Source organism: Pseudoflavonifractor sp. 60, from assembly GCF_009911645.1.
Classification (GTDB): Bacteria; Bacillota; Clostridia; order Oscillospirales; family Oscillospiraceae; genus Lawsonibacter.
On record NZ_QWKI01000113.1, the window covers coordinates 1 to 46,307 of the forward strand.

Annotated in this window: 42 protein-coding genes, 1 tRNA gene and 5 pseudogenes; 30 read left to right on the forward strand and 18 right to left on the reverse strand. The window is 50.9% G+C overall.

Annotated features, from left to right (window positions below; genetic code table 11):
- Positions 1–64: 64 nt before the first annotated feature.
- From D1646_RS12545 to D1646_RS23310, 5 genes are all read left to right on the forward strand, one after another.
- A complete protein-coding gene (locus D1646_RS12545; RefSeq protein WP_160636790.1) occupies positions 65–982 on the forward strand; it encodes a diguanylate cyclase in 918 nt (305 codons plus the stop codon).
- The gene (locus D1646_RS12550) at positions 972–1,682 is read left to right on the forward strand and encodes a PilZ domain-containing protein (RefSeq protein WP_243154157.1); all 711 of its coding nucleotides are present in this window, start codon (positions 972–974) and stop codon (positions 1,680–1,682) included. The genes D1646_RS12545 and D1646_RS12550 overlap by 11 nt, the downstream gene beginning before the upstream one ends.
- Positions 1,682–4,816 (forward strand): hypothetical protein, encoded by a 3,135-nt coding sequence (locus D1646_RS12555; protein WP_160636791.1) that lies wholly within the window; start codon positions 1,682–1,684, stop codon positions 4,814–4,816. The genes D1646_RS12550 and D1646_RS12555 overlap by 1 nt, the downstream gene beginning before the upstream one ends.
- Before the next feature lie 4 nt (positions 4,817–4,820).
- Positions 4,821–6,056, forward strand: coding sequence for a SpaA isopeptide-forming pilin-related protein (locus D1646_RS23730; protein ID WP_347565205.1), 1,236 nt, complete (start codon positions 4,821–4,823; stop codon positions 6,054–6,056).
- A 975-nt stretch (positions 6,057–7,031) separates the two neighbouring features.
- Positions 7,032–7,139: a hypothetical protein gene (locus tag D1646_RS23310; RefSeq protein ID WP_243154159.1), complete on the forward strand. Its 108-nt coding sequence runs from the start codon at positions 7,032–7,034 to the stop codon at positions 7,137–7,139.
- Positions 7,140–7,648: 509 nt separating this feature from the next.
- On the opposite strand, the pseudogene D1646_RS23315 reads toward D1646_RS23310, so the two are convergent.
- Positions 7,649–7,828 (reverse strand): annotated as a pseudogene (locus D1646_RS23315) (IS630 family transposase); the annotation flags it as partial.
- Between the two features lie 803 nt (positions 7,829–8,631).
- Between D1646_RS23315 and D1646_RS12570 the strand changes: the two are divergent.
- Positions 8,632–9,407 (forward strand): annotated as a pseudogene (locus D1646_RS12570) (IS5 family transposase).
- A 12-nt stretch (positions 9,408–9,419) separates the two neighbouring features.
- Here the strand turns inward: D1646_RS12570 and D1646_RS12575 are convergent.
- The 3 genes and pseudogenes from D1646_RS12575 to D1646_RS12580 all read right to left on the reverse strand — a co-directional run bounded on the left by D1646_RS12575 (position 9,420) and on the right by D1646_RS12580 (position 10,085).
- Complete coding sequence (locus tag D1646_RS12575; protein WP_243154160.1) at positions 9,420–9,722, reverse strand: recombinase family protein; 303 nt, start codon at positions 9,720–9,722, stop codon at positions 9,420–9,422.
- Positions 9,695–9,805: pseudogene (locus tag D1646_RS23975) on the reverse strand (hypothetical protein); the annotation flags it as partial. The gene D1646_RS12575 and the pseudogene D1646_RS23975, both read right to left, overlap by 28 nt.
- Before the next feature lie 190 nt (positions 9,806–9,995).
- Positions 9,996–10,085, reverse strand: a tRNA-Ser gene (locus tag D1646_RS12580).
- A gap of 95 nt (positions 10,086–10,180) precedes the next feature.
- On the opposite strand from D1646_RS12580, the gene D1646_RS12585 reads away from it, so the two are divergent.
- Together D1646_RS12585 and D1646_RS12590 are read left to right on the forward strand one after the other, a co-directional pair.
- A complete protein-coding gene (locus tag D1646_RS12585; protein ID WP_160636792.1) occupies positions 10,181–10,384 on the forward strand; it encodes a hypothetical protein in 204 nt (67 codons plus the stop codon).
- A gap of 113 nt (positions 10,385–10,497) precedes the next feature.
- Positions 10,498–11,445: a tyrosine-type recombinase/integrase gene (locus D1646_RS12590; protein ID WP_160636793.1), complete on the forward strand. Its 948-nt coding sequence runs from the start codon at positions 10,498–10,500 to the stop codon at positions 11,443–11,445.
- 147 nt (positions 11,446–11,592) lie between these two features.
- On the opposite strand, the gene D1646_RS12595 is transcribed toward D1646_RS12590, so the two are convergent.
- Positions 11,593–17,343: a phage tail tape measure protein gene (locus D1646_RS12595; RefSeq protein ID WP_160636794.1), complete on the reverse strand. Its 5,751-nt coding sequence runs from the start codon at positions 17,341–17,343 to the stop codon at positions 11,593–11,595.
- A gap of 116 nt (positions 17,344–17,459) precedes the next feature.
- Positions 17,460–18,722, reverse strand: coding sequence for a hypothetical protein (locus D1646_RS12600; protein ID WP_160636795.1), 1,263 nt, complete (start codon positions 18,720–18,722; stop codon positions 17,460–17,462).
- A gap of 75 nt (positions 18,723–18,797) precedes the next feature.
- Between D1646_RS12600 and D1646_RS12605 the strand changes: the two genes are divergently transcribed.
- From D1646_RS12605 to D1646_RS12620, 4 genes and pseudogenes are all read left to right on the forward strand, one after another.
- Positions 18,798–18,995 (forward strand): type II toxin-antitoxin system HicA family toxin, encoded by a 198-nt coding sequence (locus D1646_RS12605; RefSeq protein WP_160636796.1) that lies wholly within the window; start codon positions 18,798–18,800, stop codon positions 18,993–18,995.
- 14 nt (positions 18,996–19,009) lie between these two features.
- Positions 19,010–19,408: a type II toxin-antitoxin system HicB family antitoxin gene (locus D1646_RS12610; protein WP_160636797.1), complete on the forward strand. Its 399-nt coding sequence runs from the start codon at positions 19,010–19,012 to the stop codon at positions 19,406–19,408.
- 531 nt (positions 19,409–19,939) lie between these two features.
- Positions 19,940–20,203 (forward strand): type II toxin-antitoxin system RelB/DinJ family antitoxin, encoded by a 264-nt coding sequence (locus tag D1646_RS12615; RefSeq protein WP_160636798.1) that lies wholly within the window; start codon positions 19,940–19,942, stop codon positions 20,201–20,203.
- Positions 20,196–20,458, forward strand: a pseudogene (locus D1646_RS12620) (Txe/YoeB family addiction module toxin). The gene D1646_RS12615 and the pseudogene D1646_RS12620 overlap by 8 nt, the downstream one beginning before the upstream one ends.
- A 93-nt stretch (positions 20,459–20,551) precedes the next feature.
- Here the strand turns inward: D1646_RS12620 and D1646_RS12625 are convergent.
- From D1646_RS12625 to D1646_RS12655, 7 genes are read right to left on the reverse strand one after another with little or no spacing between them, the layout of a single operon-like run.
- Entirely contained in the window at positions 20,552–21,220 is a 669-nt protein-coding gene (locus D1646_RS12625; protein ID WP_160636799.1) for a hypothetical protein, read from the reverse strand.
- A 4-nt stretch (positions 21,221–21,224) separates the two neighbouring features.
- A complete protein-coding gene (locus D1646_RS12630) occupies positions 21,225–22,184 on the reverse strand; it encodes a hypothetical protein (protein ID WP_160636800.1) in 960 nt (319 codons plus the stop codon).
- A gap of 36 nt (positions 22,185–22,220) precedes the next feature.
- On the reverse strand, positions 22,221–24,599 hold the full coding sequence (locus D1646_RS12635) for a hypothetical protein (protein WP_160636801.1): 2,379 nt from the start codon (positions 24,597–24,599) through the stop codon (positions 22,221–22,223).
- A gap of 15 nt (positions 24,600–24,614) precedes the next feature.
- Positions 24,615–24,884, reverse strand: a complete 270-nt coding sequence (locus D1646_RS12640; RefSeq protein ID WP_160636802.1) for a hypothetical protein — start codon at positions 24,882–24,884, stop codon at positions 24,615–24,617.
- Positions 24,881–25,042 (reverse strand): hypothetical protein, encoded by a 162-nt coding sequence (locus D1646_RS12645; RefSeq protein ID WP_160636803.1) that lies wholly within the window; start codon positions 25,040–25,042, stop codon positions 24,881–24,883. The genes D1646_RS12640 and D1646_RS12645 overlap by 4 nt, the downstream gene beginning before the upstream one ends.
- Before the next feature lie 15 nt (positions 25,043–25,057).
- Positions 25,058–25,453 carry a hypothetical protein gene (locus D1646_RS12650; protein ID WP_160636804.1) on the reverse strand — a complete coding sequence of 132 codons (396 nt, stop codon included), beginning with the start codon at positions 25,451–25,453 and terminating at the stop codon, positions 25,058–25,060.
- Complete coding sequence (locus tag D1646_RS12655; protein ID WP_160636805.1) at positions 25,453–26,766, reverse strand: hypothetical protein; 1,314 nt, start codon at positions 26,764–26,766, stop codon at positions 25,453–25,455. Before D1646_RS12655 ends, D1646_RS12650 begins: the two co-directional genes overlap by 1 nt.
- 414 nt (positions 26,767–27,180) lie before the next feature.
- Here D1646_RS12655 and yhdJ point away from each other — a divergent pair, with 414 nt between their 5' ends.
- The 18 genes and pseudogenes from yhdJ to D1646_RS12745 all read left to right on the forward strand — a co-directional run bounded on the left by yhdJ (position 27,181) and on the right by D1646_RS12745 (position 42,663).
- A complete protein-coding gene (yhdJ, locus tag D1646_RS12660; protein WP_160636806.1) occupies positions 27,181–28,134 on the forward strand; it encodes an adenine-specific DNA-methyltransferase in 954 nt (317 codons plus the stop codon).
- Positions 28,135–28,136: 2 nt separating this feature from the next.
- Positions 28,137–28,748: a hypothetical protein gene (locus tag D1646_RS12665; RefSeq protein WP_160636807.1), complete on the forward strand. Its 612-nt coding sequence runs from the start codon at positions 28,137–28,139 to the stop codon at positions 28,746–28,748.
- A 160-nt stretch (positions 28,749–28,908) separates the two neighbouring features.
- Positions 28,909–29,130, forward strand: a pseudogene (locus D1646_RS23980) (phosphotransferase); the annotation flags it as partial.
- A 362-nt stretch (positions 29,131–29,492) separates the two neighbouring features.
- Positions 29,493–31,412 (forward strand): tetracycline resistance ribosomal protection protein Tet(32), encoded by a 1,920-nt coding sequence (gene tet(32) / locus D1646_RS12675; RefSeq protein WP_002602099.1) that lies wholly within the window; start codon positions 29,493–29,495, stop codon positions 31,410–31,412.
- An 81-nt stretch (positions 31,413–31,493) separates the two neighbouring features.
- The gene (locus D1646_RS12680; RefSeq protein WP_002602098.1) at positions 31,494–31,838 is read left to right on the forward strand and encodes a helix-turn-helix transcriptional regulator; all 345 of its coding nucleotides are present in this window, start codon (positions 31,494–31,496) and stop codon (positions 31,836–31,838) included.
- 323 nt (positions 31,839–32,161) lie between these two features.
- Entirely contained in the window at positions 32,162–32,929 is a 768-nt protein-coding gene (locus D1646_RS12685; protein ID WP_002602097.1) for a class I SAM-dependent methyltransferase, read from the forward strand.
- Positions 32,930–33,133: 204 nt separating this feature from the next.
- Entirely contained in the window at positions 33,134–33,580 is a 447-nt protein-coding gene (locus D1646_RS12690) for a sigma-70 family RNA polymerase sigma factor (RefSeq protein ID WP_002602096.1), read from the forward strand.
- Positions 33,570–33,773: a helix-turn-helix domain-containing protein gene (locus D1646_RS12695; RefSeq protein ID WP_002602095.1), complete on the forward strand. Its 204-nt coding sequence runs from the start codon at positions 33,570–33,572 to the stop codon at positions 33,771–33,773. The genes D1646_RS12690 and D1646_RS12695 overlap by 11 nt, the downstream gene beginning before the upstream one ends.
- A 533-nt stretch (positions 33,774–34,306) precedes the next feature.
- The gene (locus D1646_RS12700; protein ID WP_002602094.1) at positions 34,307–34,705 is read left to right on the forward strand and encodes a plasmid mobilization relaxosome protein MobC; all 399 of its coding nucleotides are present in this window, start codon (positions 34,307–34,309) and stop codon (positions 34,703–34,705) included.
- A complete protein-coding gene (locus tag D1646_RS12705) occupies positions 34,677–36,299 on the forward strand; it encodes a relaxase/mobilization nuclease domain-containing protein (protein ID WP_002602093.1) in 1,623 nt (540 codons plus the stop codon). The genes D1646_RS12700 and D1646_RS12705 overlap by 29 nt, the downstream gene beginning before the upstream one ends.
- 186 nt (positions 36,300–36,485) lie before the next feature.
- Complete coding sequence (locus D1646_RS12710) at positions 36,486–36,677, forward strand: hypothetical protein (RefSeq protein WP_006058351.1); 192 nt, start codon at positions 36,486–36,488, stop codon at positions 36,675–36,677.
- The gene (locus D1646_RS12715) at positions 36,667–37,425 is read left to right on the forward strand and encodes a phage replisome organizer N-terminal domain-containing protein (protein ID WP_002605636.1); all 759 of its coding nucleotides are present in this window, start codon (positions 36,667–36,669) and stop codon (positions 37,423–37,425) included. The genes D1646_RS12710 and D1646_RS12715 overlap by 11 nt, the downstream gene beginning before the upstream one ends.
- Entirely contained in the window at positions 37,422–38,279 is an 858-nt protein-coding gene (locus tag D1646_RS12720) for an ATP-binding protein (protein WP_002605635.1), read from the forward strand. Before D1646_RS12715 ends, D1646_RS12720 begins: the two co-directional genes overlap by 4 nt.
- On the forward strand, positions 38,276–38,458 hold the full coding sequence (locus D1646_RS12725) for a transposon-encoded TnpW family protein (RefSeq protein ID WP_002605634.1): 183 nt from the start codon (positions 38,276–38,278) through the stop codon (positions 38,456–38,458). Before D1646_RS12720 ends, D1646_RS12725 begins: the two co-directional genes overlap by 4 nt.
- Positions 38,459–38,558: 100 nt before the next feature.
- The gene (locus D1646_RS12730; protein WP_002605633.1) at positions 38,559–40,169 is read left to right on the forward strand and encodes a recombinase family protein; all 1,611 of its coding nucleotides are present in this window, start codon (positions 38,559–38,561) and stop codon (positions 40,167–40,169) included.
- Positions 40,170–40,311: 142 nt separating this feature from the next.
- Positions 40,312–40,833: a hypothetical protein gene (locus D1646_RS12735; protein WP_160636808.1), complete on the forward strand. Its 522-nt coding sequence runs from the start codon at positions 40,312–40,314 to the stop codon at positions 40,831–40,833.
- Positions 40,834–40,889: 56 nt separating this feature from the next.
- Positions 40,890–41,981: a DUF262 domain-containing protein gene (locus D1646_RS12740; protein WP_160636809.1), complete on the forward strand. Its 1,092-nt coding sequence runs from the start codon at positions 40,890–40,892 to the stop codon at positions 41,979–41,981.
- Positions 41,968–42,663: an MAE_28990/MAE_18760 family HEPN-like nuclease gene (locus D1646_RS12745; RefSeq protein ID WP_160636810.1), complete on the forward strand. Its 696-nt coding sequence runs from the start codon at positions 41,968–41,970 to the stop codon at positions 42,661–42,663. Before D1646_RS12740 ends, D1646_RS12745 begins: the two co-directional genes overlap by 14 nt.
- 72 nt (positions 42,664–42,735) lie before the next feature.
- Here the strand turns inward: D1646_RS12745 and D1646_RS12750 are convergent, their stop codons facing one another.
- From D1646_RS12750 to D1646_RS12770, 5 genes are all read right to left on the reverse strand, one after another.
- Positions 42,736–43,005: a hypothetical protein gene (locus D1646_RS12750; RefSeq protein ID WP_160636811.1), complete on the reverse strand. Its 270-nt coding sequence runs from the start codon at positions 43,003–43,005 to the stop codon at positions 42,736–42,738.
- A gap of 183 nt (positions 43,006–43,188) precedes the next feature.
- A complete protein-coding gene (locus D1646_RS12755) occupies positions 43,189–44,463 on the reverse strand; it encodes a hypothetical protein (RefSeq protein WP_160636812.1) in 1,275 nt (424 codons plus the stop codon).
- Positions 44,464–44,476: 13 nt separating this feature from the next.
- Positions 44,477–44,698 carry a hypothetical protein gene (locus D1646_RS12760; RefSeq protein ID WP_243154158.1) on the reverse strand — a complete coding sequence of 74 codons (222 nt, stop codon included), beginning with the start codon at positions 44,696–44,698 and terminating at the stop codon, positions 44,477–44,479.
- Positions 44,699–44,700: 2 nt separating this feature from the next.
- Positions 44,701–45,591 (reverse strand): hypothetical protein, encoded by an 891-nt coding sequence (locus D1646_RS12765; protein ID WP_160636813.1) that lies wholly within the window; start codon positions 45,589–45,591, stop codon positions 44,701–44,703.
- A 213-nt stretch (positions 45,592–45,804) separates the two neighbouring features.
- Positions 45,805–45,957, reverse strand: a complete 153-nt coding sequence (locus D1646_RS12770) for a hypothetical protein (RefSeq protein ID WP_160636814.1) — start codon at positions 45,955–45,957, stop codon at positions 45,805–45,807.
- Positions 45,958–46,307 lie beyond the last annotated feature (350 nt).

Here is a 46,307-nt window from a genome sequence, read left to right on the forward strand (position 1 = left end):
ACAACATAAGGGAAATTAGGTTGTTTTGAGGATAGTTTGAGCAAATACAGTAAGGAGTGGAGTTATGGAAAAAATACTGATTGTCGATGATAGTCTGCTGCAAGCGACTCAGCTGAAGGCAATCATAGAGGACGAATATGACGTTACCATTGCACAGACAGCAGAAGATGGTCTGCGCAAAGTGAGTAATGAAGATTTTTCCCTCGTTCTGCTGGATGTCGTGATGCCGGAAATGGATGGGTTTACACTGCTGAAAAAGTTGCAGGAGGAAATCATCACTCAAAGCGTCCCGGTCATTTTGATCACCAGCCTTTCGGATGTGGAAAATGAACAGCGCGGGCTTATTTTAGGGGCCGTGGATTATATTACAAAGCCATATATTCCCCTAATCGTCAAAGCGAGAGTGAACACCCACGTCAAGCTGTACCGATACCGCAGGCAGATTGAAGAACAGTCTATGACCGATCAGCTGACCGAGGTCGCAAACCGCCGCAGATATGACCGTTACAGCTTGACGAAATGGCACGAAGCGGCCCGACTGCACGTCCCCTTTTCCGTCTGTATGTTTGATATTGACCATTTCAAAGTGTATAACGACACATTTGGACACCCAGCCGGGGACAAAGTAATCGCCGCCGTGGCAAAAACAATTTCCTCCCATTTGAAACGCAGCACAGACTTCGTGGCCCGTTACGGAGGAGAAGAATTTGTGGCGATCTCTATGGGTGAATCCTCTGAAAAAATGTTTGAACATCTGCAAAAAATCCGGCAGGCTATAGAAGATTTACACATTCCGCACAATCCGAAGGTATCCCAATGGGTCACCGTCAGCATAGGAGGCGTTACCGTGATCCCCGAAACGGGAAGCGCCTATGACGTTCACCTGAAAATTGCTGATACAATGCTGTACGACGCCAAAAAAGGTGGACGCAACCAAGTCGTCTGGGCTGACGAACAGTTTAAGCAGAGATTTGAAAGATAAATTCGGGAGAGACAATATGAAACGATTCAATTTATTTGGAAGGAAAACGGACACGCCGCCTCAAAAGATTGAAGATGACGAGGACGAGCTGGAAATCTATTCGGGGATGCGGGTAGAGGTAACGGCTATGGATGGCCGTATGCTTTTTGTGGCAAAGCTGATGGGCCTGCACGGGAATCAGGCGGAATTGCATCAATATTCGGAAGCTGACATTTCTCAGGAGGAACCCTTTCCTGTTAGAATCCGCGGGTACAGCGACCGGGATCGAAAGGCAGTCTACATGGAGGGCGTGATCGCGCCTCTGCCGCAAAATAAATGTTCCGTCACAGAATTGACAGTATGCCGGATTGGAAACGACCGCGCCTTTTTCCGCCTTGACACAAATCTTGACGCCACCGCAACCATGTTCAGCGGTTTGTCGATAGGTGAAAGGCCGTGCAAGCTGCTGAATATCAGCATAGGCGGAGCCTGTATCAGCTCGGAGTGCAGATACTATGACGGCGATAAGTTTTTGCTGAAAGTCAGGCTGTTAGAGGACAGGCCGGAATCTGCTATGTTCAGCCAGGTCATGCGCGTCATTGAAAAGGGAAAAGATGGTTTTGTATACGGATGCCGGTTTCTGGAACTGACCGATGCCGATCAGGAGAAAATTACACAAAACATTTTCGCGGTGCAAAGGCAGAAAATGGGACGGTCTTAATGATTCGACAAAAAGGAGAATATGAAATGGGTATGTTTCATCGTCACAGCCGGGGCGGCAAACGACTCCAACGGAAACCCAAATCCAAACACAATTCAGGAGTACGGCTTGCCGCACTCCTTTTGTGCTTGTCTATGTTGACGGGCTTTCTCCCCGCCCTGACGCGGGCCGCGGACGGAGGGCCGCTGCTTTCCGGCATTGTAACATTTGGCAGCATAACCCTCCATTATGCCGGTGCCGATGGCCAGTCAGTAGGTGCAGCAGTTCCAGACAATGCTTTGCTAAAAAGAGATGATAAGCTGATCCTGCGCTATACATATGCAATTTCGGAAGGACAGTGTGAACAGATTACAGCAGGAACGAACTATTACCTGGAAGTATCTCCCCATTTGGTATTGCCTAATTTGAGTAGCGGGCCGGCTTTGACGATTGAAACCGATAAGGGTTCAGTAGAATTTGGCAAAATCTATGCCGATGGCAGCAGCGCATGGGTCACATTTGACGCAAAGGCGGACGGAAGCGGCACAATTTTATCGGATTATGGAGAACTCCAGGATGCTTATTTTTATTTGAACTGTGCCCGGGCGGGAGCGGTTCCTCCAGGAGAAAACCCCATAGACGGAAACAGCAACCTCTACGCGATGAAGTTTGAAAACAACACACAACTCAACTTCGGCTATGCGGAAAACGAGCCGGTAACGGCAAAGGCGCAGATCAACAAGGGCGGCAGCTTAAAGGACAAAACGATTACTTGGACAATCGACTATACCCCGTGGCAGAACCCCGCCCCAAATGACCCTGTGGCACTTGACACCCCCTTTGAACTGCGGGACACCATTAATACCTCCTTGCACAGCTACGTCAATAATAGCGTAACGATAGACAGTCAAAAGGTTACAGCCTATACTTCCCGTGAACAAATTCAAGGCAGCGAGAATGTGTATGTAGTTGTAGAAACGCCAGCGGACGGCGGCAATACAACCTTGACATTCGGCGGCACGAGATTCAACGCAGGTCAGGCTACACAAGGACAACCGGCAAAACCGTTGTCGATTACCTATCAGACCTCTATCAACGACGATCTTCTCCTGCCGGGCGGTACGGGTAGCAAGAGCGTAACGAATGCCGCAGATTTATTTGCCGGTGAAGGTGGCGTGTTCAACAGCTTGAACATCAGCAGCAGCAAGACCGTAGCTATTCCCCAACCCACATGGCTGACAAAGGAGGGGCACACCACCCGCAATCCCGGAAAGGGCTCTACTACTGATTGGACAGTTACATTCCAGCCGAATGGCTTTACGTTTACCAATGATAACAGCTTGACGCTTCACGATCAACTTCCTAATGGCAGTACATTGGTGGATGGCTCGGTGAAAGTGGATGGAGCAGCCGTAACAGCGACAGCCGGAACAAATAACGATTTTACCATTTCCCCAATTATAACGAATAGCCAGCCTGTTGCCATCACTTATCAGAGCCATGTGCCGGAGGATATGTACGACAACGGCACAAACCTGGGCAGCAATATCGCATGGTTTACATTTGCTTACAACGGTTCGCCCTATTCCACACCCAAGGCCACAACGCCCGTTGGCAGCGGGGATGGCAGCGGAACTCCCGGCACGGCCACGCTGGTCAAGACAACCAATGGTTATAACGCAAATGATCGGACGATTGAATGGATGGTGACAATAAATCCCCACAAGGCCAATCTCCGAAGAGGTACGTTTACAGATGATTTGAGCGCCATTGGCCCTCAGTGTCCCGTTGGACATACCAGCGGCCTGGAATTGGTGAACGGTACAAATGCTATTGCAGTCAAAATCAATGGGAACGCCCCAACAGACAATGAACAGGCACTTATAAATTTACAATACAGTCAGCAGGTACTTACGATCACTGTCGGAGAAATCGGCGCGAAAACTATCACCCTCACCTACACCACAAAAGTATGTGACCCCTGTATTTTTGCAAACAACACAGCAAAAACAGCGTTCAAAAACACCATTTCAACAAATGATATGATTCTCGGAAGTCAGACTACCACCGGGCGAAGCGCCAGTGCCGAGAGCACAGCAAATGTCAGCGCCACGGTCTTGACCAAGAAAGCGCCGGTCTATGACTATGCCAGCGGTACGATGAGATGGACGGTAGAGGTGGATGCGGCGGGGCTGTCTATGGCCGATGTGGTCTTAACAGATGATCTGCCCACCGGCTTGACCTATGTGGAGAACTCCCTCAGCACCGATCCGGAAATTTCAGGCGCATCAGCGAATGTGAATGGTCAAACGATGAGTATCAATTTGGGTACTGTCACAGGAAAGACGACCATCACGTTTGATACCAGAGTTGACCCGGAGATTTTAGGCTTCGGCGGTGATAAGCCAGTCGTGGTGGAGAACACCATCTGCATGAACGGAAAGGCGGACGGAGTTGAATTTGCGGAGGTTTCTCACCGCGTTCAACAGAACTTTTCCAATCACGGTCTTGTCAAAAGCAGTACGGCAGACAGCAAGCAGGAGCTGATCCAGTATGAGGTGTTGATTAACCCATACCACCTTGCCCTCCCGGAAAAGCCTTCTCTTGTGGATACGCTGGACAAACGGCTCCAGTTGGACACTGATACGCTGCGTTTCTACAAGGCAACCCTGACAGGAACAACAGCGAGTAAAGATCAAAAGCCCGGATATATAAAAGACGGAACCGGCCAGCCGCTGAAAGTTACCGGCTTTGACCCAGATACAAACAGCTTTACCGTGCAGCTTCCTATCAGCGCCGATAGCCGGGACGCCTATGTGCTGACCTATACGGCGGATATTATGGATTATCAGGCGGGCGGTTACAGCAACAACGTCCGTTTTGATGGCGGCGACCTTCTGCTGGGCGGCAACAAAAACAACAGCGCCTCCGTCGGTGGCGGCGGAGGCGGAGGGGGCGGCGGCGTAGCTGCCCGGAAAGCTGCCATTTCCATTGTCAAGGCCGACAGTGAAACGCAAGCCCCGCTTTCCGGCGTGTCCTTCCTGTTATACCAATGGGACAGCGACAGCAATACAAGGGGCCTGCCTTTTGCCCAGGGGAAAACCGACAGCCAAGGAAAGCTGTCGTTTAAGGTAAAAACCCGGCGCGGTTTATGAGTTGGTGGAAACCGAAAGTATTCCCGGATACGGCAGCGCCTTTGGATGGAGCGATCCCCTCCCTAACGGTGTAAGTAAAACGGACGGCGGCCTGCTGATTACAGCGGGCGCGGCAAAATCGGAGCTGAAACTGGAATTGACGAATGAGGCCCATACAACCGATATTGTATTCCGGCTGGTCAATGAATCCGGCATCCCGATGGCAGGCGAGAAAGTGAAGATTTTCACGTCTGACCCCACTGGTCAACCTAATCCGACCCCGGCAAATGAAGCAACTGTTTCCTCTGATGGAACAGTCAAATTCCCTGGGATGCGCCGTGGAGCAACCTACTATGTTCAGTGTCCTGGCGGCGGAATTATGACCGTGGAAGTTCCCTCCTGGGTTAATGACGATCCAAAGGTAAAATTGCCCGATGGCACATCAGTAACGCTTACAGCGGATTATCAGGCCACAGGTATCACAGAGCAAGAGCGGCAGTGGGCATTCACTGTCAATAAAGTAATCAGTGGAGGCACAACACCTCTGGCCGGGGCAACCATTGGGCTGTATGCGGACGCGGCTTGCCAGATATTGATTAAAACAGGTATTAGCGGACAGGATGGAACTGTCACTTTTTCGGGGCTGATCAAAGGTCAAAGCTATTGGCTGAAAGAAACGGCAGCGCCATCCAATTATAATTTGGATGCTGCGGTCTATGAGGCCAGTGAACAAAATCCTGCTGTGACAATCACAAATACCCCCAAAGTGCCGCCTGTAAATCCAGATCAACCCATTGACCCTGGCACTCCCGGCGAGCCGGGTACTCCCGGCGAACCGGGTACACCCAGCGAACCGGGTACCCCCAGCGAACCGGGCACCCCCAGCGAACCGGGTACTCCCGGCAAACCGGGCACCCCCAGCGAACCGGGTACTCCCGGTAAACCGGGCACCCCCAGCGAACCGGGTACTCCCAGCGAACCGGGCACTCCCAGCGAACCGGGCACTCCCAGCGAACCGGGCACTCCCGGTAAACCGGGCACCCCCGGCGAACCGGGCACCCCCAGCGAACCAAGCACACCCGGCGAATCTGTTACTCCAGAATCTCCCGGCAGTGAAGGCATCTCAACAGGCAACCCAAATATCCCGCAAACAGGCGATCATACACAGCTTTTGATTGTGGGCACACTACTTTCAGGAATTGCGCTGGTGACGATGACATTATACCGATTTTTTGGGCAAAAGAAGCGTGAAAAAGAGTAAAATATTTCAATGTTTCTATAGCCTAATCTTAGGCAGCTTATTTCTGGACTACTGCACCAACGAGGACAGCGTTCACCTGATTGTTTATGGACATCATGGAGCGGGCGGGAAAATATTCGGCCTGTTAAAACAATATGAATCGCAGGATTACTTTTTGGCTCACAAAACACTGACCGTAGCTACATCGGATGCTGTATATATCAGCCCATTTTTTAGTACGGCGGGTAGAGGCAGATGGTAATGCTGATCAGTTGGAGTTCGAGGATAACAACAGCCTGATAGACTATATCAAGCTGCGGCGGAATCACTCTATCAGATTGACATAGAGTTGGAGGATGCAGCAAGGGTATTGGCATTATCGACCTGTACTGGCTTGCACAATCAGCGTTTTATTGTGCAGGCAGTATTACCAATTAGGTAATCATCGAAAAGCGGGGTGGAGCTTTCGCCCCGCTTTTCGATACATTTCAATTCGAATTATGTCGAAGATGTGACTCAAATTGCGACATATTTCGGAAAGAAGGAAGACATTTGACATAACATACAGTGGTTGACCGTAGGACTGTCTGACAAGTTGATTGCGGCCCTACAAACCCTGATTATCCAGTATGATTTGAATTTCACCGCATCTGCAACCACGCGAGAGGCAAGCCACTTACTTGAACAACGGGTATTTCACCTATTGATTATCGGTATGGACTATCTTCGTAATACCCAACAAGCCGACATATATTCGATGCATCAGTTTTGTGCCTTTTATTGTCCTATCCAGAATCCCAAATCAAGATGTGAGCAATATGATCCAACTCGGCGCAGATATGTGCATTTCGGGGCTCCCCTTTTCAGTGATTGAATCATACCTACGCCCAAATTCGGCGATATACCGAATACAACCACTATAACGACCCGGCCCACGCGGAAACCGGACAGCCTGTTAATCTGCGCCACCAGGAATTTTTCTTACTGCTTTACTTTATGCGAAATCCTAACATCGTACTGACTGCCAGACAAATATGTGAAAATGCCTGGGGGATGGAGTACACCCAGCCTATAGACCGTGCCGTCCATGAACTGCGAAAATAAATCGAGTCGAATCCGCGCCAACCCCGCTATATTCAGACTGTTTACCGTATGGGCTACCGTTTTACGGCATATTCCGGCAAAACTTGCGAACGATAGGAGAATAATAGGAGATTTCCGGGAGAAGTTTTTGCTACCATCTTCCCATCTGCGATAGGAGGATGGCGCCAAGCAAAAACACTATGTCCAATTAAAAATATTATGCCAGCAAAGAAAGGCCGCGGCCCTTTTTTGTTCGTCAAAACTCCCGTATTCGTATGGGGAATCGTGGAATTTCATTATTTCTCAACATTGGGGACAGGCCAAAGAAAACATCGTTTTTTATAGCCTTTTAGCGAAAAAGCACTGCTTTCGCCTGAACCGAGCAGAGACCCCCTTAATATCCATTGTATTCCCAGCTTGTTTCTACTTCCTCGAAGTGTTCTACAATTTTCTGCTTTTCCATACTTTCTATTTTAACTCTTTTGATCCGCTTTTGCAAAATTGATTTCCGTAGCTTTGCTCAGTCACTTCTCAGGCGTATATGGTGGGATATAGAAAAAGACAATATTATCCGGCAAATTCAATCCGCCAGACTTGTGCCATGCGGCGCTGTCGCAGCAAAGCAAAATCACATCATCCGGATATTGCTCGGATAATTGTTTCAGAAAGATGTTCATACATGTTGTGTTGCAATAGGGCATGATAAGAAAGCATCTGTCTTTTCGGCAATTTCCGCTAAAAATATGAAAAACACCACATTTCCATGTGGTGTTTTTCGCCTGCATCTTTTTTGGCGACACGGGTTGGCAGTGCCGAACACTTTCGATACTCCGATTTATAAAAATATTTTTGGATTAAAACAAATAAAAATGATATTTATACCCAAGAGATATTAAGATTCGAGCAATTCATCTACAATTCTTTGTAAAAGTGAGCATTTACACTCTTTAATTATGTAAATCGTTGGTTATATCTATTGATAACGTACAGCCAATGCGCATTTGTAACGGACAATAACGATCGATTGTCCAAGTTTTTCCTTGTCGTGATTCCCCATATACTACTATAATATTATTGCTTGCTAACTCATTCAAAAATCTCTCATGTATTCCACGTTCTACAAAGGTTGGACAATTGTGTGGAAGTTGTTCTGTGCATCCAAAAACATCCTGTACACTATATACTGGATGAAAGAAAAATTTGTTATATATTTTTTGGATAATCCCATTGAACGACATATTATACACCTTGTTCAATCAGTATTTGTCTATATTTAGCTTCATGGAACTTTAAGCAATCGATGATTTAAATTATTATATCATAATTCGACAATAAATGCAAGTCATAGAAGCTCTTGGGGAATGTCCAGACACAAAGTCAAAAGAAAAAGGTATTACTTCGTTTTTACGGGGTATCACTCTGTCTTTCTTTTCTCTCTAGCTAGATAGTGTCTACACAAGGGGAAGGGATTGTGATAGAATAGCAACAACTTATGAGGACAGGGGAGAGAAAGATGGATGCTACCTATCACAGACATGACATAAACGATAAAGTGTGGGCGTTGCTTGAACCCCATTTACTAGAACAACGAGTTCAGTAGGGAGGAATCGCCCAGGATAACCGTCGTTTTATCAATGTGGTGTTTTGAGTATTGCAAAAACCGGAGCACCCTGGCGTAACTTGTCTCCCGATTACGGGAAGTGGGGCAGCGTTCATCAGAGGTTCATCCGTTGGCGCAGAAAAGATGTTTGGGAAAACTTCTGGAAATTCTGATTGATGATCTAGATTATGAATGGCTGATGATCGACGCCAGCCATATTAAAGTACATCCCCAAGCAGCAGAAGCTAAGGGCGGCAATCAGGCTATGTCCAGAACAAAAGGGGGCTCAACACCAAAATACATCTGGCTGTGGATGCGAATGGTATGCCTGTCCGAATCCTTGTTACAGAAGGAAGCCGAGCGGATTGTAAAGAAGCTGTCCACCTGATAGAAGGTATTTCCGCACAAACCCTACTGGCAGACCGGGGTTATGACACAAACGATATTCTGTCCCATGCGGTTTCAGCGGAGATGGAACCCGTGATTCCACCGAAGAAGAACGGGAAAGAACAACGTGACTATAATAAATATCTCAATAACTCTATAAACTACGTCACCTGGTAGAAAACTGCTTTCTATCTCTGAAACGCTGGAGAGGTATTGCCACTCGCTACGCCAAGACCTCGGATGCTTTTATAGCTGCAGTGTACGTTCGCTGTATCGCTATTTTGGTTGCTATTCATGCTTAACTCATGTAGACGCTATCTAGAACGGCTGAATTTTTCCTGTTGTACCGCCATGAACATCTCATCAGAAATAATAGCCTCATGGATGTCGGCGTAAAGATACTGATTTATGAGGCCATTGTTTTTTATTTGAGCTACACCAGCGCTGACCGTTTTCTGGAGCAGTACCCATCCTGTGTATTTTTCATTGGACAGCAGTTTGTTGAGTGCCTCCCGGTTCCATTTGGACTTGCCAGTGGGGGAGCGGATGTTTTTGCTTCCAAGGCAGATGCGATTTTTCCCAAACTGTCGCCATGGAGGTAACGTTCGAAAATCCAGCGGACAACAGTGGCTTCATCGGGATTGATTGTTACTTGGCCGTTCAGCCCAATGTCATAGCCATAGCACCTGCGTTGGGCCATTTTAGAGGTACCCCCTTGGAAACCCTTTCGCAGGCCATCTTTGAATTACTTGACTCTTACGTAACGAATCCATCATGATTTACCTCAAAAAACAAAAATGCCACAGTAAAATCACTGCGGTGCCAGGGAATTACAAATGTATATAAAAAGAAAGTTGACAAATTTCTTGTCGAAACTTGTCAACTTATCTTGGCGCAGTAGGAGGGATTCGAACCCTCGAGCCCTTATCAGGCTACACGATTTCCAGTCGTGCTCGTTATGACCACTTCGATACTACTGCATCTGTCATGCTGTTGTTTTGGACTGCCTGTACAACATCATGTATTATACCAGCTTTTTCCCAATAGTCAAGTCTTTTTTTTGAAAAAATTCATTTTGAAAATGAAAAACATCAAGTTCAAGCTGTGCAAGTTGATTCTGGAGCGCTTCAAGGCCTACACGGAGGAACGGCTTCTCGGCCGCCGCATGGAAAAGGTCAAGATCATCCGCCAAAGGGATATCGCCGATGTGTGCGCTCTGTTTGGGGTGAACTATTGGAAGATGTTCCGCGCCATCCACCAGGACTATGTGATTTCTTGAGGCGGCGCCGGTCTGGCAGTACAACGACAAGACGGCGGCGCGTCTCCCGGCGATGATCCCCCGCCCAGTAGGGGCGGCCTCCAGGCCGCAATGGAAAAGTAAAGGAGAAGATTATGCCCACGATTGAGCAATTCACCGCCGCGCTTCCGGCGTATAAGAGCTACTGTTTGACGCTGTCCCCGGCGACCCAGGCGCTGAAGGACTGCACACTGGGGCTGTTTGTGGAGTACATGTCTAAGGAACACCCCGGGCAGGAGATCACCAAGAAGATGATCCTGGGCTTCCGCCGCTCCCTGTACGGGATGGCCCCCAACAGTATCGCCCAGTATATGCGGCAGGTTTCCACGGCCTTCACTTTTATGGCGGAGATGGATTTGTGGGAGGGGGCGAATCCGGTAAGCCGCCACTTGATTGGCAGAGAGAAGTACAAGCCCTATGACAGTCTCCTGACGGACGCGGATATTCAGCGGATTCTTCGGGATGAGCGCCCAGAGCTTATGACCGGGCGTGTGTACCTGCGGGCACGGGCCATGTCTTTGTTGCTTCTGACCTCAGGGCTGCGCTTGTCGGAGCTGATGGCGCTGACTCCGGAGGACCTGGACTGGGAGCAGGGGAGAGCCACAGTCCGCCACGGCAAGGGGGACAAGTGGCGGGTGGTCCCGTTCCACGAAATCGCCCAAGAGGCGGTACGGACGTACATGGAGCGCCTGCGAAAAGGCTGCCCGGAGGGAATGCCCCTGTTTGTGGGGACGCTGAAGAAGGGGGGCTTCAAAAAGCTGACCAAGCGGACCGTGGAGTACAACATCGGCGATTTCATTGAGGGGATGACGGGCCGGACAGATATCTCCCCCCACGACCTGCGCCACGCTATGGCGTCCTGGCTGGTGTCGTCCGGCATGAATATGCGGGAAGTGCAGACGCTGCTGGGCCACACCAGTATCCAGACCACTGAGCGCTATGCCTCCCTGGTAGCGCCGGATACCCTGCCAGTCCGCAACGCCAACCAGGTGATGAATATTGCCTTTGGCCGGCCGGAGCCGGTGGAGCAGGCGCCGGTCTGAAACGAGTGAAAAACGCACGGAGCGATGAAGCGCCGTGCGTTTTATTATGCGGGGTGTCCAAGTTGGACACCGGCTTCCCCTGCCCGTTTCGTTCTCGCTGCATTCTGGGATAGAGCCCCTGGTTTAGCCGCCGGGAATGCCGGTGCGTCAGGTGCCCATGTGCAGACCAACGAGCTGAAGAGTTTCAGACAGCGGTCTGTGTACCATGCTGCTGCCGATGGTGACGCCGTTCATGGTGATAGAATGGTCGTCGACAGAGCTGGTGGTGGCGGTCCCACCAGTCGTATTGTAGGATGTCTCATAGCTCCGGGTGGTAGAGTAAATACCATTCTGCGCGGCGTAGGTGTCCCACCCATCGTTCTCCAGATCTTCCAGAGACATGGACCGGACGCCGGAACGGTAGCCGCTATTCCAGTCGTCGTCATAGACCCCCGGCTTGACTGTCGCGCCATGGGGGCCGTAGTCAAAGATATCCCACTGACCGTTTTCGTAGTGGGCCCCGATAAGCGCCCCCAGCCGCTGGTTTTCCTCATAGAGCCTGGCCTGTTCAGCGGGGGAGGCATTGGCATAGGCTTGACCATTGGCCAGCATCTGGTCAATAATTTCCCGTCGGGTCATCCCGGAGCCACCGTTGCCCCAGCTGTCGTCCGGGTCGTACCCGCTGCCGGCGGTTACATCGTCCAGCACATACCCCAGCTCTCGGAGCAGCTCAGTCACCCGGTCCACCTGCGTGGCCATGGCGGGGGTGCCATACCGGGCGATATCGTTGAGAATGTCGCTCAGGTCCCGGGCGGGCGCTTCAATACTCTTCCGGATATCGTCCCACCGGTCCATCCAGTCGTCATATTCCTGCTGAGCCTGTTTCTTGCGCGCCTCAGCGGCCTTTTTCTCTGCCTCCAGGGCGTCCAGCTGCTGGTTATACTGTTCTTTAAGGGCTTCGTAGTGGTCCTCCCAGGCCTCTTTTTCCCGTTCGTTCTGGTCAATCAGGTTCTGGAGGTGGTCCTGCCTGGCCTTGCTCTCCTTCTCAAAGGCGGAAATCTGCTTATTGATGGCGTCGATCTCCTTGTTGATAAGGTCTTTCTGCTTATCCAAGAGCTTTTTTTGTTCCTCCAGGGCCTTGATCTGCTCCTCCAGCCGCTTGAGAATGAGGTTATGGGCCTGCTCCTCCTTGTAGTCCTGGAGGTCCTTTTCGGCCTCCTCCTTGGCTTTTTCCGCCTCAGCGAGGGCCTTTTCCGCCTTTGCCACGGCCTCCTCATCGGCTCTCCAGGCCCACACGCCATCCTTGAGTGTGTAGATTGTCCGCTCATTTCGGGCGGTCTGGAGGGCCAGGAGCGCGTCCTGGACCTTCTTCTGCGCCTCCTCCACAGCCAGCTCTTTCTTCTGAAGCTCCAGTGCCTCCTGCTCCAGCTTCTTCTGTTCGTCCCAAGCGTCCTTGATCTGGCCGTATTCCTCGTTAAGGTCGTCCAGCTGGTCCTGGATTTCGTCTATTTGGTCATCCAGACCGGGGATGTAGGTTTTAATCGTGCCATCGGGATTGACGGTGTAATAGCCGTTGATCTGGTTGGAGAGGGTTTCCCGGCGCTCCTCCAGGGGGGCCGTCAGAGCTTCCAGCCGCTTTTTCTCCGCCTCCAGCTGGGCGTTCAGTTCCTTGAGAACTGCGTTGATGGGCTTTAAAATGCCCTCAAGCTCCTTGTCATACTGCTCCAGAATATCGTTGATACGGTCCATCTGGTCCTCGATGCCGTCGATTTCATCCTGAACAGCATCAATGCCGTCCTTCGCCTTGTCGAAAATATCGTCAAAGGCGTCTTCCAGCTCTTTCCAGAGATTGTCCTGAATGTCCCGAATGGCGTCCTTGTCGCTCCAGACCTGCTCCTGAATGTCTCGAATACTGGCGTCGTTGGAGCCGTTGACATTGTTGGCCTGAAGGATGTTCATGGCGGCCTGCGCCTGGGCAATGCGCTGGGCGTAGATCTCAATGCGCTGGGCCACTGTGCCGGTGGTGCGGCCCAGCTCTTCGATTTTATGCGCGCTTTCGTTGATATAATCGTCAAAGTGGTCCTTGAGGTTGTCGAAGACACGGGCCATTTTCTCCTGGTAGTCCCACCAGGCGTCCCCCAGCTCCCGCATAAAGTCCTCATTCTCCCGCACGCCCTGGGCGCGATAGCGGTCGGCCAGTTCATGGACCTCCTGCTGCATCTGCCGGTATTGCTCTACCATCGCTTTGTCATCTGCGGCAATCTGCTCCAGGGTTCGGTCCTTTTTGCCCAGCAGTTCAAAGTCCTTTTCCAGGCGGTCATGCCGGGCCAGGAGTTTGTCGTTGAGGTCCTTGTAAATACTCTCAATGTCATCTGCCAGGCCCCGATATAGAATTTTGAGTTGGTTTACCTCGTCGGAAGCGGCATCTTTTCCCTGGCGGATAAAATCCTTCTGCGCGGCAAGAATCTTCTCCTGCATCCCCTGGAGATTTTTAACCCGCTGGCCGGCGGTGTCGCTGTCGGAGCGCTCCAGTACCTGGTTGGTGCGTTTGGTGATCTCCTCCAGCTTCTTCAGCGCCTCAATCTGGGTCTCATACCAGTCCTTGGCCGACCCGCCGCTCTTTGAGCTGGAAGATTTGGAGGACTTGTTGAGGCTGACCTGGAAGGAGTCCAGAACATCCTGCATGGCCTGTTCTGCCTGTTTTGCCCGGACCTCATTCACCGCGTCAGTGACCGCGCCCTGGACGGCCCCCATGAACTTAGAGGATGACAGGGCGGACACCGCACCGCCAAAAATTCCGGACAGGGCGGAATACATTCCTGAAATGGCCCCCGCAGTCTGCTGGGCCTTTGTTAACATGGCATCCTGCGCGTTGGAAAAAGCGGCTTGAATCTTTTTGAATATATTTATCTGCTGATTCTTTCCGTTTTCTGCCGCCTGGACCTGCTGGTTCTGTGCATTTTCCGCAATGGCGGTTTTCAGCTCGGCGAAAGTCTTGTACCACCTTGCGTCAACCCCGTACTGGTCCGCCAACTTTTTTACCGTGCCGGCGTTACCGTCCAGCCAGGAGGAATAGAAATCCTCATTGCCCATCTCCTTCTCCAGCAGCGCCTTCTTGTAGGTGTTCACCTCAGCCTCATATGCGTTTTGGAGCGCTTGGCTGATCTCCTCCTGGGTTGCGAGGCCGGCCATTGCTTTCAGGACCACTTCGTCCAGGGCGTCGTCATACTTTCCCAGCAAGGAAATGAGGGTATTTGCAGACAGAGCACCGTTCTGCTTCAGCTCACTCTGGGCGTCCGACAGTGTTTGAGCACCGGCGGCACAATCGTTCAGGACTTGAGCCAAATCCTCCATGGCCTTCTGTGAGTCCTGGGCAGCGCCGCCTACGCCGTCTATTCCAGCTTCCGCTTCCTGGGCGGCCGCTGCGCTCTCGGTGAAGTACTGGGCCAGGATATCCAGAGCCCCCGCATTCCCCTCCAGCAGCGTTTTCAGTACAGGAAACTTGTCGATCAGCGTCTGCACCTCCTGCGTGGTGACGCTGCCGTCCGCCTGGATTTGTTTCAAAGCCTCGGCAAAGCGGCTCTGCTCCGCCTCGTCCATCTCTCCAACCAGTTCATTGAGCTGGTCGGTCAGGGCCTTGGCCGGATACATGGCCTCCCGGAGGGTCTCCAGCAATCCCATCCATTTGTCCTTGTCCGGGCCCTCTGGCAGGTTGTCCACGAGGTCATACAACTCCTTGTAGAACCCGGCCGATACATCCTTTGCGGCTTGAAATTCTTCCTCAATGGCCTTAATGGACCGGGCTTCTTCGTCGCTCCAGCTCCCGTCCCCGTGTGCGGAGAGGAATTGGTTTTTCTTCTCTGTCAGATTATCCAGCAGTCCCTCCAGATATTGAGCCTGTTTCTCGAATCCGGACAGCCGCCCCAAGTCGTATTCGATACTCTCCTGGCTGAGGGCTGGAGAGCTGGTCGCACTGTCTCTCCAGGGCTGATAGTTGTAGTTTGCCCCGGTGTATCCCTTGTTAAGAGACTTGTTGGTCTCCTCCTGCGCCGCCCGTTTTTTGGCCTCAGCCAGATCTTTCTGGAGGACGATCTGCCACTCCAGTTCCTCATTTTCTTTTTTCAGCCGGTCCAGCTCCTCCCGTTCCACCACAGTCAGGCTGTCTCCTCTGCTGTTCAGTTCTTCGATCCTGTCCTGGATTGTTTTCAGCTGGCTTTCCAAGCCCTCCAGAGCAGCTTGTTCCTTCTCGTACGCCGACACTGCGTCCGCCGTAGCCTGAGCCTGTTCCTCGATAGAGACAGTGAGCAGATCGAGGATTGTTATCACTGCCGTCAGTCCGACTGCAATAAATCCGATAGGCCCCAGGGCGGCATACAGAGCACCAGCCAGCCCCTTGATACCCACAGCAGCCCCCGCAGCGACGGACCCCGCGGCGCTCATCCTCCCGATCAGCCCTGTCAACCCCGAAAAGGCCCCCGTGATAGCCTGGCCCATAGAGGTAGCAGAAAATGTTTTTCCGGCTGCGTTGAGCAAGATTATCGCTGCGGTAAGGGCGGTGACCTGCGCTACGGCGCTGTCCAAGTCAGTGTTGGCAATTTCCAGCAGACCGTTGCCCACATCCAACAGGCCCATAGAGATGTCGCTGGCCTGGAAACCCTCGACGAACTGCGCCCACTGGGCGGTGAGACGGTTGCTCTTAGCCTCCCAGCCATTGAGGTAAATATCCAGTTCCCGGTCGGCGCTGCCCACGCTGTCCCGGTAGGTCTCCAGCATATCGTTATACATTTCGTAGTTGGAGATCAGCGCCATCAGCTGGTTAGAACGCACCTTGCCGCCCAGGGAGGCGACCACCTCCTGAAGCTGCGCCTCCGTAATAAGTCCCTGACGGTACTTTTCCGACATCTCCGCAATGACTTCCATGGGATTCCGGAGCGCCACCACACCGTCCTTGTATTCTCGTGTGGCGACATTTAACTTGTCCAGAGCGGCGGCGGTGCGTTGGATTTCGTCCTCTGTCCACCGCTCTCCGGTCTCGGCGTCAATCTCAATCTCGGTGCTGCCCTGGATGTTCAGAATAAGCGCACGCAGGGCACGGGCGGCGCTGTTTCCGCTCTCCTGAGTCACTGCGGTGATAGTGCCAATGGCGGCCACCGTCTCTTCCACCTTCATTCCGGCTTGGGCAGCCAGAGAAGAAACAATGCCCATGCCCCCCGCCATCTTCTCCACAGAAGTGGCGAACTGGTTGCCGATTTCGTTGGCTCCGTCCAGTACTCGGGTGAGCGAGTCGATATTGCCCTTGTACTTGTAGGCGGCATCCACGGCCAGCAGGAATTTATTGGCGGTTTCCTCGTTTACATTGCCTACCACCTGAGTTTTTGCGGACAGCTCGCCCAGGTCCTCGGAGAGAGCATTATAGCCCGCCTGCGCCCATTTGGTGACAGAGGCCAGGTAGTCAGAGGGGGTGGAGCCCAATGCCCCGGAGACCTCAAAGGCACTGTTTTTCATGCGCTCCATATCGGCGTTGGTGGCTTTGGTGACCTTCTGGACGGCCACCAGTTCCGCATTCATCTTTTTCAGCTCAGCCAGTGCGTCCCGGAGGTTTCCAGTAAAAGCACGGATGGTCATGCCTGCCAAACGGTCCCAAAGCAGGTTATACCGCAATTGGGTACGGGTCATATCCTCGGTGGTATCCCGCATATTCCTCTGCTGATTGGCGGCATCCCGCAGAGCATTTGAGGCGTTCTGAGCGGCGCCGCTCACTTGATTCATCCCTTGAGACAAGCCGTTCACATTGATATTTACGGTGCTTTGCTGCCGCAAGGCCGCCAGCACCCTGTCCAAGCGTTCCAATCGGGATATTTGGGCCTCTGTCGCCCTGGTGATCCCCACTTTCAGTCTTACAATTTCTTCTGCTGCCATTTGTGTCTCTCCTTTCAAAAATAAAAACAAGGGGCTGAGCGCAAGGGTTTCCCCATGCGTTCAGCCCCGATTGGCTCTTACCGTCCGGCCAATTCCGGCGGCGATATTTTATTTTGTTAAACTCCGGGCACTCCTGCCGCGGTTGCCAGCGGAAAGTCATTGACCGAAGTACAGTTGAGCTGCATTGCTCCAGTCTGCCCCAGGGGGCGGGAGAAACCGGTCAGCAGATGGCGCTCCACAGGCTCTCCCGGCTTGTCTGTCCGCCGGATGGTCACCAAGTTGTTCTCAACCAGGTGGAACAGCTGAGAGGTCTGTACCGTGACGGACTTCTGGAGGACCGTGTTCCGCTTCAGGTGGAACTCCGCCAACTCCTGACACTGAGCGTCGGCGTAATAGGCGGTATCGGTCATGCGCCGGGTGCGGTATCCCAGGATGTTGACGTTGGTGTCGCTCCGGGGGTCCAGGTTGACGGCCCGACCCTTGGGGATGGGTCTGTTCTCGTCCAGAGCGGTCCCGCGAACAATGATATCATTATATACTTCGGTGTTTTTGGCGGTGTAGGTTGCCCCCAGGAAGGTGATCCGCTCTGGGGAAAACTCATATTGTACCGGCTTGTCCCTGTCCAGGATGTCCTCATAGGCCGCGTCAATCCGGAAGTGCCCGGTCTGGTCGTACCCCATCCAGCCCACCAGCATTTTGTTTACTTCCAAAAACACCTCCGCATAGGTGCCGTTCTCGCTGTCGCAGCGGTAGGTGTAGGGGGCGGTAAGCCAGGAGGCAGGGGTTCCATCCGGGAGGTTTACGGTGCGGTTGTTGTAGTAGGTTGTGAAGACCGGGGGGAGGTGGTCCACCGGCTGTCCGTTGCCCCGGTCCTTCTGAAGCAGGGTGGCAACCGCGGTGAACAGGTTTTCTCCCTGATTGATTTGATAGACGCCCTCCAGATTTCCGAACAAAGTCCCATCCAGGTACGCCCACTTGTCCACCAGATTGTACCGGGCAGACTTCCGCCCGGGTTCAAGGGTTTCCTCCGGGTCCCTGACATAGAACACGCCCTGAGGGAGGTAGTAGTCGGTGCCGTCCGGCAGGATCAGCCCCTCCATCAGGCGTATCTGCTGCCCGAACCAGACCTTGTTGACATTAAAGTCATAAGCTCCATCCAGGTTGGAGAGGGTGACCGTGGCCTGCCTGCGCTGGCCGTTCTGGAGGTTGACAGTCAGTTCCCCCTCCTGGAGGAAGGCCCCCGCCCGGCGGTTTTTGGGGTTGTTGTCGATGGAAAAAGCCAGAGAGCCGTCCGGCTGAAGAAAGTCCAGCCGCGCCAGCTTGAGAAATGGACCCTCCAGAGCGGTTAAGTAGGCCGCCCAGCGTTCCCGGTCGGTCAAGGGCATCGCCTCCTTTTGATTGACACGTGTTGGAGCACGTGCTATAATTTTTTGTAGGGTAAAAGGGGTGGTGAGGTGAAAAGCTATTCTTCCAGAGAGGTGATCCAAATGCTGAAAGCGGACGGGTGGTTTGAAGTCTCCTGCGTAGGGGACCACCATCAGTTCAAGCACGATACCAAGCCGGGGAAAGTCACGGTCGTACACCCGGAAAAGGATATGACAAAGAATATACTAAAAAGCATTTCTAAACAATCCGGGATTATTTTCCCTTGAATGGAGGTTTTACAGTGAAAGACCGTTATTTTTTTCCTGCCATTTTCAACTATGCCGAGGATGGGATATCTGTATCATTCCCCGATCTGCCCGGTTGTCTGACCTGCGCCCACGATACCAATACAGCCTTCTTGAGAGCGCAGGAAGCTCTTGGCCTTTATCTTTTCGATTCTGAGGACTGCGGCGAAACCATCCCGGAGCCGTCGGATATTCATGCGTTAAGTCTGGGAGAGGGAGATATCCCCGTTATGGTGGAGGTTTATATGCCTGTCATCCGGGGGAAAGCTCAAAAGACCACGATGAAAAAAACTCTGACGATTCCCAGCTGGCTCAACGCTCAGGCGGAGCAGGCTGGAATCAACTTCTCCCAGGTCCTTCAAGAGGGCTTGAAGCAAAAACTCGGGGTCCAATAATTCCCTCTGCCGTTCATAAGGGCGTCGATGTAGAGCTCCAGGCGGGCAAGGCCGGCGGGAATATCTGACAAAAACCGCCTCCGTTTCATCGTTGACAAAACGGGGGCGGGGGGGTATAATAAGTACAGAAGGGCGCTGTTACTTTGACGGTCAGCCCTAATGCAACAAACGGATTAAACCGTTAGCCGCTCGGGTAGGGACCGGGCGGCTAACACGCTTTTGGGGCGGTGAGAAGCAAAATCATAATGACAATGCCCAAACACACCACGACACGAAAGATAAACTTCCGAACATCGTTTCCCATCAGCAACCACCTCCCCCCTTTTAAGTCTCGCAACGGGGTATTAACGGTGGGCCAACCGCCTGTATGTAACAGCGCACTTCGTCCCGTCTGGCTGACGGGCACGCTTATCATACTCTCTGCGCCGTGTTTTGTCAAATCCTGCCGCCTGTGAGGGCGGTCGTGTTTTTATTGACAGTGTTCCTACACTGTGTTACAATATCCATACATTTTAGAAGGGAGCTGACCTTATGGCCCAAACCACCCTCAGCGTCCGCATGGATGAGGATGTAAAATCCCGCTTTGACGCTTTCTGCGCGGAAGTGGGGATGAACGCCTCCGTTGCCGTCAATATCTTCGTAAAAAAGACCCTCCTGGAGCAGCGCATCCCCTTTGAGATTTCCGCCGACCCATTCTGGAACGAGGCCAACCAAGCCGTCCTGCGCCGGTCCGTTGCCCAGTTGGACATCGGGAAGGGTACAGTCCATGAGCTGATGGAGAAACAGGATGATTAAGTGCTGGTCTGATTCCGCCTGGGAGGAGTATACAGCCTGGCAGGCGAAGGACCCTAAAATGGTGAAGCGCATCAACAAGCTCATTCGTGACGCCGAGCGGGACCCCTTTCAAGGCATCGGGAAGCCGGAACCGCTGAAGGAGGATTTGGGGGCTGGTGGAGCAGGCGCATCGACGGGACCAACCGCCTTGTCTACCGGGTCCGAAATGGGGTTTTGGAAATTGCCCAGTGCGGGACACACTACGGAAATACCTGATTTGCCGCCTGACTGGGCGGCATTTTTTATGCACCAGGACCTTTGGCGCTGCTGTAAGCCGCTTTGTCGCTACATGGCTTGGGGTCACTCCTTTCAGACCGCGGGGCCAGCGGTTAGCATTCCACTCCATGCGTTTTGGTGGAATTGCCCCTCTACAAGGTCATATAGCCCAATGGTATTAGCCGGATCTATGCAGGGGATAAAGTCACGTATAAGCGAATCCTGATTGTATACTTTAGCGGAGTAGAGCTTGGCTTTAATACTTTTATTAGATGCTTCGTGGGAAAATAAGTACAATCTTCCCCCTGAGTAACCAACTCTACTAACACTTGTCACAAACTCGCCATTGATACGAAGGTCACGTGCTAAACTGTCCCAATTTATAAGCGCCCTAACATTGGATATATCTGCACTTATGGATTTTGTTAGCGAAGATGTTTGCACGCCTATAGTATCTGAAGATGTTCTATACAATCGAATATTTCGGTTTGATACAAGTAAATTCCCGAATATATATTCATCTCCACTTGTATAATTTTCTGCCATTATATCTACGATAATTTTGTCATCATAAAGACTTGGGGAATATCCGGTATCAATACCGCAATAGTTATCCGATTGTATGTACTCGACCTCCCGATACCCTAAAGGAAGCCTTCCAGAAACATTTTCCAATATTGCTGTTAGATTTCGGTCGCCTGTAACCTCGAAGGTATACTCTGGCGCATTGTAGACGTTTTTCCCATTTTCCTGCCAATTCATAAATCTATGGCCATCCAATGAAATGGTATTCACAGTTACTATCATCCCGTCCGATGCAACCCCCGCCGCCGGTTACTGTGCCGCCCTCCGGCGGGTCAGCAGTCAGGGCGATGGTGCGCACATAGGCAGGCAGGCCAGATTCATACGTTCCCGCCACGCCAAACAGCGATACCCCTTTTTTGATGTTTTCCGGAAGAAGGTTTGCGTCCCCCTGGACGGTCTGTGCTCCGGTCAAGTATTTCCCAGCCGGGATGATTTGATTGGCGGCCCCAGGGATTAAAGTCTGCGCTCCTTGCGTATCAAGCTGCATTGTGGCTGTTTTTGTGCTGCCAGGTACGTACCCCTCATCCTGGGCAACGGTGGCGGTAATCTCTCCAGCGTTATCCACTGCTATTGCGGGAGCTCCCAGCTCAGCGGTTTGCACCGAGCGGCTCACCGCCTGGGGGTAGTACCCGGCTGGCACCGCCACCTGAGGGCCGCTGGCGGTCACGTCGCTGTCTCCCCGGGTTGCAATCGTCCCGGTCACCTTCCCGGCAGCCACATAGGCGGTTTTGGGGGCGAGAATATCCCCCGCCGTGGCGGTAGCGTCGGAGGTGCTGGTCCCCAGCTCCAGGGTCCCCGTCACCACGTTCCCGCTTTGGTCAATCAGTTGCTTGTCCTTCAGCAGGTCCCCGGGCTCCCCTGGATTAGTCAGCGCGGGGAGCGCCGCCCCGGTCCCCGTCACCTTCCCCGTGCCGTCGTGGTAGCCCCGGGGGATGGTGTAGCTCTCCCCGCCTGCCACGCTCACCTGCTGGGGCGGATTGTTGGGCATCGTCCCCGTCACCGGGGCGTTCTGGTCGTTATAAAACTGCTTCCCCGCCAGGACGTCTCCCGCCGTACCGCTGTTGGCCAGCGTGTCCAGTTTGGGGTCGCATGTTACCTGATATGTGCCGGGCCCCGGGACCTCAAAACTCACCGTTCCCATAGTTTCCTCCTTTTTTTTGTCAAAGACGGCAGATGGTCAAGGAATCACCTTCGTCTGATTGAATCCGTTCCCCGTCACGGTCACGCTGCTGCCGGCTGGCCCGCTGGCGGTCAGGGTGATGGCTCCTTCAAACACTAGTCCTACATAGTAGGTCAAGTCTCCGCTCACCACAGCCGTCTTTTGGGCGGAATCCGGCCCCAGGACGGCGCTCACGGCGTAGTTTCCGCTGGTGGAGGGATAATACACCACCGGCCCCGCCCACGTCTCAGAGAGGACTACAGCGCCGTTTGCGGCAATGGTCACCAGGGAGCCAGCGGGGGCCGTCACCACAATGGCCGCCCGTTCTGCCTTCTCTTCCGGCTCCATCCCGCCATTCCAGTCTCCGGGGCCGCTGATGATAGACACCCCCTCCGCATCTCCCGTCTCGACCCAGGGAAAGGTTCCGAAGTAGGGCTGAGGCGCCTGATTGTCCCCGGTCTGGAAGGACACCGCGGCCCCGGTCTCGATTCTCCACAGATTCCCTTTCCGGTCCCGCAGAAATTTGGGGTCCAAGCTCACCGACAGGGCCCTCAGCCGGTCCGCCATATCCACGGTGTCCCGGTACTGGTTGCTCTTATAGTCCACCTCCCCGATGTAGCCCGTCAGCGTGGAGCTTTGATAGTTACAGGAGCTGGGCTGGCGGTTGGGATAGGGGGTAAAATTCTGTAAAAGCTGGGGGACATTGTTGTTGGTAATGCTGTCGGTACTCACCGAATTTCGGAACACGTGGGCCTCCTTCACATGGTAGGCCCCATCCTCCAGCTGTGTGCGCAGAATGGTCCAGTTCCAGAACATGGGTGTTATGGGATTGGAGATCAGCGGGGCAGAGACATAGGTGTTCCCTCCGATGACAAACAGGTAGTAGGTGTAGGTCTCCTGGTTGCGAAATCCCTCGTCCAGCAGTTCAAAGGTGCCAATGGGGAGATTGGCGACCAGGTGTAACCGGCTTTCCCCCTCCCGGCGGCGGTACAGTGCGATACCGGTAATGGTGTCGCCCACGGGGGCTATGTTTCCGCCGTTCAAGCCCCGATAGAATCCCGCCAAAAAGCGAGTGTCCAGCGTCCAGTCCAGCTCAAAGGCCAGATTGGTCAGCAGGTCATTCAGCAGCGTACCGGACGCCTCCCCGGCCAACACCGTCAGCCACTGGCATCTCTGCTCTCCGTACAGGGTAATTCCCGAAATGGCCGGCTGTACCCAGGTTAGAGGGTAGGTGATCTTCCGCCAGGAGTAGGTCCCGCCATTGGGGTACAGGCTTGGAGAGGGGAACAGAGTAGTCTGGGGAAACAGTCCCCCCTGCCGGGTGATGTGATAAAAGTGGACCTCCCTGGGGGTTATCACAAGCCGCATGGGGCTATTGGGCACGATCCCCGGCATACTGTCCGACCACAGGACAGTCCCGTTCAGCTCCAGCCGCACCAAAGCGGGCGTCACATGGAAGGTCAGCCCCGGCGCAATCTCAAATACCGGCGACGTTCCGGAGGCGGGCAGATATCCGCTCCAGGCCAGCGTCCAAGGTGTGTCAATGTCCAGCGCGCCCCCGTTGCGCTCTGTCCAGCTGACAGAGGACCCGGCGGGGAGATTCAGGATCCCGTTTTGGATGGTATAGGGTCCGGAGGCCGTACCGGGGATGTAGGACACCAGCGGCCACCGCAGGGCAATTCCCTCAATGGGATGGCGGCAGGCATCCACATAGCCCAGCATATCCGACACCTGGTATTGAACGGTAAAATCGGTCCACCCCGTATCCGCTCTCACGCCATTCTCGGTCTGGATGAGGCATCTAACCCGGTAACTGGCGCCGGTAAACAGGCCGTCGTAGCTGACCTTGATCTCCCCGGAGCCATAGATGTTCCCCGAGTCCTCCAGAGGGGTGTCCTCGTGGCCCGCCTCGCACAGCATCCAGCGGAACCAGTCCAGCCCGTCCCCCTGCACCTGGGTATAGAGAGCCGTAAACTCCGCCTTGCGCCCTGTGACAGGATTTGCAAAGGACTGGATGGACAGGGAGGGGGCGGCACGGGTTATAAACCAGGAGGGGGACAGCTGCTGCACGCTCCCGCCATTCCAGAACTGGGTGATCTGCATCTTGTAGCCGTTGGCGTACCCGTTGACCAGCCCGGCATTGGGGATGGTCACAGAGAAGTATTGGATTTCTCCCGTTGCACTGACGCCCCAGAATGGAGATATGTTTACTTTTCCGCTGTTGTATACCCGGCTGGCCGCACCGGTATTCTGGAAAATCTCGATTTGGTAGGCCGTCAGGGCGGAGTTTCCATTGACCTGCCAGGAGACGGTGAGCGGCTGGGCGGCGTCCACCGTTCCACCGCCCTGTCCGGCGAAGGAAGAGGGAAATATGTTGGTCGGCTGATAGAGTGCCATAGCGCCCCTCCTTTTTTATCCTATCACCACGGCGTTGCTCAGCCCATACACCCACTCCACCGTTACCGTGTCGCCTGCCTTAGCCCCCGCCATGGAGGCCAGATAGGGCAGGTTCATTACCGCAGGGTCAAAGGGCTCCTGCACTCCCATCGTGGTCCCGTTGGGGGCGGAGACCACGGTCATGGTACGGCGGCGGACGCAGCTGCGTGTGGCGTCCTCGGCAATTTTTCGGACCCAGGGCTCCAGGGCTTTTTGGATGGCCCGCACCTCGTCCTGTCCGCTCACAGCTCCACCACCTCGACCAGCTCCAACCCATTCGGGCAGGGATTGCGCAGCAGGGCGGCCGCTTCACTCTCCGCCTCCACCACGAAAATTGTCTTGCCGCCGGAGGGGGCGCGGCAGGTGATTTGGTAAGTCTTCTGAATTACGTTGGTTTTCAGCATAATTGCTCCTCTTTTTTAGGTGATTGTAATGGTTGCGCTGCCATTACTTGTTAAATTCATAACTCTCCCGATAAAAGAAATGTATTTTCCTTGGTCAAAGTAGCCCATGCGCAATCCAGTAATTATATTTTCGTTAGTCGATACCGCGTCAGCCAATACAAACGGTGAAGAGCTCCCCACATCAACAACCGATACGCAGACAAAGTATACACCAGGCAGCACATTATACAGAGTTTGAGCGGTTTTCTTTGAAATATATATTACAGCAGGGGAGATTTTCCCGTTTTTATTCTCTGAATAATCGAACGATACCTCGTAATTCGAATCATTACGAACCGTAATTGTGCTTGCGTAAACCGGAAATTTGATATCTCCCTGCGGCGCTTGGATAATGACCGGATTATTCAGCATTATTCCACCTCCTGAATATTGACGTACACCGATAGGGTGGCCGTGGGCGCGGCCTCCGCTGTAAAGGTCAAATTGTTTGCCGCCTGGGCGGTGAGCTTGATTCCGGCGTTGTAGTATGCGGTCTGGCTGGCGGCGGTGGGGACAGGGGTTATCAGCTGAGCCGCCTCGTTGGCGGAGACGCCCTGCACAGTGACCATCTGCCGGTTGGAGGACCAGCCGGAGGCGGACAGGGTGACCAATTGGGAGCTAATACCACCGCTGCCCTGCCCGGTACTATTGAATTGAACAATATTCCGGGTCCCGTTGTCTTCGACCTTCGGAGGGGCCGCACCATACCACTCAACAAGAAGGTTCCCTGAGATGAAATTGTTGCCCGTCCCGGGGCCCAATATTATGGCGGTGGTTCCCGCGCTGGGCGGGAAAAAGATGTTGCCGCTCACCAGACAGCTGGAGCTGAAGTTATACACCGTATCGGAGGTGTTCAGCAGTTGGAGTTCACGCAGCCAGGTGTTATTGGCAACAATGCTGCCGTTGCCAATGTCGCTGAGGAGAATCGTCCCCGCTGAAGACCATAAGTTATCGGAGATATGGACACAAGGGGCGACCCTGGTCCCGGAGGGCCGCTTTGATTGGATTGTATCCGCCATAAAATTGTTGCGGGTGATTTCTACCGTTCCGGAGCAGGAAATCAACACCGCTGTCACACCGCTCTCAAATGAGCAGGCGTCGATTTGATAGAATCCCCCAAAGGTTTCGCAGCATAGCGCGGTATCTGCGCATTGAGAGAACTTGCACCCCTGAATCCGGCACCCGCCTGCAAGGACAATTTCAATCCTGGACTGCCCCGCCGCCAGAGGATACCCACTCCCGTCATAGGCAAGATTGAGCAGGGCGCAATTGGACAAGAGGGATATCAGAACTCCGTTGGCTCCGTTTCCCCCGGAAGTGGCCCGCTTGAGGACGGTGGCCCGCCCGTTTCCGCGCAGGCTGACATTTGTCTGGACGGTAATGGGGCCGCCCAGATGATAGGTCCCGTCCAAGAGCACAACCTCTCCCCCGCCTGTCAGGGCAGTGAGCGCGGCTTGGATTTCGGTATTGTCATCGACTCCGTCGCACAAGTAGTCGCAGTCGGCGGCGGTCCACCCGGCGGTGGAAGTGCCGACAACAAACCGGCAGACGCGTTTTCCCCCGCCGCCTTGGGCGTCCAGGTTCTCCAGGGTCGTGCTGATGTCGTTCAAATTCTCCGCGCTGATGGGGGGCTGCTGATTATTAACCCACCCGGGATTTTTATATTTTCCATTTATGATCGGCATTGTGGACCTCCTCTCAAAATCCTTGACGCCCAGCAATACCCCAGCCTGTGCAGGCAGATGGACGACGATGGGCAGGGCGGGATGGCATTCGAGATCGAGAAAGGGTGGCTGAGTTTCCGGCTAACTGCCCCATATAGCGAGGAACGGCGCAGCAAGGCCAGCGCCTGGGCAAAGGAGCGAGGGATACAAGTCACTCGCTGATTATTATGATTGGTTGCAGCAGGGCATAGTCTTGCTGCAACCTTGCTTATAACCAACCTGCACCGAAATGACTGACCTAAAATGTTTCTGTGATTTAGCACAAAAAGGATTGAAGAAAGAGGAAGATGCTGTTATAATACAAAATGGATAGTTAATGATATCCCAACTATGCGAGTGGAGTTTGTGGAACATCAGTGCGAGGAAAGGATTAATATGTGCCAGCAAACTTTATTTGATTATATTGAAACAAACGCATCTGTCTTGCAAGAACCGCTCCATTTAGCGGAATATGATTTTAATGACATCTTTATCACAACCGATGACCTAATTCAAGAGCATAGCAAATATTCTCTTGCAGTTTTGGGCGACGCCATCAGTGTATTGAGAAAAATCAAAAGCGGTGTTGTTGATTTGATTTTTGCAGATGCTCCATATAATATCGGTAAGGACTTTGGAAACAATCAAGATAAATGGAACTCTGTTGAAGATTATATTGCTTGGTGCAAAATTTGGCTCGATGAATGTATGCGTATACTAAAAGATAATGGCACTTTGTATTTTATGACGGCGACGCAGCACATGCCATATCTTGATATTTATATGAGCCAAAAGTATCATGTCCTATGTAGAATAGTATGGACATATGACAGTTCTGGTGTTCAATCAAAGAAAATGTTTGGATCACTTTATGAGCCTATTTTGATGGTAACAAAATCCTCAAATTCACGGTACACTTTCAATGGACAAGATGTTTTGGTGGAAGCAAAGACTGGTGCGCAACGAAAGCTTATCAATTACAGAAAAGATCCACCTCAACCCTACAATACGCAGAAAGTTCCGGGTAATGTATGGACGTTTCCTCGTGTCCGTTTCAAAATGGACGAGTATGAGAACCACCCAACACAGAAACCGGAGTCTTTGTTAGAGAGAATTATTAAGGCATCTTCAAATGAAGGTGATCTTATACTAGACCCATTTGCAGGAAGTTTCACCACATCAGCTGTAGCCGTCAGCTTGAATCGTAGGGCTATTGGGATTGATATCAATGAAGAATATTTTAGGATTGGTTTGAGGAGAACTGGAATTGCTAGCACATACCAGGGTGAGAGTATAGAGAAGGTAAAGAGGCGAAAGACAACTGCCAAATCAAAATATGTGAGGGGCTAAAAATGGAAAGCTTTGTTCGAGAAATTATAGAAAAGCACTTTCCGGGCCAATCTCAGCAGATATACGAAGAAAGCTTGCTAATTCAATATTTGGATAAGAAATCCGGAGCAATCCATGGAACAGCAAAAACAAGGCGGAGTTTGGCGAATTACTATGCCATCTACTCAATTCTGAATTTTTATGTAGATGAGTTCTTTGGCAAACCGGATAAATACAAAAAGTTTGAAGGGTACGAATATACAAAGCTGTTTGTTTTCTATCGCGGATTGTATGGAGGAAGCAAACTCCAGAACCACGCCTTAAATAGTAGGGTAAACGGAGAGTTCCGAAACAAAGTTCATACAGATAAGGACCTTATAATTATAAATGATGGAAAATACGCATTACACATTGATTTCTTATATGTGTTAGGCCAAGATATTAGTCGGGTCGCAAAAGAAATTATAGAGAAGTATGTTGATCTCCTGATAGAAAAAGACCATGCGTTACTTACTGCCCTTGCAGCAATGCTCATGTACGGTAAGGAAGCAAGCAACCGAAAACAAGAGATAGACCGCCAGCACTACACTATTCCGAACCAAAGACCAAAAGATAAGCATTGTGGGAAAATCTAAACTTTTGGATTTTCCTACAATGCCGACTACGGCGGAATCCTTCCCACTCCTTATATCTTTATTTCCGTATACATTGAATTTGTATTTAGTAAATGCTATAATGTCCCTATTCAAATTATAAATGTGTTGAATTAGTTACATGTACATATTTTTTGTGCCGCATAAATACCCTGTTGAGGTTGTCGTTCTTTGTCCAGATGTGGAAACAATAAAAGGAAGGGAACGATACAGGGAGAAAACAGGCTATTCCGGCTTTACGGTTGAAACCTTATACGATACATTTATGCAGACAACACCACGGATCGGCTTTTGGCTGGACAATTCCAACCAAACACCACAGCAGACAGCAGAAACCATTCTGAACGCCAGAAAGTCGGTATGATTGTTACATATAAGGGGAAGAAAAATTTCTTTTAGGTACTTTCTTTCCTAAAACTAATGTGATATAATAGCATCATTCCAAAAAAGGAGTAAAAAATATGCGGCAAGGTATTCTTAAATAAAACTATAATCAAATAGTGGGAACAAAGGATTATGATAGTCCCTTTTGTGGGGGCTTGGTTTTTTGTACCCAATTTAAGAATACTTTTGCCTTATCAATTTTGACATATCCGAAAAACAGCAATCACAAACAGGTGTATGCTGTATATGTGTATGTCCGCAAATTATAATCCCCAGTGGTAAAAGTATTTTACTGCTGGGGATTTTTATGCCCTTTTGGGGCTGTAAAAGGAGGACAATCACATGAAAATAATCAATATTGGAATTCTCGCCCATGTAGACGCAGGAAAAACAACATTGACGGAAAGCCTGCTGTACACCAGTGGAGCGATTGCGGAACAAGGAAACGTGGATAAAGGAACTACAAGAACAGACACTATGATTTTGGAACGGCAGCGCGGAATTACCATTCAGACAGCGGTTACTTCTTTTTGCTGGAATGATTATAAAATCAATATCGTGGACACTCCCGGTCATATGGATTTTTTAACCGAAGCATACCGCTCTTTATCTGTCCTTGACGGAGCTGTTTTAGTCATTTCGGCAAAAGACGGCGTACAGGCACAAACCCGTATATTATTCCATGCGCTTCAGAAAATGGACATTCCGACAATTATCTTTATAAATAAGATAGACCAAAATGGGATCGACCTGCGGCGTGTTTACCAAAGCATTAAAGATAAACTTACCAGTGATATGATTGTCATGCAGGAGGTTTCCCTGTCGCCAAAGATAACCATGACCGATATTTCTGATTTGGACAAATGGGATATGATTATTTCCGGAAGCGATGAACTATTAGAACGATATGTTGCAGAGGATTCTTTGGATATACAGGAATTACAATATGAAAAGTGCAAAAGAACCAGATGCTGCTCTTTGTTTCCTGTTTATCATGGGAGTGCAAAAGACAATTTAGGAACAGAAAAACTGATTGAAGCGATTACAGAAACTTTCATTACAGAAACAGACGATATTCAGTCTGAATTATGTGGATATGTTTTTAAGGTTGAGTATACAGAGCGGAAAAAACGGCTTTCTTATTTACGCCTGTATCATGGGACGCTCCATTTACGGGATACCCTGCTGCTGTCAAAAAAGGAAAAAATAAAGATTACAGAAATGTGTATTCCGTCAAATGGTGAAATCGTCCCGGTTGACCATGCCTGTCCGGGAGAAATTGTTATTTTAGCTGATGATACTTTGAAACTGAACGACATTCTGGGAAATGAAAAACTCCTGCCTCACAAAACACGGATTGATAATCCCATGCCATTACTTCGGACAACGGTAGAGCCGCAAAAGCCGGAGCAAAGGGAAGCCCTGTTAAATGCCCTCACAGAGATTGCTGATACAGACCCTCTTTTGCATTTTGACATTGATACTGTTACACATGAGATTATATTATCTTTTTTGGGAAAAGTACAGTTAGAAGTTATTTGTTCGCTATTAGAAGAAAAATATCATGTGGGCGTGGCTATGAAAGAGCCTTCGGTTATTTATCTGGAAAGACCGCAAAAAAAAGCGAGCTACACGATTCATATTGAAGTGCCGCCGAATCCGTTTTGGGCATCTATTGGTTTGACTGTAACACCGCTTCCTGTTGGAAGCGGAACACAATATAAAAGCGAGGTATCTCTCGGCTATTTAAACCAAAGTTTTCAAAATGCCGTCATGGAGGGTGTGCGTTATGGAATGGAGCAGGGCTTATATGGCTGGGGAGTGACAGACTGCCAAATTTGTTTTGATTATGGAGTTTATTACAGCCCGGTCAGCACCCCCGCTGATTTTCGTTTTCTTGCGCCTGTCGTGTTGGAGCAGGCATTGAAAAAAGCAGGAACACAACTGTTGGAACCATACCTTTCCTTTACCCTTTTTGCACCGCAGGAATATCTTTCACGGGCTTATAATGACGCACCAAAGTATTGCGCAATCATTGAATCAACCAGACTTGAAAAAGATGAAGTTATTTTTAAGGGGGAAATCCCTGCCCGTTGTATTGGTGAATATAGAAATGATTTGAATTTTTATACAAATGGAAGAAGTGTCTGCATTACAGAATTAAAAGGGTATCAGGAAACTTCCGGCGAGCCTGTGTTTCAGCCACGCCGCCCGAACAGCCGTTTAGACAAGATCCGGCATATGTTTCAGAAGATAATGTAACATCTTGCGCAATGCAAACGTTCATTGCTGGCTATTGCGAAATATCATTGATAAAATCAGCATCAGAGAGGAGGAACCATTTTGAACCAGAAACAGACGGATATTACAACAGGAAAGCAAATACGTCATCTGCGAACACAATCGGGAATGACACAGGAAGAACTGGCTGGGAAATTGAATGTTACCCGGCAGGCGCTATCGAATTGGGAGAGAGATGTTAATGAACCCGATTTAAATACGTTGAAAAAAATTTGTTTTCTTTTTGGAGTCCACATGGACGATTTTGCGAAGGAGGTAATAACAAAAATGGAAACATGTGAAAAAAAGAGAAACGACAATTTAATAAGTATGATATGGCAATTGGACTTTTTTATGGTGTCGGGATATTTCTTGGCATTGGTATTTTCTTTGTTGGCGGTTTTATGACAATGTCGGGTGCAGGGTGGGGAGCATCACTATTTGGCGGTGGCTGTTTTTCTCTTGTATTTGGCTTGATATGCCATGCAGTTATTACATTGAGAAGAAATGACAAATGATGACATATCCTGCTTTCTAGTCTTTTCGGTCATATCGCGTAAAAAAGCCGCTGCTTTTGGCTTTCCAATAGCGGCGGCAAAGGGAAATATCCTTTGAATACCTTACAGAAGAAAAGTTTTGCAGCATTATAAAAATAAAAGCCTATACCATTTTGGAAAGAAAAGATACATAATAGTCAAGACGGCAACAATCAGAAGTTATGGAGGGTAACAATGGAATATAGTAAGGAAGATTTAATGGAAGCAAAAAGGCAAATTTTGGGAGTGGGAGAGAACATGGGAACAGAGGAAAGCAAAAAGATCTGGGAGAAAAACGCACAATTTTGGGATGATGCAATGGGTGACGAATCCAATGAATTTCACAGAGAGGTAGTACGTCCCAAAGTAACGGAACTTCTCTCTCCTGATCCTTCGGATTACATTTTGGATATTGCGTGCGGCAATGGAAATTATTCTTCGTATCTTGCACAGAGAGGCGCTTCGGTCGTCGCTTTTGATTACAGCAAAAAAATGATAGAATTGGCTAAAAGACGGCGATCACAATATGCAAAACAAATTGAGTTTTGCGTAGCGGATGCGACCAATAGAGAAAGCTTATTAGGATTAAAAAGAAATCGAGCCTTTACGAAAGCAGTTTCTAATATGGCAATTATGGATATTACGGATATTGAACCGCTTTTTATGGCTGTTTATGAACTATTGGAGGAAAACGGGATTTTTGTCTTTGCAACGCAGCACCCTTGTTTTATCACATTGACTGAAAAATATATGACACCGCACAGTTACTATGATATAGCGATCGAAGGGCAGCCGGAGGAGCAGATTTATTATCATCGTTCCATACAAGATATTTTTAACCTTTGTTTCAGAGCTGGATTTGTCATTGATGGATTTTATGAAGAATGTTTCAAAAACAATAAAGAAATTCCTATGGTAATGATAGTAAGGCTTAAAAAGGTAAAACGTGATAGCTTAAAATAAATTCAAGTTTGCCGGATAAATAGCAAACCCGGCCGAGCCAGTCAACGGTCAAGATGAACGGGCTTCGCCCGCCGTTGACAGCCCCGCCCGGTTTTGCAGTTAGGCAGTCAAGGAGCGACAGCCTAAAGTGCTGCCGCCCCTTACTATCATAAAAAGCAACTACTAACCAGCCACAGCCCTTTTGGGAGGAAAGGGGGATTTTCCATGACCTGTACAGAAGAATATCGGGAACATATCGAGTACACTTTCCATGCCTTTTGCAAAGTCGTTATCCGAAATGCAACGATCAACGCAGCGAGGACACGGAGCAGGAAGCACAAAAGAGAAATATCCCTTGAATACCTCACAGACGAAAAGCACTACCCTTTAGGCACGACAGATGAATATTTCCAAGCCCCGGAGCCGGACGAGGAATACATACTTACCCTTTGCGGCGATACGGTCATTTTCAGCAGCGGTTTACTTGCGGAAGCCCTGTCACGGCTGGACGAACGGGAGCGGGAAATGATTTACCTGTCCTTTTTCAAGCGTATTCCACAGCACGAAATTGGCAGACAGTACGGGCGCAGCCGCAGCACAGCGGGCTACCATATCCGAAAAGCCCTACGGCAGCTCCAAGCGGAAATGGAGGGAATGGCATATGAGAAATAATAGGCTTCTCCCCTATGAAACAATCGTCCAAGCCGCCAGCGGGGAGCCGGAAGCGGTGGGAACTGTATTGCAGTATTACCGCCGCCGCATACAATGTGCCGCCCGTGTGAATGGACGGGTAGACCAAGATACAGAGGACTACATCACCCAGACGCTTCTCACAGCTATTTTCAAGTTCCGCTTTGGGAGATAGCCCTACCGCCTACAACTGAATAACCGCCGCTTCGCCGGCAACCAGAAAGCAGTAAATCTATTCAACAGATTTGCTGCTTTTTTTCGTTCCTGTTTGGCATTTTTGAAAATCCCCAGTATGAAAAAACAAAAGGGAAAATAGCCGCCGCAGTTGGCAAAATCCCTTACTTATCCGTAGAGGGTATCAAAGAAAAAAATACTGCCATTGTCCGCCTATTCCGGCTTGCGTGGTGTTGTAGGGAATAGAGGGGAAATTCTAAAAATCTCCGTCCATTTTGCTTTGCGTGGTGTTGTAGGTAGTGAAAGGAAAATTTTCAAGATAAGCCGGAATAGCGGGTAGCAAAGCCCTTTTGAAACGTTTTGTTAGCGGAAAGGACGGGAGCCGGGGAACGCCGGAGTTTTTCAGAGCAAGATTCTACCGAGGTGCCAAAATTCGCTCTCCGCTTATTTTTGCCCCTGCGGGAATCTTGTTGGGGAGTGCCTTCCCCAAACCCTGCTATGCGCCCTGTCGGGCGAGAAAGGAGGTCACAGACCATGCGAAAGAAATACAATACGCCCCACCGCCGTCATGTGGTAAAGACCCGCATGACCGATGAAGAATACGCCGACTTCACCGGGCGGCTGGCGGCTTATGAAATCAGCCAGTCCGAGTTTATCCGGCAAGCCATACGGAAAGCGACCATACGCCCCATTGTCACCGTTTCCCCGGTCAATGACGGGCTGCTTGCCGCCCTCTCCAAGCTCACGGCAGAGTACGGGAAAATCGGCGGCAACTTAAACCAGATTGCCCGGAGCCTGAACGAATACGGAAGCCCCTACCGGGGGCTGGAAAAGGAAGTGCGGGGAGCCGCCGCCGACCTTGCCGCCTTGAAGTTTGAAGTCTTGCAGAAAGTAGGTGAAGCCGTTGGCGATACTCAAACATATCAGCTCTAAAAATGCCAACTACGGGGACGCTGAAAAATACCTCACATTCGAGCATGACGAGTTTACCATGAAGCCCACCCTTGACGCAGACGGGCGGCTCATACCGAGGGTAGACTACCGCATATCCTCTCTGAATTGTGGCGGGGAGGATTTTGCCGTTGCCTGTATGCGCTCCAATCTCCGCTACGGCAAGAACCAGAAACGGGAGGACGTAAAGAGCCACCACTACATCATCAGCTTTGACCCACGGGACGGCCCGGACAACGGCTTGACCGTTGATCGGGCGCAGGAGCTGGGCGAGAAGTTCTGCGCCGAGCATTTCCCCGGACACCAGGCCCTTGTCTGCACCCACCCGGACGGACACAGCCACACCGAAAATATCCATGTGCATATCGTCATTAACAGTCTGCGGATTGCGGAGGTTCCCATGCTGCCCCACATGGACAGGCCAGCGGACAGGAAAGCAGGCTGCAAGCACCGCTGTACGGACGCAGCTATGAACTATCTGAAAGCCGAAGTCATGGAGATGTGCCACAGCGAGGGGCTTTACCAGATAGACCTTTTGAACGGCAGCAAAGAACGCATTACCGAGCGTGAGTATTGGGCGCAGAAGAAAGGACAGGCTGCCCTTGACAGAGCCAACGCCCCTATTGCTGCGGACGGTATCGCGCCCCGGCAGACCAAGTTTGAAACGGATAAGGCGAAGCTGCGCCGGACTATCCGGGAAGCCCTTGCCGCTGCTTCCGGCTTTGATGAGTTTGCCGCCCTGCTTCTCCGGCATGGTGTGACCGTCAAGGAGAGCCGGGGGCGGCTAAGTTACCTCACGCCGGACAGGACGAAGCCAATTACCGCCCGGAAGCTGGGGGACGATTTTGACCGGGCTGCTGTCCTCTCCGTTTTGGAGCAGAACGCCGCCAGAGCCGCCGAAAAACCCGCAGCCATAGCGGAATACCCCGGCAGTATCAAAGACCGCTTACGGACGAAAAAAGAAGCGAAAAACGCCCCGAACAATGACGCTGTACAGCGCATGGTAGACATAGCCGCCAAGCGAGCCGAGGGGAAAGGACGGGGCTATGAGAAGTGGGCGACCATGCACAACCTCAAACAGATGTCGGCTACCCTCATGCTCTACCAGCAGTATGGCTTTTCTTCCCCGGACGAGCTGGACGCTGCCATTTCCGCAGCCAACACCGCCACGCAGGAGAGCCTTGCCGGACTGAAAGGGCTGGAAGCCGCTATCCGGGAGAAAAAGGAATTGCAGCGCAACCTTTTGGGCTATATCGGCACGAAGCCCGCCCGTGACGGTCTGAAAGCGCAGAAATCGGAGAAAGCCCGGAGAGCCTACCGGGAACAGCACGAAAGCGATTTTATCATAGCGGACACAGCCGCCCGTTATTTCCGGGAGCATGGAATAACCAAGCTGCCAGCCAGCAAAGCCCTGCAAAGGGAGATTGAGCAGCTTACCGTCCAGAAGAACGCCGGATATAACGACTACCGGGAGAAACGCCAGCGGGCGCAGGAGCTTCAGACAGTCAGACGCAATATCGACCAGATTTTAAGGGGCGCACCGAGCCAGCAGAAAAAGCGTGAACAGGAGCGTTAAAGACCGCCCCGAAATGATACCGAAACCCTACAAAAATACAGGTATGATATGAACCCTTACCGCAATACTCCCCGACTTCCAAACGGGGCTTACAGGGCAGAAAAAGCCCGAAAATGATACCGAGAACATACAGAAAATGCCCCCTATCCCGCTACACCGATAGGAACGGCAGAAAGGAGCTTACCATTGCCGAGAATGAGCAAGAAGCGGCGGCTGGAATGGTCTTTCTTCCTCAACCACCGCAACCGTATCACTTACAACGACCTATGCCGGGGCTGCACCCGTGACTGCAAACAGAGCTTCCGGGCGGTTATCATACTATGCCCTCGCTATTATTCCAAACGCTGGAAAAAGGAGGACGCAGCCTATGGCAGATAACCGCAAATATTACTACCTCAAGCTGAAAGAGAGCTATTTTGACGATGATGCAATCGTTCTGCTGGAAAGTATGCAGGACGGCGTTATCTATTCCAACATTCTCTTGAAGCTGTACTTGAAATCGCTGAAAAACGGCGGGAAATTGCAGCTTGACGAGAATATCCCCTACACCGCCCAGATGATTGCGACCATTACCCGCCAGCAGGTAGGTACCGTAGAGAGAGCTTTGAAAATCTTTATGAAGCTGGGGCTTGTGGAGCCTTTGCCAAGCGGCGCACTCTACATGAGCAACATTGAGCTTTTAATCGGCCAGTCCTCTACCGAGGGGGAGCGCAAGCGCAGGGCGCGGCTGGCTTTGCAGGAACAAAAAGCCCTGCCGCAGACAGGGGCGGACAAATGTCCACCATATCGAGCGGACATTTGTCCACCAGAGATAGAGATAGAGAAAGAGATAGATATAGAAATAGAAAAAGAGAGAGAGTTAGAAACGGGACACCCCGCCCCCGCCGCCTATGGCAGATACCACAATGTCATTCTTTCCGATACGGAGCTTGACGGGCTGAAAACAGAGCTTCCCGGCAAGTGGGAGTATTACATTGACCGCCTATCCTGCCATATCGCTTCCAGCGGGAGGAAATACAAGAGCCATGCAGCCACGATTTTCAAGTGGGCGCAGGAGGACGCAGCCAAGAAAGCCCCGAAAAAGGGCATACCCGATTATACCTGTAAGGAGGGCGAGAGCTTATGACGAATGGATTTGATGAAATGATTTTGAATATGACCGACACCACGCCGGAGCCGGAGGACTACACCGGCGAGGACGGGCTTTTATACTGCGGGAAGTGCCACAAGCCCAAAGAGGGCTATTTCCCCAAAGAAACCGCCGCATGGCTGGGGCGTGACCGCCACCCGGCAGAATGTGACTGCCAGCGGGCAGAGCGTGAGGAACGGGAAGCCGCAGAGAAACAGCGCAGTCACCTTGAAACTGTCGAGCGGTTGAAGCGGCGGGGCTTTACAGACCCGGCTATGCAGGGCTGGACGTTTGAGAACGACAACGGCAAGTGCCCGCAAATGGAACACGCCCATTTCTATGTGGAGAACTGGGAAACCATGAAAGAGCGCAACATTGGCTATCTGCTATGGGGCGGCGTTGGCACAGGCAAGAGCTATTTTGCGGGCTGTATCGCAAATGCCCTTATGGAGCGTGAAATCCCCGTGTGCATGACAAACTTTGCATTGATATTGGGTGACCTTGCCGCCAGCTTTGAGGGCAGGAATGAATATATCTCCCGACTTTGCAGCTTCCCGCTGCTTATCCTTGACGATTTTGGAATGGAACGGGGAACGGAATACGGCTTAGAGCAGGTCTACAACGTGATTGACAGCCGTTACCGCAGCGGCAGGCCGCTGATCGTCACGACTAATCTCACGCTGGAGGACTTGCAGCACCCGGAGGACACCGCCCACGCCCGCATTTATGACCGTCTGATTGAAATGTGTTCTCCTGTCCGCTTTACCGGGAGCAACTTCCGAAAAGCCACGGCGCAGGAGAAAATGGGACAACTGAAAAAGCTGATGAACAGAAAGGAGAGCCGCCTATGACCAACACCCCAAAGAATGACCGCAGCACCCGCCGCCCGGATTGCGTGACGGAAATCCGCATAGGTAATTCTGTCCTTGTCGTTTCCGGCTATTTCAAGCAGGACACCACCGCCACCGCCGCCGATAAAATGCTGAAAGTGCTGGAAGCGGAAGCTGCTACACAAAAATCGGCAATTTGACGGGACGTAAAGAAGCAGAAAGGACTGTACAGCCAGCCCCGGCGTGTGGTATGATAGTCATACGGAATAGTGGGGCTGGCTGTCGGAAATGGAGGACACTATGTTAAGACAGACCACCCGAAACCTTATTACCGCCCTTTATCCGAGATTATCCCACGAGGACGAGCTGCAAGGTGAGAGCAATTCTATTTCAAACCAGAAGCGTATTCTTGAAACCTATGCGAAGCAGAACGGCTTTTCCAATCTGCAATGGTACACAGATGACGGTTATTCTGGGGCGAACTTCCAAAGACCCGGTTTTCAAGCCATGCTTGCGGACATTGAAGCCGGAAAAGTCGGCACCGTTATCGTCAAGGATATGTCACGGTTAGGGCGAAACTATCTGCAAGTGGGAATGTATACGGAAATGATTTTCCCACAGAAAGGCGTCCGCTTTATCGCTATCAATGACGGAGTGGACAGCGCACAGGGCGACAATGATTTTGCCCCTCTGCGGAACATTTTTAACGAATGGCTGGTGAGAGATACGAGCAAGAAAATCAAAGCAGTAAAACGGTCTAAGGGTATGAGCGGGAAGCCCGTCACGAGCAAACCCGTATACGGCTACTTTATGGACGAGGACGAAAATTTTATCATTGACGGGGAAGCCGCCCCTGTTGTGCGGCAGATTTACAGCTTGTGCCTTGCCGGGAACGGGCCGACCAAGATAGCCCGTATGCTCACAGAGCAGGAGATCCCCACGCCGGGAACGCTGGAATACCGTCGGACGGGAAGCACCCGCCGCTACCACCCCGGCTATGAGTGCAAGTGGGCGACCAATACCGTGGTACATATCCTTGAAAACAGGGAGTACACGGGCTGTCTGGTAAACTTCAAGACGGAGAAGCCGTCCTACAAGACCAAGCACAGCGTAGAGAACCCCATTGAGAAACAGGCGATTTTCGAGAACCACCATGAGCCTATCATTGACACCCAGATGTGGGAGCGTGTGCAGGAGTTACGCAAGCAGCGCAAACGCCCGAACCGCTATGATGAAGTGGGCTTATTCTCCGGCATACTCTTTTGTGCCGACTGCGGCAGCGTCCTTTACCAGCAGCGTTACCAGAACGCCACCCGCAAGCAGGATTGTTATATCTGCGGGAGCTACAAGAAGCGTACCCGTGACTGTACGGCGCACTTTATCCGCACCGACCTGTTGACCGCCGGAGTGACCGACAATCTGCGGAAAGTCACCAGCTATGCAGCGAAGCACGAAGCCCGGTTTATGAAGCTGCTGATCGAGCAGAACGAGGACGGGGGCAAGCGCAGGAACGCCGCAAGGAAAAAGGAGCTGGAAGCCGCCGAGAAGCGTATCAGCGAGTTATCCGCTATCTTCAAGCGGCTGTATGAGGACAGCGTGACCGGGCGCATTTCAGACGAGCGTTTCACGGAGCTGTCGGCAGACTATGAAGCCGAGCAGAAAGAACTGAAAGAGAGAGCCGCCGCTATCCGGGCAGAGCTTTCCAAAGCGCAGGAAGCCACGGTAAACGCAGAAAAGTTTATGAATGTTGTCCGCAAGTACACCAGCTTTGAAGAACTTACCCCTACCCTTTTGCGTGAGTTTGTGGAGAAAATCGTTGTGCATGAGTGCAGCTATGACGAGAACGGCACACGCAGACAGGACATTGATATTTATTACTCTTTCGTTGGCAAGGTAGACCTGCCCGAATGACCGCCCGACCTATCCGGCGCAATGCGCAAACGCCGGATAGGAACGGCAAAATTTTTTACACTTCTACTACTTCTTTATCACACATCAGCAAATAGAACGGGCCACAAGCGTTGATGAGAAAAAGCTGAAGATTAGTGACTTATTGACAGAAGATGCTGAAGCTCGAATATTTGAAATCATATCTTTTGCTATTTTGAAAAGCCATTATAAAACGCAGAAAATTTATATCGGCTTAACCATCGAAGAGATACATGAAGAATATCTGCAACTTTTCAAAACAGGAAGAACGAATGCAAATGATGGTGGTATTGATTTTGTAATGCGCCCTATAGGGCGGTTCTTTCAAGTGACAGAGGTAAATAACTACGATAAATATCTCTTGGATATTGATAAAGTTTTACATTTTCCGATTAGCTTTGTGATTAAGACTACTAAGAGCAAACAGATGATGGAGCATGAGATCGAACAGTATATTAAAGAAAAATCTGGCGGTATGGTAGTTGTAGAGGAACGATACAAAAAGGCTTTTGAAGAAATTATAACAATCAATGAAATCAAAACATGGTTGTTACAGCTCGATGAAGGTTCTATAAATCTGATAATTAGCGATATTGATTTCTATTATAAGATGGAAATGAATCTTGAAGATTTTTCTGCTGAGTAGGATTTCACATTGCTTTGGTATTTGGTAGCTCTGGTATAAAAGCGGAGGAAACACAAATGGCACTTGAAAATTTAATTGAAAATGTTGATAGTCAAATAATTCAAATTCGAACCAAAAGCTTAGATGTCTCATTTAACGAGTTGTATGATATGTATAAGGATGGAGAACTGACAATAGCTCCAGATTATCAGCGTTTGTTCCGTTGGGAAGAGGAAAAACAGTCCCGGTTTGTTGAGTCACTAATTCTTGAAATGCCGGTCCCTCCTATTTTTGTGATTGAAACGCAAAACGGCGTATATGAGCTTATTGATGGGTTGCAGAGAATCTCAAGCTATCTTCATTTCAGGGGGGAAAAACTGGGAGAAACAGAAGATGATTTTCTAGTTTTGCAGGGGTGTGATATTGTCCCTGATTTAAATGGTTTGAATTTTGATATGCTCCCTAAGGCCCTCCAGATAAAGATTAAAAGAAGTTTTGTCCGAATGGAGGTAATAAAAAAGGAAAGTGAAACATCTCTCAAATATCATATGTTTAAGCGATTAAACACCGGTGGCGAACTGTTATCGGCTCAAGAAATTAGAAACTGTACGATTAGACTTCTTGGGTCAACTGCAATTGATTTTCTTGAAGAATGTAGTAGAGATGACAACTTTAGATCAGTCATTAAGCGCATAGGCTATGAGAAGTCAAAAACAAAATATGATCAAGAATTAGTTCTTAGATTTTTTGCAACAAAAAATGATATGGAGAGTTATAGGTATCCGGTAACAGAGTATTTAACTCGCTATTTAGAAAAAATGACAATAACTGAGGGTTATTTTGACTATATAAAGGAAAAGCAAATTTTTCAAGACACATTTGCTTTTATTAATCAACAGTTTGGAGAAGAAGCTTTTTCCGGCAAAACACAAAGTGGTACAGTAAGAAACGAGTTTGTCCTTTACTACTTTGATGGTATTGCTGTTCCAGTAGCTCGCTTAATTGATAAAATAAAAACCTGTTCCTGTGGCGATAAGATTAAGGAACGTATTTGTGACATTAAATATGGAACAGAACTTCAATCTTATAAAACTGGTAGCGTGAATGGAGTAAAAAAACGAATTGAGTTGTTTACGGAAGGAGTGCAAGAAATCCTTGACGGCAGATGAACTTCGAGCTGCGCTAGAGGCTGAGTTGGCTTGGCGTCAGGAAGAACTTGCTTTCTTTAAAAACCAACTAAACAATATCTCTGATGAAAATGACCAGAGACGATACAGAAAAAGCCTAGTTTTAATCTTATATTCGCATATGGAAGGATATATTAAGATTGCGCTACAAACCTATATTCAATATATAAATTCGCAACAAATTTTAAGGAAAGACGCCATTTCTGGGTTGATGGTTGCGGGTATGCATAAAGAATTTTTGGCGTATGAGAACTTAGATCGAAAATGCACTATTTTTCGTCGTGAGCTTCCGGAGGATACATCACTTCATCGTTTTTTTAGGCGAGTTGATTTTATGGAGCAACTAGATACCTTTAGAGATACTACTCTTGTGGTTGAAGATAGCGTGGTTGATACAGAATCAAACTTATGGTACATTGTTTTACAGAAGAATTTGTATAAGATAGGTTTGCCAATAGATATGTTTGAGCAATATCGTAGCGAGATTGATGCGCTAGTAAACCGAAGAAACTCAATTGCACATGGTAATGCAAGGGCTGGAGTGGATCAACAAGAATTTTTAAATTGGGAAACAAAAGTTTCTTTAGTGCTATCAGAGATTACACGGCTATTATATGACTATGCAAACCACCAGAGATATTTACAGTCCAATAATCAAGTGTAGTTCCTGGCAACATAATGGCAACAAAAAATCAGATAGCCCAAACCACATGGATAATGGAGAGAATGCAGATAATCAGAGCCAAATTCCACAAGCAAAATTGTTTAGAACAAATCTGACAGGAGCGAGCCCCGATGTGTCCACCAGATGGAGGTAGTAGCCCGCCAGGACAAACAGCTCCATCAGCTTCCGCCCCACCACATTCTCCACGCAGAGAGGGGGCTGGCCGCCGCTGCAATCTACGCATCCGGGCGCCAGAACCCGCGCAATCCCGCATTTCAGCTCAAGAGGCAGATAAGTTTCGGCGCTTGCGACGATTTCGTCTGTCAGAATTACTCGTTTCATGTTCGGAACTCCTTTCCGGTTTCCCATTCAGCTTTTTGCACCTGCGAAACCCGCTGTTTTCATACCGACGGGTCGCGGGGCAGTAGTACTGGTGGGGGACAGTAGCTTCCGTCCTCACAAAACACGCAGGGGGAGCCGGTTTTTCGCCTCCCCTTGGGGCATTCCGGTCTGTTAGTCATGCTGTCACCTCGCGGTCAATCTCATTTCGGCGGTCAAGGTACGCGCTCCGTCCGTCACGGAGACGGACAGAGGAATATCGCTGGGAAAATAGGCCGTGAGCTCCGCAGTCCGACCGCCGGTGCTGGCCTCCCACAGGTTGTCCGGCGGCCCGCTGAAGCTCCAGGTTACCGGCCTGCCGCTGGATACCTCCAGGGTGAGCGGGCGGTAACACACCAGCCGCTGCGGCACAGAGGACGACCAGCTCAGTCCCGCCGCCGTTACCTCCACCGCCGCGTCGGTATAGATGTTGGGATTTTGCTGAAGAATACACCGCAGTGTACCAGTTCCCTCCTCCAGGGCGGTTACCTGGCCGGCGTCATTGACCGCCAGTGTGGGGGACAAGCTCTCCCACAGGTAACTTGCCTCCCGGTCGGGAACAGAACCGCAGCGGAGGGAGGAGGCAGAGAACTGAGCGGTCTGGTCCAGGCTCAACTGCCGGGGGCCATCCACGGAGATGACCCAGGAGAAAGACTTTCCGTCCGCAATCTCCAGCTCCAGGTCATCCCGTTCCGTGGGCTGCTGGAAATACAGAGAGAAGTAAAGCAGCCGGACGCTGTCTTTGCCCTCGGTAAACTCCCGAATGTAGTCGCTCAGACCCCGGACAGCGTATACCGCCCCGCCCATGACCAGCCTGGTGTTCTCCTGAAGCACACCCAGAGTCTGGGGATTGGCCTGCATGATGCAGTTGTTGTAGTGGTCAGGCAGGCCCTCGTAAATGTTGTATTCGTTGGCGTTGGCCCGGGTCGCACTGCGCTCTACCACAAAGGGCTCCTGGAGGATGTTTCCATAGTAGTCGTACCTGGTCCATACCCGGTTGCACCGGCGGACGATGCTGCTGGAGCAGGCGCCGCCTATGTTCTCCGGATTGTAGGACAGCCAGCAGTTTTTCCAGAACCAAATCTTGGCCCCCGGCGGAATGTAGTCGATATCCCGGCGGCGGAAAGCGATTTTCTTCCAGTCTCCGTGGCGGGAGCTGTCGGAGACGGAGGCGGAAGGAAACACGTCGGCAGCCCGGATCTCATACCATTTTTCCGCCCAGAAGTCCTCCGGATCGAGCCCCTGGGCCTGTGCACCGAAAAAGTCGGTGGCATAGGGGGCCATCTTTTCCGGCATTCTCCGGGCGGGATCGTCCATCCAGGACTTCAGCTGCCCGGTTTCCCCGGGAACCGGTCCGTTTCCGGCCAGTTGGGCGGGCGGGGACAGCAGTATGGCGTTTTTAATGGTATCCTCGATAGACAATCTGCCGCCCCCTCTAAATCATTGGACTGTTCTCACTCTCCTGTCCAAAGCCTGCGGCCCGGGCTGCCTCATAAGTGATCCCGCCCCGTCTGTGGTCGGACTTGGCCATACTGAGATATCCGGAGCAGACAACGCCGTGGGCGGTCCAGGGCAGCCCCACCATGGCGGTGAGCCAGGGGAGAGCTCCGGTATAGCCTGTGCGGATACAGTAGGCGGCCAGCAGCAGTCCCCCCACCGTCACAACCCACAGCAGAGCCCGGATATCTGCAATCCCACAGGCAGCTCACTCAGTTCCCCCGCGCCCTCGTTAATGCGCATGGTGTTGAGCAGCAGCCCCAGTATCTGGTCCACTACGTCCAGCCCCATAGCGTAGTGAGGATGGTCGTTTGCAATGTAATGCTGTACCTCCTCCAGCGTCAGCCGCTGGGCATCTTTCGCCATCCCGTTGCGCTGAAGGCAGGACATGAGAGTGTCCACCTGTTTGGCCGCCGCCGGAGCCTCGTCCTTTTTCCGCATGAGGTTATCGGCCTTCATCTTAGAAATGACATTGTAGGTCTCCTTGGACAGCTTGATCTGCCCGTCAGCCAACTGTTGACTGTAGAGCAGGAGGAGCTTGCAGATCTCCCGCAGATTAAATTCCAGCTCCTCGTCAATGCCGCTGTCCTTGTATGCCTTGGACTGGATTCCATAGAGCCGGTCCAGTTCCTTGTACTCGGCGGTTTTGTATGAGAGCCCCCAGTTTTTTCGCTGAGCACGGGTACCTTCCAGCTTTTCCGCCACGCCCCCGGTGGTCAGCCCTCCGGCAAACCTGGGGGAGGAGGGGACCTTTCCGTCAAAAATCACCGCCAGGTCGGTCATACCGTCAGAGAAAGCGGCGGGCTCCCCGTTGTCCGTGACGTCCTGGTCCAGCATCTTCAGGTTTTCCAGGTAGATACCCCAGGTCTCCCCATCGGCATTTCTTCGGGGCGGGACCGCCTCCGGAATGAACGGCAGGTTGTACGCTGCACAGCACAGGTAAAAGGCCATGTCCATTCCTGACCGGTCAGAGAAGTCCTCAAATTGGGCCTTCTGGCAATCCTTACAGTAGTGAACGAATCGAGTTTCTTTGTACCAGTCCGGGCTGGCCAAAACGCCGGTCTCCACATTCAAAAGTTTCCCGCGCCCAACACAGTGAGCATAAAGATCGTCGCCATCAATCCCCAGCCGTTTTCGTCTGCGTCCTATGCCCGCTCACTCCTTCCTCGGAAAAATAAAACAGGACTACAGACCAGGGTTTTTACACCTTGGCCTATAGTCCCAATTGACTCTTCTGCCCCTGCCAATTCAGGGGAGGAACAATATTCAGCTTTCCTGTGCGCTCACCAGGCTGACCCGGACCTCCTGGACCTTAATAATCCCCCGGTCCAGTTTGACCTTCACTTCACCGCCGCCGCTGATAACGCGCTCAATCGCACGGATGGTATCGGGCGGCAAGCGTATCGTTTCTTTTGCCACGCCTAATCCTCCGGATATGCAATCTTTCTTTCATTCTACGCTATAAGTCTTGAAATGTCAACCACTTTTGCAGGAGATTCATTATTTTCTTGCAATACAGAATGCTGGTTGGCATTCACAGCGGCTAAAACCGGGGTCCTATTGCCAAATTCCCAAACGTCTGGGATTTTGACAGTCGGGCCCCAGAATGCAGCGAGAACGAAACGGGCAGGGGAGGCCGGTGTCCAACTCGGACACCGATACTGCCGCAGAAATAAGGAGGGCACATCTTAAGTGTCCTCCTCTTTCATCGCATTCTCAATTAACGCAACAATGAAGCTGTTTACGCTGACTGCACCTTTTCGCTTGGC

Bases quoted from the DNA above. Each gene is read 5' to 3' on its own strand.
- D1646_RS12700 (WP_002602094.1), top strand. From the start codon at position 34,307: ATGCGAAAGAAATACAATACGCCCCACCGCCGTCATGTGGTAAAGACC.
- D1646_RS12690 (WP_002602096.1), top strand. From the start codon at position 33,134: ATGACCTGTACAGAAGAATATCGGGAACATATCGAGTACACTTTCCAT.
- D1646_RS12655 (WP_160636805.1), bottom strand. From the start codon at position 26,766: ATGCCGATCATAAATGGAAAATATAAAAATCCCGGGTGGGTTAATAAT.
- D1646_RS12730 (WP_002605633.1), top strand. From the start codon at position 38,559: ATGTTAAGACAGACCACCCGAAACCTTATTACCGCCCTTTATCCGAGA.
- D1646_RS12715 (WP_002605636.1), top strand. From the start codon at position 36,667: ATGGCAGATAACCGCAAATATTACTACCTCAAGCTGAAAGAGAGCTAT.
- D1646_RS12665 (WP_160636807.1), top strand. From the start codon at position 28,137: ATGGAAAGCTTTGTTCGAGAAATTATAGAAAAGCACTTTCCGGGCCAA.
- D1646_RS12650 (WP_160636804.1), bottom strand. From the start codon at position 25,453: ATGCTGAATAATCCGGTCATTATCCAAGCGCCGCAGGGAGATATCAAA.
- D1646_RS12615 (WP_160636798.1), top strand. From the start codon at position 19,940: ATGGCCCAAACCACCCTCAGCGTCCGCATGGATGAGGATGTAAAATCC.
- D1646_RS12645 (WP_160636803.1), bottom strand. From the start codon at position 25,042: ATGCTGAAAACCAACGTAATTCAGAAGACTTACCAAATCACCTGCCGC.
- D1646_RS12555 (WP_160636791.1), top strand. From the start codon at position 1,682: ATGATTCGACAAAAAGGAGAATATGAAATGGGTATGTTTCATCGTCAC.
- D1646_RS12695 (WP_002602095.1), top strand. From the start codon at position 33,570: ATGAGAAATAATAGGCTTCTCCCCTATGAAACAATCGTCCAAGCCGCC.
- D1646_RS12685 (WP_002602097.1), top strand. From the start codon at position 32,162: ATGGAATATAGTAAGGAAGATTTAATGGAAGCAAAAAGGCAAATTTTG.
- D1646_RS12590 (WP_160636793.1), top strand. From the start codon at position 10,498: ATGCCCACGATTGAGCAATTCACCGCCGCGCTTCCGGCGTATAAGAGC.
- D1646_RS12720 (WP_002605635.1), top strand. From the start codon at position 37,422: ATGACGAATGGATTTGATGAAATGATTTTGAATATGACCGACACCACG.
- yhdJ (WP_160636806.1), top strand. From the start codon at position 27,181: ATGTGCCAGCAAACTTTATTTGATTATATTGAAACAAACGCATCTGTC.
- D1646_RS12740 (WP_160636809.1), top strand. From the start codon at position 40,890: ATGGCACTTGAAAATTTAATTGAAAATGTTGATAGTCAAATAATTCAA.
- D1646_RS12545 (WP_160636790.1), top strand. From the start codon at position 65: ATGGAAAAAATACTGATTGTCGATGATAGTCTGCTGCAAGCGACTCAG.
- D1646_RS12595 (WP_160636794.1), bottom strand. From the start codon at position 17,343: ATGGCAGCAGAAGAAATTGTAAGACTGAAAGTGGGGATCACCAGGGCG.
- D1646_RS12630 (WP_160636800.1), bottom strand. From the start codon at position 22,184: ATGGGAACGGTGAGTTTTGAGGTCCCGGGGCCCGGCACATATCAGGTA.
- D1646_RS12635 (WP_160636801.1), bottom strand. From the start codon at position 24,599: ATGGCACTCTATCAGCCGACCAACATATTTCCCTCTTCCTTCGCCGGA.
- D1646_RS12625 (WP_160636799.1), bottom strand. From the start codon at position 21,220: ATGAATTGGCAGGAAAATGGGAAAAACGTCTACAATGCGCCAGAGTAT.
- D1646_RS12725 (WP_002605634.1), top strand. From the start codon at position 38,276: ATGACCAACACCCCAAAGAATGACCGCAGCACCCGCCGCCCGGATTGC.
- D1646_RS12750 (WP_160636811.1), bottom strand. From the start codon at position 43,005: ATGAAACGAGTAATTCTGACAGACGAAATCGTCGCAAGCGCCGAAACT.
- D1646_RS23310 (WP_243154159.1), top strand. From the start codon at position 7,032: ATGCGAAATCCTAACATCGTACTGACTGCCAGACAAATATGTGAAAAT.